At 60.9% G+C, this 57671-nt stretch carries 46 protein-coding genes and 1 pseudogene (2 of these 47 cut by a window edge); 23 read left to right on the top strand and 24 right to left on the bottom strand.

From position 1 onward, the window contains the following. The 10 genes from LMG28727_RS11720 to LMG28727_RS11680 form a co-directional block, all read right to left on the bottom strand. Positions 1–237, bottom strand: the start of a protein-coding gene (locus tag LMG28727_RS11720; RefSeq protein ID WP_201642492.1) for an MFS transporter. It extends 1050 nt beyond the left edge of the window; the window shows 237 of its 1287 coding nt (coding positions 1–237); its start codon is at positions 235–237; the stop codon falls past the left edge of the window. 394 nt (positions 238–631) lie between these two features. Continuing rightward, positions 632–1375, bottom strand: a complete 744-nt coding sequence (locus LMG28727_RS11715) for a FadR/GntR family transcriptional regulator (RefSeq protein ID WP_201642491.1) — start codon at positions 1373–1375, stop codon at positions 632–634. A 40-nt stretch (positions 1376–1415) separates the two neighbouring features. Further along, positions 1416–2936, bottom strand: a complete 1521-nt coding sequence (gene arfA / locus LMG28727_RS11710) for an arabinosylfuranosidase ArfA (RefSeq protein WP_201642490.1) — start codon at positions 2934–2936, stop codon at positions 1416–1418. Between the two features lie 102 nt (positions 2937–3038). Continuing rightward, entirely contained in the window at positions 3039–4373 is a 1335-nt protein-coding gene (locus LMG28727_RS11705) for an extracellular solute-binding protein (protein ID WP_201642489.1), read from the bottom strand. A gap of 184 nt (positions 4374–4557) precedes the next feature. After that, positions 4558–5490, bottom strand: coding sequence for a carbohydrate ABC transporter permease (locus LMG28727_RS11700; RefSeq protein ID WP_236591754.1), 933 nt, complete (start codon positions 5488–5490; stop codon positions 4558–4560). Beyond that, positions 5487–6413 carry a carbohydrate ABC transporter permease gene (locus tag LMG28727_RS11695; RefSeq protein ID WP_201642488.1) on the bottom strand — a complete coding sequence of 309 codons (927 nt, stop codon included), beginning with the start codon at positions 6411–6413 and terminating at the stop codon, positions 5487–5489. The genes LMG28727_RS11700 and LMG28727_RS11695 overlap by 4 nt, the downstream gene beginning before the upstream one ends. Beyond that, complete coding sequence (locus LMG28727_RS11690) at positions 6403–7485, bottom strand: ABC transporter ATP-binding protein (protein ID WP_201642487.1); 1083 nt, start codon at positions 7483–7485, stop codon at positions 6403–6405. Before LMG28727_RS11690 ends, LMG28727_RS11695 begins: the two co-directional genes overlap by 11 nt. A gap of 572 nt (positions 7486–8057) precedes the next feature. Continuing rightward, positions 8058–9791, bottom strand: a complete 1734-nt coding sequence (locus LMG28727_RS11685; protein WP_201642486.1) for an IlvD/Edd family dehydratase — start codon at positions 9789–9791, stop codon at positions 8058–8060. After that, positions 9682–9915 carry a ubiquinol-cytochrome C chaperone family protein gene (locus LMG28727_RS34765; RefSeq protein WP_407945842.1) on the bottom strand — a complete coding sequence of 78 codons (234 nt, stop codon included), beginning with the start codon at positions 9913–9915 and terminating at the stop codon, positions 9682–9684. Before LMG28727_RS34765 ends, LMG28727_RS11685 begins: the two co-directional genes overlap by 110 nt. 448 nt (positions 9916–10363) lie before the next feature. Further along, complete coding sequence (locus LMG28727_RS11680; RefSeq protein ID WP_201642485.1) at positions 10364–11164, bottom strand: AraC family transcriptional regulator; 801 nt, start codon at positions 11162–11164, stop codon at positions 10364–10366. Between the two features lie 260 nt (positions 11165–11424). Here LMG28727_RS11680 and LMG28727_RS11675 point away from each other — a divergent pair, with 260 nt between their 5' ends. The 7 genes from LMG28727_RS11675 (at position 11425) to LMG28727_RS11645 (ending at position 22693) form a co-directional block, all read left to right on the top strand. Beyond that, positions 11425–13623 carry a TonB-dependent siderophore receptor gene (locus LMG28727_RS11675; protein ID WP_201642484.1) on the top strand — a complete coding sequence of 733 codons (2199 nt, stop codon included), beginning with the start codon at positions 11425–11427 and terminating at the stop codon, positions 13621–13623. Positions 13624–13650: 27 nt separating this feature from the next. Then, on the top strand, positions 13651–14514 hold the full coding sequence (locus LMG28727_RS11670) for an ABC transporter ATP-binding protein (protein WP_407945841.1): 864 nt from the start codon (positions 13651–13653) through the stop codon (positions 14512–14514). Between the two features lie 86 nt (positions 14515–14600). Then, a complete protein-coding gene (locus LMG28727_RS11665) occupies positions 14601–15524 on the top strand; it encodes an ABC transporter substrate-binding protein (RefSeq protein WP_236591752.1) in 924 nt (307 codons plus the stop codon). Further along, on the top strand, positions 15524–17551 hold the full coding sequence (fhuB, locus tag LMG28727_RS11660; protein WP_201642482.1) for a Fe(3+)-hydroxamate ABC transporter permease FhuB: 2028 nt from the start codon (positions 15524–15526) through the stop codon (positions 17549–17551). Before LMG28727_RS11665 ends, fhuB (LMG28727_RS11660) begins: the two co-directional genes overlap by 1 nt. 55 nt (positions 17552–17606) lie before the next feature. After that, on the top strand, positions 17607–19310 hold the full coding sequence (locus tag LMG28727_RS11655) for a cyclic peptide export ABC transporter (protein WP_201642481.1): 1704 nt from the start codon (positions 17607–17609) through the stop codon (positions 19308–19310). A 68-nt stretch (positions 19311–19378) separates the two neighbouring features. Further along, the gene (locus tag LMG28727_RS11650; protein WP_456238547.1) at positions 19379–21838 is read left to right on the top strand and encodes a penicillin acylase family protein; all 2460 of its coding nucleotides are present in this window, start codon (positions 19379–19381) and stop codon (positions 21836–21838) included. Positions 21839–21868: 30 nt separating this feature from the next. Continuing rightward, entirely contained in the window at positions 21869–22693 is an 825-nt protein-coding gene (locus LMG28727_RS11645) for a 4'-phosphopantetheinyl transferase family protein (protein ID WP_201642479.1), read from the top strand. Between the two features lie 119 nt (positions 22694–22812). Here LMG28727_RS11645 and LMG28727_RS11640 read toward each other — a convergent pair whose 3' ends face one another. From LMG28727_RS11640 to LMG28727_RS11620, 6 genes are all read right to left on the bottom strand, one after another. After that, positions 22813–24132, bottom strand: a complete 1320-nt coding sequence (locus tag LMG28727_RS11640) for an ATP-binding protein (protein WP_201642478.1) — start codon at positions 24130–24132, stop codon at positions 22813–22815. After that, the gene (locus tag LMG28727_RS11635) at positions 24129–24878 is read right to left on the bottom strand and encodes a response regulator (protein WP_201642477.1); all 750 of its coding nucleotides are present in this window, start codon (positions 24876–24878) and stop codon (positions 24129–24131) included. Before LMG28727_RS11635 ends, LMG28727_RS11640 begins: the two co-directional genes overlap by 4 nt. Before the next feature lie 7 nt (positions 24879–24885). Next, on the bottom strand, positions 24886–25008 hold the full coding sequence (locus tag LMG28727_RS34525) for a hypothetical protein (RefSeq protein WP_268960472.1): 123 nt from the start codon (positions 25006–25008) through the stop codon (positions 24886–24888). Then, positions 25005–25376 carry a GFA family protein gene (locus LMG28727_RS11630; protein ID WP_201642476.1) on the bottom strand — a complete coding sequence of 124 codons (372 nt, stop codon included), beginning with the start codon at positions 25374–25376 and terminating at the stop codon, positions 25005–25007. The genes LMG28727_RS34525 and LMG28727_RS11630 overlap by 4 nt, the downstream gene beginning before the upstream one ends. A 288-nt stretch (positions 25377–25664) precedes the next feature. Beyond that, positions 25665–26183, bottom strand: a complete 519-nt coding sequence (locus LMG28727_RS11625) for a cytochrome P460 family protein (protein ID WP_201642475.1) — start codon at positions 26181–26183, stop codon at positions 25665–25667. 33 nt (positions 26184–26216) lie between these two features. Then, positions 26217–27260, bottom strand: coding sequence for an alpha/beta fold hydrolase (locus tag LMG28727_RS11620; RefSeq protein WP_201642474.1), 1044 nt, complete (start codon positions 27258–27260; stop codon positions 26217–26219). A gap of 662 nt (positions 27261–27922) precedes the next feature. On the opposite strand from LMG28727_RS11620, the gene LMG28727_RS11615 reads away from it, so the two are divergent. After that, positions 27923–28483: an inclusion body family protein gene (locus LMG28727_RS11615; protein ID WP_201642473.1), complete on the top strand. Its 561-nt coding sequence runs from the start codon at positions 27923–27925 to the stop codon at positions 28481–28483. A gap of 65 nt (positions 28484–28548) precedes the next feature. Here the strand turns inward: LMG28727_RS11615 and LMG28727_RS11610 are convergent, their stop codons facing one another. Then, positions 28549–29160, bottom strand: coding sequence for an acyl-homoserine-lactone synthase (locus LMG28727_RS11610; RefSeq protein WP_201642472.1), 612 nt, complete (start codon positions 29158–29160; stop codon positions 28549–28551). 513 nt (positions 29161–29673) lie between these two features. On the opposite strand from LMG28727_RS11610, the gene LMG28727_RS11605 reads away from it, so the two are divergent. From LMG28727_RS11605 to LMG28727_RS11595, 3 genes are all read left to right on the top strand, one after another. After that, positions 29674–30384, top strand: coding sequence for an autoinducer binding domain-containing protein (locus tag LMG28727_RS11605; RefSeq protein WP_201642471.1), 711 nt, complete (start codon positions 29674–29676; stop codon positions 30382–30384). Between the two features lie 381 nt (positions 30385–30765). Next, positions 30766–32088 (top strand): metal-dependent hydrolase family protein, encoded by a 1323-nt coding sequence (locus LMG28727_RS11600; RefSeq protein ID WP_201642470.1) that lies wholly within the window; start codon positions 30766–30768, stop codon positions 32086–32088. A gap of 432 nt (positions 32089–32520) precedes the next feature. After that, a complete protein-coding gene (locus tag LMG28727_RS11595) occupies positions 32521–33297 on the top strand; it encodes a hypothetical protein (protein ID WP_201642469.1) in 777 nt (258 codons plus the stop codon). 903 nt (positions 33298–34200) lie between these two features. On the opposite strand, the gene LMG28727_RS11590 is transcribed toward LMG28727_RS11595, so the two are convergent. Beyond that, positions 34201–34761: a flavin reductase family protein gene (locus LMG28727_RS11590; RefSeq protein WP_201642468.1), complete on the bottom strand. Its 561-nt coding sequence runs from the start codon at positions 34759–34761 to the stop codon at positions 34201–34203. A gap of 344 nt (positions 34762–35105) precedes the next feature. On the opposite strand from LMG28727_RS11590, the gene LMG28727_RS11585 reads away from it, so the two are divergent. Continuing rightward, entirely contained in the window at positions 35106–36326 is a 1221-nt protein-coding gene (locus LMG28727_RS11585) for an MFS transporter (RefSeq protein ID WP_201642467.1), read from the top strand. Positions 36327–36525: 199 nt separating this feature from the next. Here the strand turns inward: LMG28727_RS11585 and LMG28727_RS34630 are convergent. Continuing rightward, positions 36526–36687, bottom strand: a pseudogene (locus LMG28727_RS34630) (hypothetical protein); the annotation flags it as partial. Positions 36688–36835: 148 nt separating this feature from the next. After that, positions 36836–37252 (bottom strand): DUF6632 domain-containing protein, encoded by a 417-nt coding sequence (locus tag LMG28727_RS11575; RefSeq protein ID WP_201642466.1) that lies wholly within the window; start codon positions 37250–37252, stop codon positions 36836–36838. 284 nt (positions 37253–37536) lie between these two features. On the opposite strand from LMG28727_RS11575, the gene LMG28727_RS11570 reads away from it, so the two are divergent. From LMG28727_RS11570 to LMG28727_RS11555, 4 genes are all read left to right on the top strand, one after another. Then, complete coding sequence (locus LMG28727_RS11570; RefSeq protein ID WP_201642465.1) at positions 37537–38109, top strand: TetR/AcrR family transcriptional regulator; 573 nt, start codon at positions 37537–37539, stop codon at positions 38107–38109. 162 nt (positions 38110–38271) lie between these two features. Then, positions 38272–39153: an NAD(P)H-binding protein gene (locus LMG28727_RS11565; RefSeq protein ID WP_201642464.1), complete on the top strand. Its 882-nt coding sequence runs from the start codon at positions 38272–38274 to the stop codon at positions 39151–39153. A gap of 41 nt (positions 39154–39194) precedes the next feature. Further along, the gene (locus LMG28727_RS11560) at positions 39195–39911 is read left to right on the top strand and encodes an SDR family oxidoreductase (RefSeq protein WP_201642463.1); all 717 of its coding nucleotides are present in this window, start codon (positions 39195–39197) and stop codon (positions 39909–39911) included. A gap of 251 nt (positions 39912–40162) precedes the next feature. Beyond that, complete coding sequence (locus tag LMG28727_RS11555) at positions 40163–42034, top strand: DUF3857 domain-containing protein (RefSeq protein ID WP_201642462.1); 1872 nt, start codon at positions 40163–40165, stop codon at positions 42032–42034. Between the two features lie 176 nt (positions 42035–42210). Here the strand turns inward: LMG28727_RS11555 and LMG28727_RS11550 are convergent, their stop codons facing one another. From LMG28727_RS11550 to LMG28727_RS11540, 3 genes are all read right to left on the bottom strand, one after another. Beyond that, positions 42211–43893 (bottom strand): hypothetical protein, encoded by a 1683-nt coding sequence (locus LMG28727_RS11550; protein WP_201642461.1) that lies wholly within the window; start codon positions 43891–43893, stop codon positions 42211–42213. 553 nt (positions 43894–44446) lie between these two features. Next, on the bottom strand, positions 44447–45892 hold the full coding sequence (locus LMG28727_RS11545; RefSeq protein WP_201642460.1) for a DEAD/DEAH box helicase: 1446 nt from the start codon (positions 45890–45892) through the stop codon (positions 44447–44449). A gap of 355 nt (positions 45893–46247) precedes the next feature. Beyond that, complete coding sequence (locus LMG28727_RS11540; protein WP_201642459.1) at positions 46248–46490, bottom strand: hypothetical protein; 243 nt, start codon at positions 46488–46490, stop codon at positions 46248–46250. Between the two features lie 389 nt (positions 46491–46879). Here LMG28727_RS11540 and LMG28727_RS11535 point away from each other — a divergent pair, with 389 nt between their 5' ends. Then, the gene (locus LMG28727_RS11535) at positions 46880–47329 is read left to right on the top strand and encodes an ester cyclase (protein ID WP_201642458.1); all 450 of its coding nucleotides are present in this window, start codon (positions 46880–46882) and stop codon (positions 47327–47329) included. Between the two features lie 253 nt (positions 47330–47582). Here LMG28727_RS11535 and LMG28727_RS11530 read toward each other — a convergent pair whose 3' ends face one another. Then, positions 47583–48368: an AraC family transcriptional regulator gene (locus LMG28727_RS11530; protein WP_201642457.1), complete on the bottom strand. Its 786-nt coding sequence runs from the start codon at positions 48366–48368 to the stop codon at positions 47583–47585. A 274-nt stretch (positions 48369–48642) separates the two neighbouring features. Between LMG28727_RS11530 and LMG28727_RS11525 the strand changes: the two genes are divergently transcribed. The 6 genes from LMG28727_RS11525 to LMG28727_RS11500 form a co-directional block, all read left to right on the top strand. After that, positions 48643–50280, top strand: coding sequence for a cyclic peptide export ABC transporter (locus tag LMG28727_RS11525; protein ID WP_201642456.1), 1638 nt, complete (start codon positions 48643–48645; stop codon positions 50278–50280). Continuing rightward, positions 50277–51143 (top strand): ATP-binding cassette domain-containing protein, encoded by an 867-nt coding sequence (locus LMG28727_RS11520; protein WP_236591745.1) that lies wholly within the window; start codon positions 50277–50279, stop codon positions 51141–51143. The genes LMG28727_RS11525 and LMG28727_RS11520 overlap by 4 nt, the downstream gene beginning before the upstream one ends. Further along, the gene (locus LMG28727_RS11515; protein WP_201642455.1) at positions 51140–52132 is read left to right on the top strand and encodes an ABC transporter substrate-binding protein; all 993 of its coding nucleotides are present in this window, start codon (positions 51140–51142) and stop codon (positions 52130–52132) included. Before LMG28727_RS11520 ends, LMG28727_RS11515 begins: the two co-directional genes overlap by 4 nt. 7 nt (positions 52133–52139) lie before the next feature. Further along, positions 52140–54152, top strand: a complete 2013-nt coding sequence (gene fhuB, locus LMG28727_RS11510; protein WP_201642454.1) for a Fe(3+)-hydroxamate ABC transporter permease FhuB — start codon at positions 52140–52142, stop codon at positions 54150–54152. A 215-nt stretch (positions 54153–54367) separates the two neighbouring features. Next, a complete protein-coding gene (locus LMG28727_RS11505; protein ID WP_236591742.1) occupies positions 54368–56548 on the top strand; it encodes a TonB-dependent siderophore receptor in 2181 nt (726 codons plus the stop codon). A 498-nt stretch (positions 56549–57046) separates the two neighbouring features. Then, positions 57047–57671, top strand: partial view of a CheR family methyltransferase gene (locus LMG28727_RS11500; RefSeq protein WP_201642452.1) — the 5' portion only. 3539 nt of this gene lie beyond the right edge of the window; 625 of the gene's 4164 nt are visible here — the first part of the coding sequence; the start codon lies at positions 57047–57049; its stop codon lies off the right edge, out of view.

The following is a 57671-nucleotide window of genomic DNA, read 5'->3' as shown; positions in this document are numbered from 1 at the left end:
CGCCAGCATGAACACTTTGCGCGGACCGAATTTGTCCGCGGCCCAGCCGCCGACGAAACAGAACACGCAGTAGCCGATAAAGAAGCTGCTGAAGAGCAAACCCATTTGAGCGTCGTTGATATGCAGGTCGGCCTTGATGATCGGCGCAACCACCGACAACGCGGCGCGATCCAGGTAATTCAGCATGCCGGCGAAGAACAGCAGCGCGGCGATTACCCAGCGATATTTCGATTTCACTCTTCTCTCCTCACGTGCCCCGGACAGTGCGTTTCACTTGAGTGCGCGGCTCGATGCAGCGGCGCAACTGAAGAGCACGGCCCGGTTTCGATATTCCGGCGCCGACGGTGAGATTCAGGCTTTTCGCACCCAATCTCATACGTCGTCGTACTTCTATGCCGGAAGTATAAGGATCACCGATGCGATGCGAAAACTAGCATTTACCCGGGTCATCCCTAATATCAGAGGACTTAAAACGTAAGAAGGTCAATAAATAGACGATTATTGATGCATATATTGGGCTGTTAGACGGCTTTCCGACAGTTGCGAAGAACCGCTGGTTTTCATCAACATACGATGACGTACTACTATATTTTCGCTAAAGCCAGCGCATCCGCTCACCGCCGCCAAACCCTCAGCCGCTCCCCTTCGGCGTAATCGTGTACCGCAACATCCTTTCACGCGACGCCTCGAGCAAGCGCGTCATCGCGGCCGACGCCTCCTCCGGCTGTCGCGAAACGATCCGGCTACGCACGTCGTCGTGCAAGGCGATATCTTCGCTGGGCTTCGCCGCCTGCCGGTAAAGCATCTCCGACGACACCCGCAACGCCGCCTTGATCGCGCTGCCGATCGTAATGAACATGCCGTTCTGCGACATGGTGATGATCGCCATATGGAACTCCAGCACGGCCTCGACCGAAGCCCGCACATCCGATTGCGCAGCCGGAGACGCATACGCACTCGCCAGTTCGCGATAACGACGGTCGATCAACTGAAGATCCTCGTCATTGCCATGACGTGCCGCGAGAAAACTCGCGCGCGGCTCGAAACAGATGCGCATTTCAAAGATGTCTTCGACGATCTTCGAATCGAACTGCGCATTGAGCCGCCAAGCGAGCACATCGCGGTCGAGCAGGTTCCAGTCGGAGAACGGCAACACACGGGTGCCGATCTTGGGTGACACGTCAATCAGGCGCTTGCCGGTGAGCTGCTTGATCGCCTCACGAACCGTCGTGCGGCTCACCCGGTACTCGCTGCACAACTCGCTTTCCACCGGAAGCAGGTCGCCCGGGCCAAACTCGCCCGAGACGATCCTCATTCCGACAATCCGCGCAACCTGCGCAGTCATGGTGCCAACGACCGGCTCACGCTCAAACATCACCCCTCCTTCGTCGACATCCGTGCGACACGTCAAACGTCTAGCCGCGCTTGGCCGCCGTCGTGACGATCATGTTCCACGAACCCGGCTTGAGGCGCGCGGTGATCTTCTCGCCATCCACGATGACCTGCGAGTTAGTGGCGGGAGCAACTGTCATCGGCGCGTCGCTGGTGTTCACCGCCTTCAGATTCGCGTGATGCAGTTCGAGCGCGTGATCGAGCGTGCGATCCGTGCCAAGTCCGCGCAACTCGATGTTGAGTTCCATCTCGTCGGTCAGATGGCGGTTCAACGCGAAGATCGTGGTGGTGCCGGTTGCGCGATCGTCGACAACGGACGCGCACAGGTACGGAATTTCGGGGAAGGTCTCGGCTTCATAGGTCGGCGAGTCGATCACCGGCTTCAGCACCCGGCCATGACCAAACTTCGACGCCTGCGAGAACGGATAGAAAATCGTCTGCCGCCACGCGGCCCCGCCCGGCTCGGTCATGATCGGGCCGATCACGTTGACGAGTTGTGCGAGACACGCGGTTTTCACCCGGTCGGCGTTGTTCATCATCGTGATCAGCGCACCGCCTACCACCAGCGCATCTTCCGCGTTGTAGACCTCTTCGATCAGACGCGGTGCGCTCGGCCAACCCGGTTTGCGCAGATCGTTAATCGAGCGTGCCTTGTACCAGACGTTCCACTCGTCGAACGACAGCATGATGCGCTTGGTCGAATGCTTGCGCGCCGCGACGCTGTCCGCAACCGCGACAATCTCCTTGATGAACAGGTCCATCACGTCGATGTTGCCGAAGAATTCTGCCGTCGAATCGTGACGATTTTCGAAGTACGTATGCAGCGAAATGAAATCGACCTGATCGAAGCAGTGTTCGAGCACGCGGTCTTCCCACATGCCGTACGTTGCCATTTCATGCGTTGACGAACCACATGCCGCGAGTTGAATCGTGGGGTCGACCGCCCGCATCAGCTTGGCCGTTTCGAGTGCAGTGCGACCGTATTCGTCGGCGGTCTTGCGGCCGATTTGCCACGGACCGTCCATCTCATTGCCAAGACACCAGAACTTGATGTCATGCGGCTTTTCATAGCCATGCTCGTGACGCAAGTCCGATAACGCAGTGCCGCCCGGATGATTGCAGTACTCGACAAAATGGCGCGCTTCGTCCGGGCCGCGGGTGCCGAGATTGACACCGTACATCGGCTCGATATCGAGTTCACGGCACCAGTCGATGAATTCGTTGGTACCGAACTGATTGCTCTCCACGGAATACCACGCGAGGTCCAGACGCTTCGGCCGCTTTTCCTTCGGACCGACCCCGTCTTCCCAGTTGTACCCGGACAGAAAATTGCCGCCCGGATAGCGAACGATCGTCGGACCGAGTTCTTTGGTGAGTTCCATCACATCCTTGCGAAAGCCGCGTTCGTCGGCATTCGGATGATCCGGCTCGTAAATACCGGTATAAACGCAGCGGCCCATATGTTCGACAAAGGTACCGAAGACGCGCCGGTCAAGGTCCGCGACAACAAAATCCCGGTCGACGACAAGGCGTGAATTAATCATCGTGATATGTCCTGTTGTGAGATCCGCCCACGCGTGCTGCCCGTTGCGGCACGCGTGGAATATCGAGTTCGAGAAAGGGTCCTGGCTGAAGCGACTGCCTGATTACCTGGACAGCAATTTGTTCACGCGGTCTTCAGCCTGTTGCTGGACATCCGTAACCGATTTACCGGACGTGAGCATATTGCTGACCTCATCGCCGACGATTTCCTGAATCGCAAACTGACGCGGCACCGTGTTCGGCAATGCATAACCTGTCGATGAGATTTCCTTGATCGACGACCGATGCGGCAACGCGTTGAACGCCGGGCTATCGATCACCGACTGCCGCGCCGGCAAATGACCCGTGCGGGCCCAGTCAGCGTCGTGGTCATAAAGGAACTTGAGGAACACGAACGCGGCGTGACGGGTCTTATCGTCTTTCGCGCCGCCCTTGAGCATCACCCAGGAATGGCCGTCGGCCCACACTGCTTTCTTCTGGAACAGATTCGGGAACGGCACGACTTCGTAACCATTATTGGCAAGCGTCGAGCCGGGCTTGTTCGACAGATTGGTCAGATCCTCGATCATCCAGGTGCCGCAAATCAGCACACCGGCCTTGCCATTCATAAACGCCTGATTGGACGCGCCGTAGTCGAGATTGGGCGTAATGTCACCCGCCTTCATCAGGCTGTCCAGCAATTGCAGCGCGTTCGTCACCGGCTTGTTATGCAGGTCGATCTTCGTCGGACCAGTCGGGAACAGATTGCCGTTCTGCTGATACACCATCGTGTAAAGCGAACGCGTTTGCGCCGCGCTCTCGTTCGCGATCGGCATCGTGATATACGGCAGACCGGTCTTGTCCTTGAACTGCTTCGCCTGTTTCAGCAGTTCGTCCGGCGTGGTCGGCAGAATCGGCTTGCCGTTCGCGTCGACGAGGCCTGCCTTCTTGAACAGATTGATGTTGATGTGCCAGAGCCACGAATGCGTGTCGAACGGCAGCGCGTAGCTCTTGTCGCCGAACGTTACGCCCCGATGTGCATTACCGGTAAAGTCTTTCGTATCGACGCCGACCGATTTGAAGCCGTCGTCCAGTGGTTCGACAAGCTTGCGCTTCACGTAATCGCCCAGCACCGCCTCGTGCATCACCGAAACAGTCGGTACGTCATGGCTCAAAATGCGCGCGTCGATCTGCGTATAGTACGGGCTCCATTCGATGATCTGCGGTTTGACGACAATGTCTTCCTTGTTCGTCGCATTGAACTGGTTGACCAGCGTCGTGATGATCCCGCATTCGCCCGCCGCTTTGCTGACGTCGTTCACATTGCCGTATTCAGCGTCACAGGCGCCAAAAAAACGCGACAGCGTAATCTCGGTTTTGGCCTGGGCCGGAGCGGCAAGGCCGCCCGCCAGCCCCAGCAGGGCGAGCGAAAGCGCACCGCGCACGAGCGATTTCTTCATGGGTTGTCTCCTATGTCGATCGGAGTTCGCGTTTTAACCACGCCTGATCCGATCCCATTGATGATGGTTACCAGGTGAGCCGCGTGCTTTTCATGGGTATCGCGCGGCTACGGCTTGGTCAACGGCGTGACCAGTTCTTTTTATCGACGCTTAAAGCGAACGGGAACATCGGCAGAACGACAGCTCAGCGCACTGTAGTGCCAGCCACGGCGGCCACAATGTATTTCTGGAAAAACAGATACAGCACGAAAATCGGCAGCCCGGCGAACACGGCTTGTGCCATCAGATAACCAATGCCCTCTGACTGCGCGAAATTGCCCTGCGTAGAAGCGAGACCAATGGTCAACGTGTACATCTCCGGCTTCGACGCCGACACGAGCGGCCACAGATAATCGTTCCATGCACTGAGGAAAGTGAAGATCGCGAGCGTGGCTTGTGCGGGAATCGACAGCGGCAGCACGATGCGCCAGAACACCTTGAAACGCGACGCATTGTCGAGCAATGCGGCTTCTTCGATATCGACGGGTACGGCCTTGAAGTACTGCGTCATCAGATACACGCCGAACGGTGAGGCGAGACGCGGCATGATCAGCGCGCCATACGTGTTGTGCCAGTCGAGTGAAGCGAAGATGCTGTGCAGCGGAATCACGAGTGCCTGCTCGGGAACCGCGAGCCCGGCCAGACAGATCACATAGAGCACATTCTTGCCGGGAAACGACGTCCGCGCAAAACCATATCCCGCCAGCGACGCGATCACGAGTGTGAGGAACGTCTGCCCTAACGCGACGATCATGCTGTTGATCAACCAGCCGCCCACCGCCGAGGTCCCGATGATGCTGGTGTAATTCTGCAGCGTAAATGGCGGCGAAAACAGCACATCCGTATGTTGTTGCAGAAACGCATTCGGCTTGAACGACAGCGCGAACACCCACACGAGCGGCGCAATCCAGACCAGCGCAAGCAGCACGACGGCGCCCAGCATCAAGCGTTCGCCAAAGCGGCCTGCCAGCGAGCCACGCGTGCCTTCCTGGCGCGAAGGACCGGGTCGCGAACGACCGGGTCGCGGACGACCGGGTCGCGAACGACGCGGTGCGGATTTGAGAGCAGCAGTACTCATACGGAATCCTTCCTGCGTACGATCCAGGCCTGCACGGCAATGCCGATCAGCATCAGCAGAAACAGCACCTGAGCGGCGGCTGCCGAGTAGCCAAACAACCATTGGCGGAAGCCAGATTCATAGATGAACTGGACAAGCGGTCGTGATGCGTTGTTCGGTCCGCCATCGGTCAGCAACTGTGCCTGGCCAAACAACTGGAACTGGAACACCGCTTCGATCACCGCCACGAGCGCGAGCGTGCGGCGAATCGACGGCAACGTGATCGACGCGAAAGTGCGCCAGCGCGACGCGTTATCGAGCGCGGCGGCCTCGTAGAGTTCTTGCGGGATTTGCTGAAGTGCGGCGAGGAACAGCATCATCGGCAGACCGACGATCCACCAAACGGTGACGATGGCGATCATTGGCAATGCAGTAGCCTCGTGAACCAGCGGCACGTATTCGGGAATACGCAGCGCGTGACTGACGTCGGCCAGCAGACCGTGGCCCGGCATCAATACGAGTTTCCACACTAGCGTGACGATCGTCACCGACAACACCGACGAGCCGAAGAAAATCGCCCGTAGCGCGGCGCTAAAACGGCCCGGCCGATTCAGCACCAGTGCGAGTGCGAGCCCCAGCGCAACGAACATCGGCACGGTCATGAACACGAAGTAGAACGTGTTGCGTACGGCGCCGCGAAAGATCGGATCGAACGCGAGATCGACGTAGTTCTTGATGCCGATAAACTCGGTCGTGCCGCCGAGCAGATCGACGTTCTGCAAGCTCAGCCACCAGCCGTACACGAGCGGCACGACCAGCAGCAACACATAGACGATCACGAACGGCAGAACAAACAGCCCGTTCGACCACGACGCAAGGGGATAGTTGAAACGGCGTTGCCGCGCCTTCGGCAATCCGGCCGCCAACGAGCGGTCAGCCGCCATGATGCGCGATCCCGCTTGCGTCGAAGATGTGCAGATGCGCCGCGTCGATATTCAGGCGGATCGGGTCGCCCGCCTGTAATTCGTAATCGCGCGGAATCTCGACGACGATCAGCGGACAGCCGGGCACGCTCACATGGGCAAGCGAACGGTCGCCGAGACGCTCGACAAATTCAGCGCGGCCTGCGAGCGGACCCTGGTTGTCGATTACTACGTGTTCGGCCCGAACACCGAGTGTGAGTTGGCCGGACGGCAGGCTGCCTGTGGCGACGGTCGTGGGAATGACGATGTTCTCGACAGGCAGACGCACCAGCAGACGGCCACCGTTCTCACCAGCAGGTTCGACGTCGATAAAATTCATTGCCGGCGCACCGATAAAGCCCGCGACAAAGCGCGTGGCTGGGCGCCGGTAAATATCGAGCGGCGCACCAATCTGTTCGATGCGGCCACGATTCATCACGACGATTCGCGTGGCAAGCGTCATCGCTTCGATCTGGTCGTGCGTGACGAACACCATCGTCGAATTCAGGCGGCGGTGAATACGCGCAAGTTCGACCCGAGTGCGGGTTCGCAACGACGCGTCGAGATTCGAAAGAGGTTCGTCGAACAGGAATGCTTCGGGTTCCTTGACAACCGCGCGGCCGATCGCGACGCGCTGCCGCTGACCACCAGAGAGTTGCGCAGGTCGGCGCTTGAGTAACGCGTCGAGTTCGAGCATGCGCGCAGCTTCAGTAATGCGGCGTTCGATCTCGCTTGCGTCGACACCCGAATTGCGCAGGCCGAACGCCATGTTGTCGTACACCGTCATGTGCGGATAAAGCGCGTAGTGCTGGAACACCATCGCGACATCTCGGCCGCCTGGCGGCAGATGGGTGACCTCACGGCCACCGATGCTGATCTGGCCTTCGCTGACGCCCTCAAGGCCCGCGATCATCCGCAGCAACGTGGACTTGCCACAACCTGATGGGCCTAAAAAGACGAGGAATTCGCCTTCGTGGATATTCAGGTCGAGACCCGTAATGACTTCCGTCTCGCCATATCGCTTTGTCACGCCGTTGAGCTGAATGCCCGTCACCGTGCCTCCTGGAATTATGTCTCGGAACTACCGTTATTCGCTGCTTTGATATTATGAAAATATAATAATGTCGGTTAGCGGCCGCCGTCCAATCCCTGTTTCGGTATCGAGGTATTCGAATTTGGGTATGGTTAGGGTTAATACGATGAAACCTAATACGGCATTGAGTTAGGCGTGGCGCCAATAGACAGGGCAAACGGTTTTTATCACTATTCAATGCAAACGGCATCGCATTAGCGATGCCGTTTGTCGTTTAATCATTCAGGCAATTGGTAAAATCCATTAAGGATTTTCGATAAGCCGGTTTGATTTACTGATTCATAGAATGCGGATTTTTATTTGTCGGCGTCGAATCAGGCGCCATTGCGCGCTCACCGCAATTCCCCGGCGAAGTGGAGAATAAAGATGAGGTGCTGATGGGTAAGTGCGACGATCAGATCGTGTCGTGAGTTCGGCACACGCAGCGCCGAACCCACCACAGACGTGATCACAACCATGCAACCGCGCAACCGTGCATAACAACGTTGCGACGCGGAAATACAAACCAGCGAGACCGCCGGTCGCCTCCCTGATCAGTGCGAATGCCGCGGCACTGCTGCGCCACGACAACCTACAAGGAAGTCGAGGTCGCAGCCCTCATCCGCCTGCAGCACGTGATCGACGTATAGCCGCTGATAACCGCCGCCCTCAGGCGCTTGCGGCGGCACATGATTTGCCATCCGGCGTTCGAGCTCGGCATCGCTGATATCCAGATGCAGCGTGCCTGCGTCGCTATCGAGTTCGATCCAGTCGCCGTCCTGCACCGCTGCAAGCGGGCCGCCCGCGGCAGCTTCCGGCGTCACGTGAAGTACCACCGTGCCGTACGCGGTACCGCTCATACGTGCGTCGGAAATGCGCACCATGTCCTTCACGCCTTCACGCAGCAGCTTCGGCGGCAGGCCCATGTTGCCGACCTCTGCCATCCCCGGATAACCTTTCGGGCCGCAGTTCTTCATGACGAGGACAGAGTTTGCATCGACGTCGAGTTCTTCATCGACGATACGTGCCTTGTAGTGTTCGAGGTTCTCGAACACTACCGCGCGTCCGCGATGCTTCAGCAATTCAGGCGTGGCCGCCGACGGCTTGAGCACGGCCCCACGCGGCGCGAGATTGCCGCGCAGCACGCGGATGCCACCATCGGCGACGAGCGGATTGTCGAGTTGCCGGATCACTTCGTCATTCGTGTTCGGCGCTTCCCTGACGTTGTCCCACAGCGACTTGCCGTTGACGGTCAATGCGTCGGGGAACGGCAACAGGTCTGCTTCACCGAGACGGCGCAGCACCGCAGGCAAGCCGCCTGCGTAATAGAACTCTTCCATCAGGAAGCGGCCCGACGGCATCAGGTCGACGATGGTCGGCGTATCGCGCCCGATGCGTACCCAGTCTTCCAGTTCGAGATCGACGCCAATACGCCCGGCGATCGCCTTCAGATGGATCACCGCATTGGTCGAGCCGCCAATCGCGGCATTCGTGCGGATCGCGTTCATGAACGCTTCGCGCGTGAGGATCTTCGACAGCGTGAGCCCTTCGTGCGCCATCTCGACAATGCGGATGCCCGACATATGCGCGAGCACGTAACGGCGCGAATCGACGGCAGGAATCGCGGCGTTATGCGGCAGCGACGTGCCGAGTGCTTCGGCCATGCACGCCATCGTCGACGCCGTGCCCATCGTGTTGCAGGTGCCCGCCGAGCGCGACATGCCCGCTTCCGCCGACAGGAACTGATGCAGATTGATCTCGCCCGCCTTCAGCGACTCATGCAGTTGCCACACCGCTGTACCGGAGCCGATGTTCTTGCCATCGAGCTTGCCGTTCAGCATCGGGCCGCCGGTGACGACGATCGCGGGCACGTCGCAACTCGCCGCGCCCATCAGCAGCGCGGGGGTGGTCTTGTCGCAACCGGTCAGCAGCACGACCGCATCGATCGGGTTGCCGCGAATCGCTTCTTCTACGTCCATCGCCGCGAGATTGCGCGTGAGCATCGCCGTGGGACGCAGATTCGATTCGCCGTTGGAAAACACGGGAAACTCGACCGGGAATCCGCCCGCTTCATAAACGCCGCGTTTCACGTGCTCGGCGAGCTTGCGAAAGTGCGCATTACATGGCGTGAGTTCCGACCAGGTATTGCAGATCCCGATAACCGGGCGCCCGTCGAATTCATGATCGGGGATGCCCTGATTTTTCATCCAGCTTCGATACATGAAGCCGTTCTTGTCGGCGGTACCGAACCATTCCGTCGACCGCAATTTCCGCTTTTTTTCCGACATGCCTATTTCCTTGATACACGTGCCGGGTTAAAGCACCGGCCAGTTTGACCGAACCGGCGCGGCGCGACCGGCGGTACGACGAGTAAGCGGCGAGGGGCAGCGCGTTCCGTGCGGCGGCAGGCATCACAGGACTCTGAAACGCGGATCACGGGGCTGTCTCTCATTTTTCTGGGAATGCTGAAGTGTACGGAGCGGGTTGATATCTTTCCAATCAGATTTTTGGCGATATCGATACCAATTTTGGTATTTAGCTCCGCTTCAGGCTGGGCGGGGCTCGGACGGCGTCTGTCCCATGCTGGCGAGGTGGCAAGACTCATTCACGGCTCGCTGCGGGGCATACGAGCATCATGCATCAACCAGCGCTGCTCGACAGCATGCGCGGATTGTTTCAACGAAGGGGATTTCGCTGCGGGCTTACTGTATGTATGGCATGGCTTGCTTCGTAGACAGATGAACGCTGATGCCGCCACGACGGCGGCGAACGCTTCGACGCACCTATTGTTGAAGGGTCGAGTATTGAAGCGTGCTTGCAGCCATGCGCCCGCACACACTTCAAACCCGCATAAACCGCTTCAACCCGCAGCCGGCTCGCGAAACTGCTGCCGGAACTGCTGAGGCGTACTGCCGAACGCGCGCCGGAACATCACCGTGAAGGTGCGCACATCGGCATAACCCAGGTCTTGCGCGACGTCGCTCGCCGCATGCCCGGTCGACAGTTTGGACATCGCCTCCGCAAGCCGCAGTTGCTCACGCCACTGCCCGAAGCTCATGCCGGTCTCCTGGCGAAACAGCCGCGCAACCGTGCGCGAACTGGCGCCGACCCGCTCGGCCCACAACTCCAGTGTGTCGTTGCTGGCCGGCTGGGCGATCAGGCTTTCGCAGATATTGCGCAGCCGCGTGTTGGCAGGCAGCGGCAGCCGCGATACCAGAGCGCCGTCTTCGGCGTCCTGCAGCAGACGCAGCACCAGCGGGACGATCAGCGCGGTCCGGCTCTCGCCGGCTTCATCGGAACCCGCATCGAACAAGCCGAGGATGGTCGCGCGCAGCAAGTCGGCCACCGCGATCACCCGGCACTCGTGCTTCTGAGGGGCGAGCGAATCCGGCTCGATGTACAGCGTGCGCATCGAAACCTGGCCGATCATATGTAACTCATGCTCAATCTGCGATCCAATCAGCAACGCATTGCCGGGCGTGAGCATCCACAGCCCCAGCGGCGTGACCGCACGCACAATGCCGCTCGTTGCGTAGACCAACTGCGCACGATGATGAACGTGCGAGATCTCATGCGTTCCGTCCGCGTAATCGATAGCCTGCGCGATGATGGGCCGCGCGGCAAAACGGTCGCCGAAAGTTTGTAGTTTGGGTTGGGTCATGGCTGAATCAGATCCATTCAACCCATTTCGATACATTGAACCGGCCAATTTTGTCCATTTTCATCATAATCTTGTCCTGACTAACGACAGGCTATCAGATTATAGTGGCGCATGGCCGCACCTGCTGGTCATCTCATCTGGCGTACCCCACCCGGTTTTCCAAGTAGTCACATAGCCATCAAGAGCTAGCCAAAGCAGCAGTTTATAGTTTATTGCGAATCATTATCACTCTCATTAACAGTCTTTTTTGGGAAGTCAACATGAGTACCGGGGTGCGCGGATCGACCGCGCTTAGCTTGCTGTTCTGTCTGCTGAGCGGAAGCTCGGCGGTGTATGCACAAACATCGTCGGACGCACCGGCTAGCGGGACGAACGATTCGTCCAGCCTGCCGACCGTCAAGGTGACAGGTGCGCGCGACAATCCGCGGGTCGGTTCCGCCGACGGCATCGTGCCGGTCAGCGCCGCCACGGCGACCAAAACGGATACGCCGCTGATCGAAACGCCGCAGTCGGTTTCGGTGGTGACGCGCGACCAGATGACGATGCAAGGCGCGAACACCGTCGCCGAAGCGCTGCGCTACACCGCTGGCGTGGTCTCCGAACAGCTAGGCGGCTCGACGGCCGCCGCCCCCTATCTCTACAGCCGCGGCTTCATCCTCGAGCAGTATCTGGACGGCTCGCGCATGCCAAGCAGCGCGGCCTTCGGCTACGGCGTGCCCAACTTCGACACGTACGGGCTCGAACGCGTCGACGTGATGAAGGGACCGTCGTCGGTGTTGTATGGTCAGGCGAACCCCGGCGGTATCGCAAACCTGGTCAGCAAGCGTCCGACCGCCGATCCGCTTCATGAAATCTACGTGACGACCGGCAGCCATAACCATGCCGAATTCGGCTTCGATATGGGCGGTGCGCTGACCTCGGACGGCAAGCTGACGTACCGCCTGACCGGCCTCGCGTCCGACGCCAGAACCCAGGTGAACGGCGTCAAGGAGTCGAGCCTTTACATCGCGCCGGCCATCACGTGGAAACCGGACGAAAACACCACGCTGACCGTGCTGGCGAAATATCAGCGCGACCCGAACGTCGGCTACTTCAACTACGTGCCCGCGAGCGGCAGCGCGCTGTTCAATCCGAACGGGCAGATTTCGAGCCACACGAACGTCGGCGATCCGGATTTCGATCACCACTCGCGCACGCAATATTCGGTCGGCTACGAATTCGAGCATCACTTCGATCCGACCTGGACGGTCCGCCAGAACCTGCGTTATACGGTGGTCAGCGACGACCTCGCGAACGTGTTCCCGTACCCGAACGGCTTTATTGCAGGCTCGACGACCACGGTCAACCGTTACTCGTTCACGAACGAGGAAACCGCCAAGTTCTTCACCGTCGACAACCAGGCGCAAGCGAAATTCTCGACCGGTCCGCTGTCGCATACGGTGCTGTTCGGCTTCGACTTCCAGCGCGTGCTGTACAACGAAACGGTCGGTACGAATTTCGTCCAGCCGAGCCTGAATCTGTTTGCGCCGGTTTATCTGCCGATCTCCGGCACGACGGTCACATCGGACGATATGGACCGGATGTCGCAGTTCGGCGCTTACGCACAGGACCAGATCGCCTACGGCAAATGGCGCTTCCTGGTCGGTATGCGTGAGGACTGGGCGCGCTCCGAAGACAACAATCCGATCGGCGGTTACGACATCAACCAGTCGGATCGCGCGTTCACGTGGCGGGCAGGTCTTGTGTATCTGTTCGACAACGGCATCGCGCCCTATGCGAGCTACTCGAAGTCGTTCACGCCGCAGATCGGCGCAACTGTCAGCGGCTCGCCGCTGCGTCCGACCACCGCGGATCAATACGAAATCGGCGTGAAGTATCAGCCGCCGGGCTTCAATAGCTTTGTCACGGCAGCCTTGTTCGACCTGAGAGAACGCAACGTGTCCAGTTCGGACCCGAATAACTTCGGCTATTACGTGCAGATCGGCCAGGTGCGCGCACGCGGTGTCGAACTCGAAGGCCATGCGGAACTGACCGACAACCTCTCGCTGATCGCGTCGTACACGTATCTGAGCAGCGTCTCGACGGCAACTAACCTGACCGGCACCACCATCGACGGCTCGACGGTATCGCTGCAAGGCCTGCAAACGTGGGGGATTCCGCGCAACGTCGCGTCAGCGTGGCTCGACTACGCGCTGCATGCGGGCATCTTGCGCGGCCTGAGCTTCGGCGCCGGCGTGCGTTACGTTGGTGCGAGCTACGATCAGACGAACACGATCCACGTCGGCTCGCGCACGCTGCTCGATGCGGCCGTGCGCTACGACACCGGCAAGCACTGGCTGTTCTCGGTGAACGGTACGAACCTGTTCAATCGCACCTACACGGCGTCCTGTCAGACCTATGGCAACTGTCACTTTGGCGACGGTGTCGAGGTCCTGGCCACGGCCCGCTATCGCTGGTAAGACTGGCAGAGTGGTAAGCAAGAAAGGATGAGCGCGTTGATCGACATGACCCAGCAGCAAGTAGAGCAGGCATCGGTGAAGCGGGATTTTCACGACGAGTCCGGGCACAAGATGCCCGCCCCGTTGTACCAACTCGACGGTGCGTCGTTCGAGGCCAACGGCCGGGTTCTGTTGCAACCGCTCACCCTTACGTTGCACGCGAGCCGGATGATCGCGCTGATCGGCCACAACGGTTCGGGCAAGAGCACCTTGCTCAAGCTGATCGCGAATCAGCAGAAGCCATCGCACGGCACGATCCGCCTGAACGGCAACGATCTCGCCGACTGGCCGGCTCGCGACTTTGCACGGCAGGTGGCTTACCTGCCGCAGAATCCGCCGACCGGCACCGGTATGACCGTACGCGAACTGGTCGCGCTGGGCCGCTATCCGTGGCACGGCGCGCTCGGCCGTTTGCGCGCGGCGGATCACGCGAAAATCGACGCAGCGCTGCAACTCACCGACACCGCGCGCTTCGAAACGCAACTGGTCGATCATCTGTCGGGCGGCGAACGCCAACGGGTGTGGCTCGCAATGCTGGTCGCGCAAGGCGCGTCGTGCCTGCTGCTCGACGAGCCGACTTCCGCGCTCGATATCGCGCATCAGATCGACGTGCTGCGACTGCTGCGTCAACTCACCGACAGTCACGCGCTGACCGTCGTGATCGTGTTGCACGACATCAATCTCGCCACGCGTTTCTGCGACGAACTGATTGCATTACACACTGGCCGTCTGCTGACGCGCGGCACGCCCGCCGACGTCATGCAAAGCGACGTGCTCGAATCGATTTACGGCATTCCGATGGACATCGTCATGCATCCGCATAGCGGCAGCCGGCTCGGCGTGGCGCGTTGATCATGCGTCGCCGCGAATTTCTCCGTTCCGCTGCGTTGGCGCCGCTGGCTGCGCCATTACTTGGTGCGCCACTATTCGGCGCGCCCTTGATAAACGCACGCGCCGCCGTCGCCGTCGCAGCGAACCCGGCTGCGTCTTCCGCTAAGGCTTCGCCGGGTGCCGCGCCGCGTCTCGCCGTGCTCGACTGGGGCCTCGTCGAAACCCTGCTGGCGATCGGCGTCACGCCGGTCGGTGTCAGCGAGATCGACGCGTATAACGAAAGTGTGGTGAGCCCGCTGGTTCCCGCTCACGTTGCCGATGTCGGGCTGCGTCTCGCGCCCAGCCTCGAACTTTTGCAGCAACTCGCGCCCGATCTGATCCTGATCAATTCGAGCCAGGAATCGCAGCGCGACATGCTCGAACGCATCGCGCCAGTGCGCGCGTTCGCCGTGTATACCGATGCAGGCGCGCCGTTGCGTCACGCCCAGGAAGTCACGCTGCAACTGGCTGACCTGTGCGGCCGACCCGCGGCCGGTCACGCGCTGATCGACGCGACCGGCCGCGCGCTTGCGGCAAGCCGCGCACATATCGCCGCCCATCGTGCGCGCCGGCAACCGCCTGTTGTGGCGCGCCCGCTCTACCTGTTCCGCTTTTTCGATGGCCGCCATATCGGCGTGTACGGCGCGCGCAGTCTGTTCCAGGATGTGATGGATGCGCTCGACGTGACCAACGCGTGGCACGGTCCGACCGATTACTGGGGCATCGGTGTCGCCGGGCTCGAAAAGCTCGCCGCTTCACCCAATGCCGACCTGTTCTATTTTGACCCGTTGCCCACCGGCGTAGCGCGCACGCTGACCTCGAATCGCCTGTGGCATGCATTGCCCGCAGTTGCCGAAGGACGCGTCGCCACGCTGCCGCCATTCTGGGGTTTCGGCATGCTGCCCTCGGCCGTGCGCTTCGCCTATGCGCTGAGCGCCACGCTGACGCAGGACACCGGCTTGAACGCCCTGGCGCAAACGCAGAGCCGTTGATGAATCTCTCCCGCCCCATCCGTCCCGCTACCCAGCCCCTCACGATACGCGCGTGGCTGCCCGCAGCGATCACCCTGCTCGCGCTCGGCGCGGCGCTCGCGCTGAGCTTCGACAGTCTGTCGGCGATCCTGCCGCCGTCGCTATGGTGGCATGCGCTGTGGTCGCCGGATACGAACGACATCCAGCAGATCATCGCTCACGATAGCTGGTTGCCGCGCGTCGTCGTCAGCGGGTTGTGCGGTGCAATTCTCGGGCTCGCCGGCACGATCTTCCAGCAGGTGTTGCGCAATCCGCTCGCCGAACCGATGACGCTCGGTGTGTCGGCGGGAGCGCAACTCGCGTTGACCGTCGCGACATTGTGGGCGCCCGCGCTGCTCGGCGCCGGTCAATGGATCGCGCTTGGCGGTGCGCTGATCACGGCGGTCATCGTATTCGGCCTGTCGTGGCGCAGCGGACTCGCGCCAGTCACGGTCGCGGTCGCGGGACTGGTCGTCACGCTGTATTGCGGATCGATCGGCGTTGCGTTGCAACTGTTCTACGCGCCGTATTTGCGCGGCCTGTTCATCTGGGGCGGCGGCTCGCTGGTCCAGCAGGACTGGAGCAATGTGACGACGCTCGCGTCGCGCCTCGTGATCGGCGGCGTATTGACTTTCGTGCTGCTACGTCCGATGACGCTGTTCGGTCTCGACGACGTCAACGCGCGCAGCCTCGGCATGTCGCTGCGTCGCATGCGGCTGGCGGCGCTTGCGCTCGCGGTCGGGTTGAGCGCGGCGGTGGTCAGCGCGGTCGGCGTAATCGGCTTTGTCGGACTGGCAGCGCCCGCGCTCGCGCAGATGGCGGGCGCGCGCCGCCTGTCGCAGCGTCTGGTGATCGCACCGCTGTTCGGCGCGCTGATTCTGTGGCTTACCGACCAGACCGTGCAGCAGTTGTCCGGCGTGATGGGCGATCTGATTCCAACCGGCGCAGCGACCGCGCTGTTTGGTGCTCCGTTGATGCTGATGCTGCTGGCCCGCATGCATCGCGCCACGCGTTTGCCTGGCGGTAACGATAGCGTGGCGCGTCGACATCCGGTGACGGCGGCTTCGTTGCAACGGCGCCTGATCGGTATCGTGATCGTCACATTCGCCGCCATCGTGCTCGCATTGGACTTCGGTCACGGCCCGTATGGCTGGCATTTCAGCAGTCTCGACGAGTTCTCGCGCGTGGCGATCTGGCGAGCCCCGCGGACACTCGCCGCGCTCGCCGCAGGCGCGATGCTCGCGGTGGCCGGCACGCTGATGCAGCGTGTCACCGGCAATCCTCTCGCGAGTCCCGAGGTATTGGGCGTGAGTGCCGGCGCGGCGCTCGGTCTGATCGCCGTGGTCGTCGGTTTCGGCGATGCAGGACATACGGCGCGCATCGCGGCGAGCGCAGCGGGCGCGCTGGCTGCGTTGCTCGCGATCCTCTGGTTCTCGCAACGCTCGCGCTTCGCCCCTGATCGCGTGCTGCTCGCGGGTGTCGCAATTGGCGCGCTGTTTCAGGCGGTGGTCGCAGTCGCCATCGCGAGCGGTGGCGAACGCGCGACCACGCTGCTGCAATGGCTCGCCGGTTCGACTTACACGATTACGCCAACCGACGCCGCGTTCGCGCTCGTGCTGTGCGTCGTGTTGGGTGCATTGACGCCGCTATGCAATCGCTGGCTGCACATTCTGCCGCTCGGCGAAGCGTCGGCGCGCGCACTCGGTGTATCGACGCGTGGCGCGCGTTTCGTGCTGCTTCTGCTGATCGCGATGCTGACCGCTGCGGCCACGCTGGTCGTCGGTCCACTGTCTTTTGTCGGCCTGACCGCGCCGCATTTTGCGCGGCTTCTCGGCGCGCGCCGGCCGTTGCAACAAGTGCTGCTGGCCGCGCCGATCGGCGCGTTGACGATCGTCATCGCCGACTGGCTCGGCCGTGCTCTGCTGATGCCGCGCGAGTTGCCCGCCGGCCTCGTCGCGACGTTGATCGGCGCGCCTTATCTGATGTGGCTGCTCGGCCGACGACGCTAGGTCGCATTACTCATCTGATTAGCTTTTTAGAACTTTAAATCCCCAGGAGAACACGATGTTTGCGGAACTGCTCAGATTGCTCAAGCGACTCTGGCCGATTACCGTACTCGCCACCACGATGGGTGCCGCGAGCGGTATTGCCACCGCTGCGCTGCTGGCGGTCACGAATCGTGCTTTGCATGAGGGCGCCGCCGCGCTGCCGACGTTGCTATGGAGTTTCGCCGGCCTCTGCGTGCTGGCGCTCGCGGGCGAAGTCATCTCGGACATCGGCAACAACCTCGTCGGCCAGCGGGTGATCGCGATGCTGCGCAAGAGCCTCTGCGAGAAGATCATGACCGCGCCGATCGGCCAGATCGAAACGTTCCGCACGCACAAGCTGATTACCGCGCTGAATCAGGATATCGATACCATCAGCACGTTTTCTTTCATCTTCTCGAGTCTCGCGATTGCTACGGCGACGATCGTCGGCTGCCTCGGCTACCTGTTCTTTCTGTCGCCGCTGATGCTGGTCGCCGCGCTCGTCGCGATCGCGCTCGGTTCGTCGGTGCAGACACTCGCACGGCGGGTCGGGATTCGCCGCTTCGGCGCCGCGCGCGAAGCGGAAGACCGCCTGCAGAAGCACTATCGCTCGATTACCGACGGCGCGAAGGAATTGCGCCTGAACGGTCAACGCCGCCACTTTGTCTACGAGCATGAACTGTCGGGCACCATCGAAGCGATCTTCACGCTGCGCGTGCGCGCCGCGAATATTTTCGTCAGCGCGAATGCATTCGGCTCGCTGCTGTTCTTCGTGCTGGTCGGTTTGATGCTGACGTTTCAATCGTGGTCGCCGAATACGGACCGCACGGTGATTACGGGTTTTGTGCTGGTGCTGCTGTACATGAAGGGGCCGATTCAGGAGATCGTCGGTTCGCTGCCATCGATTGGCCGCGCCCAGGTCGCGTTTCAACGGATTGCTGAATTGTCCGCGCGATTTTCGACGCGCGAGCCGTCGCTGATCCATGCCGATGAACAACGCGCGTCGACGCCACTCGCCGACGCGTTCGACACGATCGCGCTGACCGATGCGCACTATCGTTTTGCCAGGCCGCAAGACGAACGCGATGCGCCGGCTCAACGCGTGGGTGGTTTCGAACTCGGCCCGCTGAGCCTCAAAATCGAGCGTGGCGAGACGCTGTTTATCGTCGGTGAAAACGGCTGCGGCAAAACCACGTTGATCAAACTGCTGCTCGGTCTTTATCAACCCGATGCCGGGCACTTGCTGCTGAACGGCGAGCCCGTGCGCGACGAACATCTCGACGATTATCGCCAGTTGTTCTCCGCGGTGTTCTCCGACTATTACCTGTTCGACACGCTGATTCCCGGCGAGGCCGAACTGACCGCCGAGGCGCAGAAGTACCTCGAACGTCTTGAGATCGCGCACAAGGTGTCGATCCGCGACGGCGCGTTCACGACCACCGATCTGTCAACCGGCCAACGCAAACGGCTCGCGCTCGTGCATGCCTATCTGGAACGCCGCCCGGTGATGGTGCTCGACGAATGGGCCGCCGATCAGGATCCGACTTTCCGGCGCATCTTCTATACGGAGATCCTTCCCGACCTGAAGCGCCAGGGCAAGACGCTGATCGTGATTTCGCACGACGACCGCTATTTCAGCGCTGCCGATCGTTACATCCGGCTCGAAGAGGGGCGTATCGTTGAAGAAGTTCGGCCGGTCAGTGTGCCGGTCGCCGCAGCTGTCGCAGCGGGCGCGTCGTGACGCACCGCCAGACCGGCTAACACTGCCCATCGTCAATCAGCGAAGACCTTATGCCCTTGACTCTTTCCCTGCGCCGTTGCGGCCGATTGGCGCGCTTGTTCGCCGCCCTGCCCGTTACCGTCGGGTTGCTGAGTTGCTCCACGCCGGGCACCGACGCCGCTGCGCTCGCGGGACCGTATCACGTCGAGATCCGCCGTACGTCGCTCGGCATTCCGCATGTGAAAGCGGACGACTGGGGCAGTCTCGGATACGGCTATGGTTACGTGCAGGCCCAGGACAATCTGTGCACGATGGCCGATGGCTTCGTCACCTATCGCGGCGAACGTTCACGTTATTTCGGCGCACAGGCGCACCCGACGTCTGAAGCGACTTTCGGACAGCCCGACAATCTCGACGCCGATTTCTTCTTCCGCTTCGTCAACGACGATGCCGCCGTCGCGCGTTATCGCGCGAGTCAGACCGCTGAGATGCGAACGTTGATCGACGGATTCGTGGCGGGCTACAACCGTTATATCGGCGATCTCGCGCACGGCGATTTTCTGGGCGCCCATGCGGAATGCCGTACTGCGCCGTGGGTTGGCAAGATCACCCGGGCCGATATTTACCGGCGGCTCTATGCGGTCAACCTGGCCGCCGGCGAAGCGCGCTTTGTCAGCGCAATCGCCAATGCGCAACCGCCGGGTGCTGCAGGTCAAATGCCGCCCATGCCCCCGGGACCGCACGCATCGCGCGACCGCATGACCGGCGACGCCCCGCTCGCATCGACCGCCCCGCTCTCACACATTGGCGGTCACTCTGGCATCGGCAGCAATGCACTCGCATTCGGCGCGGATGCGACTCACAACGGCAGCACGTTGCTGCTCGGCAATCCACATTGGTTCTGGAGCGGCCCGGACCGCTTCTACCAGGCGCAACTGACGATTCCCGGCAAGCTCAACGTGAGCGGCGTATCGCTCCTCGGCGTACCGTTGATCATGATTGGCTTCAACGACAACGTTGCGTGGACGCATACCGTCTCCACCGCGAAGCGCTTCGGCCTGTTCAAACTCACGCTCGTCCCCGGCTCGCCGACCCGCTACCAGGTCGACGGCAAAACCGAAGCAATGACGCCGACCCAGATCGACGTCGACGTACGCGCCGCCGACGGTTCGATCCATACCGTGTCGCGCACGTTGTATCGCTCGCGCTTCGGTCCGCTCGTCAATCTCGGCACGATGTCGCCAGCACTCGCATGGAATGCGCAGCAGGCTTTCGCGCTGCGCGATATCAACGCGGATAACTTCCGTGGATTCGAGAATTTCCTTGAATGGAACAAAGCGAGTTCGCTCGACGACTTTATCCGCATCCAGAAGCAGAATGCCGCCGTGCCTTGGGTGAACACGCTGGCGATCGGCCGTCACGATCCGCGCGTGTGGTACGCGGACATCGGCGCAATGCCGAACGTGCCCGACGATCTGGCACAGCGTTGCACGCCGCCGGCAGGCAAGGCGCTCGCTTCGTCGATGCCAGGTGTGCCGGTGCTCGATGGCTCGCTCAGTGAATGTGAGTGGCGCGATGCGCCCGGCTCGGTGCAACATCGTGCGTTGCCCGTCGCGCAGATGCCGAGCCTGTTGCGGCGCGATTACGTCGGCAATTTCAACGGCAGCTTCTGGCTCACCAATCCGGCCGCACCGTTGACGGGCTTCGCACGAGTGGTCGGCGCAACGGCTACGCCGCAATCGCTGCGCACCCGCCTGGGCCACAGCATCGCCGCGCAATTGCAAAGCGATCCGGCGGGTGTAACCGCTGACGCGCTGGCGCGCGCAACGCTCGACAGCCGCTCGATGTCGGCGCTTCTGTTCAAGCAGCCGGCACTCGAACGTGTCTGCGGGATCGGCGACAAGACCAGTGCCGATGCGGACGAACTGCGCCACGCCTGTATCGTGCTCTCGGCATGGGACAACACCGCCAACGCGACCGCCGTCGGCGCAACGCTGTGGAACGAATGGTGGCGCCGTCTGCAAACGATCCCGGCCGCGCAACTGTACGCGGTGCCGTTCGACCCCGCGAAGCCGTTGACCACACCCGCAGGCATCGCCGCCGATCCGGTCAAGCTCACCGCCGCCCTGCACGATGCAATCGGCGCGCTTCAGAAAGCCGGCATCGCTATCGATGCGCCCCGCAGCGCCGCGCTCTACGTACAGCGCAATGACGAGCGCATTCCGCTGTATGGCGGTTGCGACGCGGGCGGTTACTTCACCGCGGCATGTGCCGCGCATCCGTTCGATGCACGCGCCGACTCGATGAACGTGAACCCGGCTGGCGACAGCTACCTGCAGATCGTGTCTTTCGCGGGCGACGAGGTGATCGCGAAGACCTTGCTCGCGTCGTCTGAATCGGACGATCCTGCGTCGCCCCATTACGCCGACGCGACCCGCGACTACGCCATGAAGCGCTGGCTGCAGATTCCGTTTTCCGAAACGTCGATTGAACGCGATCCTGCGTTGAGTGTGCGCACATTAAGTTCGTCGGACGCGCAAGCGCGATAAACACCAACCTGGCATCGAGGACCTGATCGCATGTCCATTCAACTAGCCCAGCAGTTCGATGTTCCGGCGCGTAGCGCCTATTACGATCGTCCGCGCGAAGTCGGGTTCGATCCGTGCGAGATCCGCTTCTCTGCGCACCGGATGACACGTCAGTACCCGTCATGGGTCGACGTACCGTGCCCAGGCGAATTGCAATTGTGGCGCTTTCGAAGCGGATGGCTGCCGGTCTCGATTCAGGAAGGCGAACAGTGGTTATCAGACGCCGAGCGCGAACGCGCGCGGCTCAATCCGAATTCCGCGCTGCGCAAGCGCTTCGTCGGCGCACGAGTGGTGCTGCGGTGGATCGTCGCGAATCTGTTCAAGACGACGCCGCATGAGGTGCAATTGATCGACGGTCCCACCGATCAGTCGAGTGTGCAACTCACCGCAGATGGACACCCCGTCACTATCGATATCGCGTATGGGGGGATCTGGATCGTGATCGCCATCGCGTCGTCGGGACTCGGACTCGGCGTGACGATGCCCGCACCTGGCGGTGAAAACGCGATTCCGAAAGTAAAACCCACGAGCATCTGGCCGTCTGCCTCGCCCGATTGTCACGAAGACCGGTTCCGCTATGCCGAAGAAGCGGTGCAGACGGCGCGCTATATCAGTTTGTCGAACGCGTTGAAAAGGTCTTCAATCGAGGTCTCGCCACAAGCTTTGTGCAATAACGCGGTGGCGAGCTTCGTCGAACTGCCAGGCGCGGGGCGCTGGCATATCGTCGACGTGCCGATGCCGGGCAAGATTCGCGCCGCCGTGTCGGTTGCGCAACCGGTCACGCGGATTCAGGCGTTTGGGTGGCCGAAGAACTGACCGTTACGCGATAGGTGCGAGCGGGCCGGAAAGCAATCCAGATGTGAGCCGGCCTGCTTGTTCTTTTTCCAGATTCCGCTTCAGACCGTGGCGGACTGGGTGATGCCCCCGCACTGATCCTAGCCAAGATTCTTCAACGTCAACCTCGCCTCCAACCCGCCGCCTGTGCGATTGTGTAGCGAGAGCGTCGCGTCCATCGCCAGTGCAAGCTGCCGTGCAATGGCGAGGCCGAGGCCGGTTCCGCCGGTATTGCGATTACGCGACCCTTCGAGCCTGAAAAAGGGCTGAAACACCGTTTCCAACGATTCGGCCGGTATGCCAGGACCGCGGTCCAACACAGAGATTGTTGCCTGTCCGTCATGCACCGCCGCGACCTCGATCTGCGCCGCTCCGCCGAATTTCAGCGCGTTGTCCACCAGGTTGCCGACGATACGGCGCAACGCCTGCGGACGTGTCATGAGCGGCATACCAAAGCGGCCGTGCAACGACACTGTCTGATCGGCATCGACATAGTCGCAAACCAGGCTGTCGAACAGCGCGTCCGGATCGATGCGGCATGGCACCTCCGTCGTGCCGTGCAGCGTGCGCGCGTACGTCACGCCCTCCTTCACGAGTGCTTCCATTTCCTGCAAATCCTGCCGCAGTTTTGCACTCTCCGACTCGCTGTCCATCACATCGACTCGCAGGCGCATACGGGTGATCGGCGTTTGCAGATCGTGCGAGATCGCTGCCAGAATCTGCATGCGTTCGGTCATGTACGTTGCAATACGGTCCTGCATTGCGTTGAACGCGCGCGCCGCACGGGCGACTTCGGATGGCCCGTCTTCGCGTAATCGAACAGCTTTCAGATCGGGGCCCAACGCGTCGGCGGCCACCGCCAGTTCATTCAGCGGGCGCGTGGCAAGCAGCACCGCCAGCCAGCAACATGCAATCAGCAGCAGCAGTTGCGCAAACATCACCAGCAGCAACCAGCCCGACAGCGGAATGCTCGACATGGGCCGCAGATCGATTGTCAACGGCGTGCCGTCCGAGAGTTTCAGGTGCACCTGCAGGCGTTCGTTGTCGCCCGGCACCGCATTCACGGTGAGCGGATAGTGGGTGCCGATTCCTTCGGAAATGGACTGTGCGACCCGCTCGGACAGATGCGCGTCGACCGGCCCACCGGTGATGCCCGGCCCGAGAATGAATTCGTAGCTGCGCCGCGCGAGACGCGGCAGCCATTGCGCGCGCTGATCAGCCGGCAAATGGTCAAGCAACGCGACCGAGCTGGCGACTTCGCGTTCGATATAACCCATCATCACATTGGTCATTGACTGGTCGCGTTCGGTCATCGTGAGCCAGAACGACAATGCCTGCGCGGACGCAACGCCGATGAGAAGAATCACCGTCAATCTCGCGAACAGCGTGCGCGGCCAGTGCAACCATGCGCGCAAACTCATTGCGGATCCTCCCCGATCGCGTTCACGGCTGCGGAAAACACATAACCTTCGCTGCGCAGCGTCTTGATATAACGCGGCTCACGCGCGACGTCGCGCAGACGCTGACGCAACCGGCTTACCATCAGGTCGATTGAACGGTCGAACTGATCGGACTGACGGCCTTGCGTCAGATTGAGCAACTGGTCACGCGTCAGCACGCGTTGCGGATGATCGAGAAAGACACGCAGCAAGCGGTATTCGGCGCCACTCAGCGCGACCATGGTGCCTTCCGGATCCAGCAGATGACGCGCCGTGGTGTCGAGCCTCCAGTCGCCAAATTCCAGCATCTGCGTCTGCGCGGATTCCTGCACCTGCATGCCTGGCGGCAGCATGCGTGCGCGGCGCAGCACGGCGCGAATTCGCGCGAGCAACTCGCGTACGGCAAATGGCTTGGGCAGATAGTCGTCGGCGCCCATTTCCAGACCGAGAATGCGGTCGGCTTCCTCGTTGAGCGCAGTCAGCATCAGCACCGGTACTGTGCGGAACCTGCTCGCCCGCAGTTCGCGGCACAGCGCCAGACCGTCTTCACCCGGCATCATCAGATCGAGGACAATCAGGTCCGGCGCACCTGCTTCCAGAACAGTGCGCATCTGCCGCCCGTTCGCGGCGAGCGACACGCGCATGCCGTTTTTCTCGAGGTAGCCAGCGATCAATTCGCGAATGCCGCGATCGTCGTCGACGATCAGTACGTGGTCGGTCGTGTCCATCAATGCATCATCTCTTGTGACGTTTCACCTGCACCCGGCTCGCAGTGAGCAGCGAACAATTCACCGGATGCGCCATTTCCGCCGCGACCCCGCCCGCGATGAAAGCGATGATTGCCAGTAGACGCTTCATGCGTCCTCCACGATGGAGAGGCTGGCGCCATCGGCAACACCGGCTTCCAGCGTATACGGATCGATCCCTTCAAGGCAACCAATATTGACACGCCAGAGCAGCGGATCTTTGCGTGTCTGATGAAACGGGTAAATGCCGCAATGCTTGCAGAAATAGTGCTTTGCCACCTGCGTGTTGAACTGGTACAGCGTCAGGTCGTCTTCGCCCTGCAGAATCTTCAACTGACTTGCGGAGAACAGCGGCGTCATCAGCGCGCCTTTGCGCCGGCACAGGCTGCAATTGCAGCGGGATGCCGGAACGAGCGCGGTATCGACTTCAAATTTGACGGCGCCGCAATGGCAGGATCCTTTCAGCAGACTGGTGCTCATGACACTCCCTGTGATCGTAAAAACGATAGCGACGAATTAGTGACTGAGTTATAGCGCGGTCCGACCCGGTGTGTGTGTCCCAATGTATCTGGCTGCCTCTGGACACAAAACATTGCAGTGACACGACGCGACCGACCCGAGCCGACTACTTGCGAGCGCTTCAATGCAATCACGTCGACGAATCAGCGATCGCAAAGGGTGCATGCTGGAGAGTCGCGCCAAAGCTCAATCGGGCCGCAGCGATGTATCTGTCGCTGCGGCCCGTGCTATCCGCCTGCCGGGAAACGCTTAAGGCGCAAATCGGGTGAACACGTAGTCGCGATCTTTCACGTGGGCGGCATGACACGCAAAGCACGTTTGATGCTGCGCGAGATCAGCAGGCTGTCCATTGATGAAGCGGCCAAAACCCCATCCCCCTGTCGCTGCATAACGGCGCGAGTCTTTCACCATGATCTGCACGGTAGTGGGCTGCCCCGGCACGGTCGCCGTTTCGAATTCCGCCGACTGCTTCCGTTTGTATGCGAGCTTGACCAGAATGGTCCCGTCAGGATAGGGCAAGGTCGAATTCTGGATGGCCTTGATTGCAGCGGGGTTTCCCAGTACGACGCGCAGTTCGTCGAGCGGCGCCGCTTCTTCAGCCGGTGCGATCATTTGCCATTGCCGATAACCGTCTGGAATCGTCACGCCATAGATCGGCGATGGCGCAGACTTCACCGGTTCGGCGCACGCGTGATGCGCTCCAGCGCACAGCAATAGCGCAAGCACGCCCCCATTCAGCACGGCACGCGCAGTGCGGGTTATTTGCATTGGGTTGCTCTTCTCTCGGGCTCTGTTAGGGGGTTAAAAGCGGGCAACATCGATAATCGCGTCCGCAAAGGCTTTCGGTGCTTCTTGCGGAAGATTGTGTCCAATACCGCCGCTCAAATTCCGGTGCGCATAGGGACCGGTGAACTTCTTCGCATAGGCAGCGGGATCCGGATGCGCGGCGCCATTGGCGTCGCCTTCCATCGTGATGGTCGGCACGGCGATGGTCGGCCCTTTCGCCAGACGCGCTTCCAGTTCATCGTATTTCGACTCGCCCTGGACCAGCCCCAGACGCCAGCGGTAATTGTGAATCACCACCGCGACGTGATCCGGATTGTTGAACGCCGTGGCCGAACGCTCGTAGGTCGCATCGTCGAAATCCCATTTCGGCGATGCGGTATGCCAGATCAACTTGTTGAAGTCGTGCCGGTTCGCGTCGTAACCCGCATAGCCGCGCTCCGTGGCGAAATAGAACTGATACCACCAGGTCAGTTCCGCTTTCGGCGGCAACGGTGCTTTATTCGCTTCCTGGCTGCCGATCAGATACCCGCTCACCGACACCATCGCCTTGCACCGCTCCGGCCACAGCGCGGCAATGATGTTCACCGTCCGCGCGCCCCAGTCGAAGCCGCCGAGAATCGCCTTGTCGATCTTCAGCGTGTCCATCAACGCGATGATGTCGACCGCGACGACCGCCTGCTGACCGTTACGCGGCGTATCCGCCGACAGGAAGCGCGTCGTGCCGTACCCGCGCAGATACGGCACGATGACCCGATAACCGGCGGCGACCAGCATGGGCGTGACGTCGGCGTAGGCGTGAATGTCGTAGGGCCAGCCATGCAGCAGGATCACGACCGGCGCATTGTGCGGACCCGCTTCCGCATAGCCGATATTCAGTGTGCCCGCATTGACCTGCTTCAGGTTCGCAAACGCGGCCGCGGCCGCAGCGGAGCCCGCCGACGCACCGCCCGACTGCGCATGAGCGATTCCGCTCAACCCGAAGTCCATCAGGCTGAGACTCGCGACCGCCGTTCCCAACAGACGACGGCGCCGTGTATTGACTTGATCCTGATCCGACATAGCTCATTTCCTTTGTGTTCGAAACTGCCAGAGAAGCCGCGTGCACCCGATGAATCGACGCCGGCGAAGCAGTAAGAGCGGCCAACGTTCAGATCAAGTGCAGGCGGGTGGAATGACTCGAAGCTTCAAAACCGTCCCTGACGGAATTAGACGCGACTGACGTATCCGGCGTATGTCGGGAATGCGGGCCAACGCAACGTAATGTCACCATGTCCCGTCCAGATACATTGCGATACAAAGTGCGGGACCCGTAGGGGTGCCCCTGACGACTCTGACAGGTTCGCTAAAATCCATCGTACGCGCAAAATTGCGTTAGTCGTTTTGCATCCGTTGCCGCAGCCGGATCGATAGAAAACTCGCTACGCCGAGACGGCTTGCCACCGGTGCGGTGATTGACGAACTTCTCGAGATTTTCATCGACCGCCTAGGAACGCGGCGTGGAACCACTGGCGTTTTCTTTTGCGCTGTACAGGCTCGCAAACGACGGCGTGAACCCAATTTCGTTCGGCTATTACCGGTGCCATTTCATGATCACCGTTGTCCCAGCGGCCGCCCGTTTACTCTGCGAGGTGCGCAACGCAATAAATGGGAGGAGATTACCGGTGACACCGGGTCCGGGTGCCCGCGACTGCACATCGACGATAAAAAAAAGGAGATGCTTCATGGCCGAAACTGTTTTCCAGACAAGCGCGCGGGAGATCAATGTGCTTGTCGTCATTGACACCGAATATCTGAAAGACGCGTATCGCAACCCGAGCAAAGATCAAAACAATCCGACCGCCATCGACCACGGCCATCAATACATGCTGTGCACGGGTTCGCGCGGCGTCATGTCCGGCCAGGGTACCGGAGATCTGCAATTCAAGGCTGACGTTGGCGACGACGTCGCGTTCACCGGTGTCTCGATCTACAACAATTCGGACGACGCCGTGATTGTGTACGACGTGGAGCACTTTTCCGGCGATCACGTGTTCAACCCGTTCAACGCAGACATGATCGTGCGCACCGGCGCCGTTCAACCCAATGCCGATTCGCCGAATCGGAACGGCTTGCCGCCCGTCAGGAAGCAAACGAATTTCGCCGTCTTCGATTCGAAAGTCCGCTCGAGTGGCCGCGAAGGTTTTGGCCTCGCATTTGGACTTTACACATTGGCCGCCAATGGACAGGACCAGGAACTGTATGGCTATTTCCGGTGGGATCCGTACGTCACCGTCGCGGCTTGACCGGACCACGCACATCGCTACCGACCTGCTGGACCAGGTGAATGCAATCCAGCAGCTTCGGCATTTCAACTGCTCAGTGCAGGCGTGACGGGTAGATCAATACCGAGCGCCGAAAGCGTTTGACTGTCGATATCGATCCAGCACGCAACGACCATTTTCCCGTCAATGGACTGTACCGGACCGGCACGATGCGCATGCACGCCGATCCGCCGGAACAGCCGTTCCATACTGAGGTAGGTCACGCCGATCAATTGGCGCGCGCCCAACTGGGCAGCACATCGCACCACGGAAGCCAGCATTGGCCGAAAGTCCCACGAATGGCTGCTTTGGGCGGGACCGCCTGTCGCGCGCTGACTGACTGCGAATCGCGAAAGCTCCCAGATATCGGCCGACTGCGGAGCCGAAGCACGTTCGGCTATCAGGAATGGGAAGATGTCTTTCAGCAGATAAGGCAAGGTGGTCGGCAATAGCCTTGCACAGCCACAAATCGAGTCGCTCTCGTCATGCGCGACAACGTACACGGTATCGTCGCGATCGTATTGATCGCGCTCGAAACCATCAATTGCCAGAGGCAGGCGCCAACCCAACTGCTCGACGAATATCTGATGCCGATACTGTGCCAACGCGTTACCGACACTCTCCGGTAGACGTCCCTCGCCGTGAACGAAAGTCTGCATGCCGCGCCCCCGTCAATTTTTATCGAGCGCATTAGAGCGCGGAGATGGCGATCCAGTAACTGACAGAGTTGACAGGTTACCCAATGGAAATCCCACTCTCCGAGATGCGAGGTCAGCGCGTTCATTGCGTTTGCAAAGCGACGCACATTTGCATATAAATAGACGAGGCTTTTGGAATTCGTGCGTTCTTATCGCGGCGACTCGCGACGATCAGTGTCGTACCCACCCATCATGGATCGACACCCGGCAGTCCACACCCATGAGATTGCTTCTGACGTCACCCTGGGGATCCTGAATGCACCGACTTTTCACCGATATATCCGTGTTGGCTCAACGTTATCATTGCGGCTGGCGTAGTGACTGCGCACGGCCGTTCCGCATAGCCTGCGCTTAGTGCGTCAATCCGCCGTGGGGACAACAGCGTAGGTATCATCCGGTATGGGTCTTTTATCGGATGTGGACAGTCTGCTTGACTAAATAACTTTCATAAAAAAAGTCAGTTCGGGGGAAGTGATGGAGTTACGATTTCAGGACGCTTACCAGGCGTGTGCCAGTGCGAGCGACGAACATCATCTGTTCGCGAAGATTGCATCCTTCGCGCAGGATCTCGGCTTCGAATACTGTTGTTATGGAATTCGCATGCCTTTACCTGTGTCCAATCCCCCTGTCAGGATCTTCGATACTTACCCGGCTGGCTGGATGGCACATTACCGCGCGAACGATTTTCTCGACATCGACCCAGTCGTGCGCGCCGGCGAGCACAGCGCCGATTTGATCGTCTGGCCCGCCACCGCATACGACGACGCGACGCGACTCTGGTCCGACGCTCATGATTACGGCATCAAGTTCGGCGTTGCACAGTCGAGCTGGACCGTACGCGGGGCGTTCGGACTTCTGACGCTGTCCCGCCACGCAGACCCACTGACGCAAACCGAAGTCGAGCATCTGCAGTTTTCGACGAACTGGCTGTCGAATCTTTGTCACATGCGAATGGGCCAGTTCCTGCAGAACAAGCTCGCGCCTGAGGCGAGCGCCCGGCTGACGTGCCGGGAACGCGAGGTGTTACGCTGGACTGGCGAAGGCAAAACGTCGTACGAGATTGGCAAGATCCTCAACATTTCCGAGCGCACCGTCAATTTTCACGTGAACAACGTGTTGTCGAAACTGGCTGCCACCAACAAGGTCCAGGCAGTCGTCAAGGCCATCGCAACCGGCTTGATCTGATCGTCTTGCGGCAACAACCTGTGCGGGCAATCGCCGCTTCTGTATTGAAGCGCCGAGTGCTGCGTGCTTTCAATCTTCTTCCGGCCAATCGCCACTGAATCAAGGTAGTGGATCAATCCCCGAATTGCCATCCCGATTCATAGAAGATAATCTGCAAGCGCTTCGCTTTTCTTCGCCGCCAGTCGCCTTTGCGTCCGGCGGTTCCGGCACACGGTGATCTAAGCTCGCGGGTGATCTATGCCTTCAAGAAAGTCCAGTGGAAACAGAACTATCGGTCCGTCGTATTCATGCTTTTGTGATAAATCGCAAGCGCAGTATGCAAACCGGCGGATCAGCGCCGACCTGTCGCGCCGGGGCTTCGTTGCCGGTATAGCCGCATCCATGCTGAGTCTCGTGCTGCCGGGAATCAGTCAGGCGCAAAACGCAACGCCGCCGGCCGCGCCCGCGAAGCCGATAGTCTTCACCAACTTCCGGCTGTTCGACGGCAAATCCGCCGCGTTGCGCGACGGGCTGACCATGGTTGTCGACGGCAGTAGCATTGGTCAATTGCGGCAAGGGCAACCCGCATCGACGGATGGCAGCACGGTAATCGACTGCCACGGCATGGTGATGATGCCAGGCCTGATCGACATGCACTGGCACTCGCTGCTCGCCGCGCTGCCCATTTCAACGATTCTGCAGGCCGATATGGCCTTTGTTCATCTGGCCGCGAGCGCTGAAGCCGAGCGCACCCTGATGCGCGGCTTCACCACCGTGCGTGACGCCGGCGGACCTGCTTTCGCGCTGCAACAGGCCATCGACGCCGGGCTGATCTCGGGGCCGCGCATCTATCCGTCGGGTGCGATGATCACCACGACCGGCGGCCACGGCGACTTTCGCGCGCTGTCGGATTTCCCGCGCTCGGGCGGTCAGATCAGCGTCACGGAAAAAGAAGGCGGCAGCGCCATCGCCGATTCGGAAGACGAGGTGCGACTGCGCGTGCGCGAGCAGTTCGTGCAGCGCGCGTCGCAGATCAAGATGGTGGGATGCGGCGGCGTCTCTACGCCGCGCAGTCCGCTGGACATGCTGACCTTCACCGAAAAACAGTTGCGCGCCGGCGTCGAAACCGCTGCCGACTGGGGCACCTATGTGCTCGTGCACGCGTACACGCCCGAGGCGATTCAGCGCTCGCTGGCAGCCGGCGTGCAGTGCATCGAGCACGGTCACCTGATGGACGATAAAACCGCCGAGATGATGGCGAAAAACGGCACATGGCTAAGCATCCAGCCGTTTGTCGGCGAGGACGACGTTGCACCGGTCAGCGGACCGAGCCTGGCAAGAATGCAGGAAGTGCTGGCCGGCACCAACAACGCGTACACGCTCGCTCGCAAACACGGGATCAAGACCGCGTTCGGCACGGACCTGATTTTCTCGGCGGCGCTGGCTACTCGCCAAGGCACGATGCTCGCGCATCTGACACGCTGGTACAGCGCGGCCGAAGCGCTGCGAATGGCAACGGGCGCCAATGGGCAATTGCTCGCGCTCTCTGGTTTGCGCAATCCCTATCCGCGAAAACTGGGTGTGCTCGAAGAAGGCGCTTATGCGGATCTGTTGCTGGTCGACGGCAATCCGCTCGACAACCTCAATCTGATTGCCAACCCGGATCAGAACCTGCGCGTCATCATGAAAGACGGCAAGATTTATAAAAACGCGCTACCGGTGTAGCGCCCGCAGACCTGGCTTCGGACATTGTCATGCCGGAAGCCGGGTCTGGAAACCTGCTTCCCGTTTTCATTGCCACTACCGTTAGAAATCACGCCAATAGCCCTGTGGTTTGAATGAGCAAGTCACTCTTATTCTTATGCGCGGCATCCAGGTGCAATTCAATGCGACCGAGCGGCTTACTATGCCGATTGACTAATCCAGATTCCGATAGCATCAATCGAAGCGAGTAGGGATTCGTCGCGGAGAAATGCTTCGCTACCGCCGTTTATATCCGGAAGACTGCGCCAGATGCGCGTGGGCGGTTCGTCTGCGAAACCGTTTGGACCGCCGGGACCGCCGTTTGCATACGCAATGGCTCGATACGCGCTACTCGCGCCCACCGGGGCCGCCTCAATGGCTGGCGCACACCACCCTCACCTCAAAAGCTCGTCCATGCGCAACCTCGACTTCAGTTCCTGGCAAGCCCTGCTCTCCACGCTCCTCGGGCTGGCCGTCATCACGTTGATCGGCGTCGGCATCCGCCTGCTGCTGATGCAAACCGTGCAGCAACGGCGCGAGCGGGAGAACCGGCAGATCAACGAACGTCTGCGCACGCTGATCGCCGCGTATAAAACGCTCGGTGGTTCATTCACGGGCAACCTTGCCGTCGATCCCACCCATCTGCGCGACCTGAAGCGGGCCTCGATGGCGGTGCCTGCACCGGCACAAGCCGCCCTCGATGCTGCCGCCGACGTCGCCGCGCTGCATGGCGAATCGAAGGAAGCGAGCGATGACCCCGCGGCCTCGGACCGCTCGCGGCGCATCCGGGACGCCGTGGAGGCGGCGCTTGCGGATGTCATTCTGCTGGGCACGGAAGAACAGGTTCGGCTCGCCACGCAAGCCGCGATGGAAATGACGCAGGGGCGCACCATTCATACGGCGGAGCTGGTCGTGTCGCTGCGCAATTTCATCCGCGAAGTGCTCGATCTCGATCCGATGCCGCGTGGACTGCCGATTCCCGCCCAAGGTCCCGCGCGGCCTTCTGGCGCAAAGGGTAAGGACGGTGGGCGTGAAGGCGGCGGGACTGGAGGTGGAAAGGCTGGCGGTGCTGGTGGTGGTGCTGGTGCTGGCATGGGCGGCGGTGGTGGAGGCGGCGGAATGGGCAGCGCCGGCTCTGTCGAGCACGGCTCCGCACATCACCCTGACGACAGCGATTTGTCCCAGGTCTGACATGAGCCTGGAACCAACGAACGTCGATCGTCTGTGCGCCCGTTTGCCGGAAAGCCGCAGCATGCGGCTGCTTCAGATTCGCGCCACGCCCACGGCATAGCAACCTGTCAGCAAGCCGCGCCCGCAACGGTGGATGAGTGGTCTACAACGCTCGACCACCTGACTCATCGACACATTAAGTCCGTTGTATTTTCGTCGCCAGGCATCCCTTTCGCATGGCCGGGAATTTTGTTTCGTTGCGTCGCAGCATGGCAAATGTATAATAAGGGTTAATACCTACGCAATTACCCGAGAGATACGCCCATGAACAGCGCCGTCGCCGCCCGTCCCACCCAATCTACCTGGTTTGCACGTTTCCGCGCTCAGTGCGCACACGCATGGCAACTGCACCTGCGTACTTGCGAAATGGTCGCTGAATCGCGCCGCGATCTGTTCTGAATTTCGCTGGTCTGTTAGTCGGTTGATCGGCGGTTGCGCAATGCATCCGCCGTATTTGCTTTGCAGTAGGGCGTGATTCACCGGGAGGCTTGGTCCTCGACGGTTCTGGATCGCGCTGAAAATCCCCCTCTCTTTTTTCGTCACTGCAAACGTCGAATTGCGCGCTGTTTATCAACTTCCAGAACGGCGTGAATGCAATAGCGACGCGGTCACGCAGACCAGCGTCGGCGTGTGATTGGCGGAGCCGACAACCAACCGCGGCTTCTTCGCTACGCGTTATAACGGCGTCCGCCTGCCGTCGGCGACCACCAGTTCCTGCGTCAACTCCATCGAGCCACAGCCTTTCACCACCCGCGCCAACATCGGCAATGCGCGCTGCACTACCGCATCGCGCGGCGCTTCGTCATCGCCGGCGAAGAAGAACGCGTCGAAATGATATGACGGGTTAGATGACGCGGCGTGTGGTCATAGCATGCCAGGGCGGAACAGATGTCGGCGGCTGATCGTTTTACCCGACACCGTGAAGACGCCGTCGCCGGTGTAATGGATCGTTTCCGGAAGGTCCGGCCGCGTTGCAACCTGCGCGCTGACCACTTCGAAAATGAAGAAATTGTATTTGTCGATCAATGCGTCGTCGTAAAGACGGCACGCGAAATTCCCATAGCACTCGGCAATCAGTGGCGCATTCACGCCTTCCGCGTCGAGCGGCGTGAGACCGAACTCGGCGAATTTGTCGATGCCGGCGCCTGATGTATTGCCGATCTTCACTACGGTGTCGGTCAGCTGCGTAGTCGGCAGATTGACGACGCATTCGCGGCTTTCACGGATCATCTCGAAGCTGTGATTGCCGGCCGCGATCACGCAACCGAATAGCGATGGCGAGAACTCCATGATCAGATGCCAGCCCATCGTCATGATGTTGGTTTTCTCACGCCAGCGGGACGACACGAGCAGGATGGGACCCGGTTCGAGATAACGGCGGACCCGTTCGACGGGAATACTTTGCTTGGTGGCGGTGTGGGGCATGGTCGGGGTATCGGTAGCTGAAAAAGATGATGCGCGCGGTTTGATCCGCCCGCAACTCGCGGACCTGAGGGCCAATGATCATCGATGCGCGTCGCCGGTACGAGGCACGCGGATTGCTCGCCCTCGCTGCTGCGGCAGGCATACCAATGCGGCCGTGATGTCGCTTCTATCCCGCTGGGTACCCGGCATTGACGGCAGGAGTTAAACCGTGCGCGCACAGTCGATCCAGGATCTTCTTCAGCAGCAAAGCCCGCGATTTACGCGGCCGCCCAACGCGCGCTCCACGTGATGAGTTCGCTCAAGCCGCCGGCATCCGCGGTCGATATCGACTAGCCTGACTTGCCGTGAAATCCACTCGCGCGCTCGAAGCACTCAACTTCTTCATGGCCGACGTTCAGGCCGGCCTCGGTCCATTCATCGGTGTATTCCTTCTGTCACGCGGATGGACTGCCGACTCGATCGGCAGCGTCATGATGCTCGGTGGCATCGCCGGCATGATCGCCACCGCTCCCGCGGGCGCCCTTGTCGATTCCACCCGGCATAAGCGGGCTATCGTCGTCGCGGCCGGCTTGATGACCACCTTTGCCTCTCTCACGCTATGGGTCTCCCACGGCTACGGGATGGTTGCCGCGTCACAAGTGGCAGGCGCGATCACCGGCGCGGCACTCGGCCCCGCCGTGGCCGGGATGACGCTCGGCATCGTCCGCCAACGCGGTTTCGACCGGCAGTTCGGCCGCAACCAGATGGCCAATCACGCGGGCAATGTCGCGGGCGCGGCCCTTTCCGGCTGGCTGGGCTGGCGCTTCGGCTTCGGCGCGGTGTTCGCACTCGCCGCGATGTTCGGTGCACTGACCGTGCTCACGGTCCTGATGATCCCACCCCGCGCGATCGATCACGATAGTGCCCGGGGACTCGCAACGCCATCCGCGAAAGACCAACAGGACAAGCATCCCGCCAGTGGCCTACGCATCCTGCTTGAAAACAGGCCGCTGTTGCTGCTCGCCGCGTCGCTGGCGCTATTTCACCTTGGCAATGCGGCGATGCTGCCGCTTTACGGGATGGCTATCGTCACGACTCACCAGGGCGATCCGAGCGCGTTTACAGCCGAAACAATAGTGATTGCTCAACTCGTGATGATCGGCGCCGCGTGGCTGGCACCACGGTTGATTCAATGGCGCGGTTACTGGGCAACCATCCTCATCACCTATCTCGCGATGCCGATACGCGGCATGGTGGCCGCAGCGCTGATGAGCGCATGGGGCGTCTGGCCGGTACAGGTGCTCGACGGCGTCGCGGCGGGACTGCAAAGCGTCGCTGTGCCTGCGTTGGTCGTGCACCTGCTGCAAGGCACGGGCCGCGTGAATGTGGGCTTGGGCGTCGTGATGACGGTGACAGGCATCGGTGCGGCGCTCAGTCCCGCGTTGGGCGGCGTGCTTGCGCAGCGATTCGGTTACGCGACCGCCTTCGTCGCACTCGGGGCGGTTTCGCTGAGCTCGCTCGCACTATGGATGATTTTCGGCGGACCCGTGAGGCACGCCTGCCGCGCCCAATCTGGAGATGCGTGACGGGAGATATCACAAGTCGCGCCCCGCGCGCTGACATTACCCGTCCACCATTTGCCGAACTCTTGCCGCAAATGTTTCCAGAGCGAACGGTTTGGTCATCACCTGCATGGCGGGCTCGAGAGGGCCGTTGCTGATCACGGAAATTCTCCGCATAGCCGGTAATGAAAAGCACCCTCAGATCGGGCCGCGACTCGCGCGCCGCATCCGCCATCTGACGTCCGTTCATTCCGCCGGGAAGACCGACGTCGCTAACCAGAAGATCGATCCTGATATTCGACTGCAACAGCTTGAGTCCGGTCACACTATCCGCCGCGTCGATCACCGTGTAGCCGAGTTCTTCCAGCACATCGGTGATCAGCATGCGCACGCTCGGTTCATCGTCGACGACCAGAACCGTTTCGCCCGCTTCCGTACCCGAGACAGGCGACGCGGAGTGATCGAGGCCCTCGCCATCGACACCACCGTAAAAGCGCGGCAGGTAGATGCCCCGCAGCGCTATTCGCTTCGGGCTAAGGCGTCACGCGTGCGAGGTCGCGCACCTTGTCGCCGCGCGGCGTAAGAAACGCCAGCACCGCCGCGATGATGAACAGCGCGGGCACATCGCCAGCCAGGTGACCGACATGACGCGTCCCGTCCATCTCGACGCCGAACGACTGCACGGCCATGATCACGCCGTGCACGATGCTCGACCACACCGTGAACCAGATCAGGCTCAGATGTTTCAACGGATCGCGCGACGCCATCAGCAGAAACACGCCGAGCGTCGCGTAGATGCCGACAATCATCAGCGGATAGTCGGAATGGCCGCTGTGCCACGTCCAACCGGAGGGCCACAGCATCATCAGCGGCCAGATCGCGAATAGGGTGATCAGACCCACAGCAATCAAAACGATGCGCAAAGCGGCGAGTCGTTGGATATCGTTCATGGCGGCCTCCTTAAACCAGCTTGCCTGTTGAACAGAATACTCCTGCGCGAACGTGCTCCCCGTCGACAGTAATAGCGAGGAAAAAAGATCGCTCCATTCGTTCGTGCCAGTCACTTTGCTAGGGAGCTCAGACCCAACATCATCATTGAGACACCCGTGTCGGTAGCCACGTGTCGACGTGATCGAGTGCCGAGGCCCACGAAAAAACCCGCTCACCGTGCTTGCTTTCCATTTAGATGATGACTATCATCCAATTCACCGAATCACGGAGCAGCATCTAAATCATGCGTAAATCAAGGGCCGAGGCAAGCGACACACGTCGGCGCATAGTGGAAGTTGCGGCCGAGAGATTCGGGGCCAAAGGCATCCAGGCAATGGGACTCGCCGAGGTGACGGCTTCCGCCGGACTTTCGCATGGTGGTTTCTATCGTCATTTCGATTCGAAAGACCAGTTGGTCGCCGAAGCGTGTGAGGCAGGCTTGGCCGGCATTGTCGGCTCGCTGGAAGCCAAGGTTGAGGGATGCAGCAAAGCAGACGAATTCAGAGCCGTGGTCGGCGCCTACCTGTCGACGGTTCACCGCGACATGCCCGGGCGCGGTTGTCCGCTGGCCAGCATGGGTAGTGAATTGGCGCGCGCGGATCACACTACGCGTGCGGTAGCGGCTCGCGGATTCGACGAGTTGGTCGATATGCTCGCCAAACGCCTTGACGATCCGGACCGGACAATGGGCCGCTCACGGGCTACTTTCGCGCTCGTAGCCATGATCGGCGCCGTCACCATGTCGCGGGTCATTGCGGATCCTGTCGCGTCCGCGTCGTTGCTGGAAGACGTCAGGCAACACCTCGAAACAATTTAAGCGTACGAATGACTAGATAGCGTCCACCCGTTTCAATCGAAAATGTGTATATGCACATTTTCGATTGAAACGGCTTTTCTCACAGTAAACGACATCGGACACACGCTGCATCTGTCCGGCACTCGCTACGAGTGCGCATATTCGCGAATTGGAGGGTTCATCATGCAACCGCGCAAATTTCTGATCACCGGTGCGACGGGCAAAACCGGTGTCTATACAGTCAACTATCTTCTCGAAGCCGGACACAGTGTGCGTGCCATGGCCCATAGCGAAGATGAACGAAGCGCCGCGCTTCGTGCGGCGGGAGCGGAAGTTGTTGTCGGCGATCTTCTCAATCACGACGACCTGATACAAGCCGCCTCCGGTATGTCAGGTGCGTACCTGTGCTATCCCGTGCGGCCGGGGTTCATCCAGGGCACCGCGTATTTCGCGGATGCCGCGCGCCGCGCCGGCCTCGACGTGGTCGTGGAGATGTCGCAGATTTCAGCGCGCGAAGATTCGAAGAGCCACGCGGCACGCGATCATTGGATCGCCGAGCGGGTTCTCGACTGGTCGGGGGTGCCGACTGTTCATATCCGCCCTACGTTCTTCTCCGAGTGGATGGTTTTCCCATGGGTACGCGACACCATCGTCAAAGAAAGCAAGATCACGCTGCCCTATGGCACGGGACGCCATGCGCCGATTGCCGCGATTGATCAGGCGCGCTTCATTGCCAACGTTCTCATGCAACCGTCCAGCCACATTGGCAAGACCTACGAGTTGTGCGGTCCGCTTGAACTCGATTACCACGGCATCGCGAACGAAATCAGCAAGGTCATTGACCGGAAGATCGTCTATAGCCCGGCGACGCTCGATGAATATCGCGAGCATCTGAAAAAGTACGGTCTCCCGGAATTTACGATTCAGCATTTCATCGAGGTCGCCATCGACTACCAGAACGGTGTTTTCGCCGGCACCGACAACATCATCGAGAAGGTCACAGGCGAAGCACCACAAACCGTCGCCGAATTTGTCCGCGCCAATCGCCAGCTTTTCCCGGCCTGATGTCATTGGTCACCGTGTCGTATTAATCAAGGAGCGTCAAAATGAAGATCAAAGATTCCATCGTGTTCGTGACAGGAGCAAACCGCGGCCTCGGACTGGCTTTCGCGCGTGAGGCGATTCTGCGCGGAGCCGCAAAAGTTTACGCCGGCGTTCGCCGTCCGGAAGATTTTAGCGAACCGGGCATCATCCCAGTTAAGCTTGATGTTACGGATTCCGAATCTGTAATCTCAGCCGCGAAAATTGCTTCTGATGTGACATTGCTCGTCAACAACGCAGGGATTGCGGAAGTCAGCGAGTCACCATTTGCAGAAAATGTCGAAGAACAGGCACGACGTATTTTCGAAACCAACTACTACGGCGTGATACGGACAACGAGTGCTTTTCAGGCTTCGCTTCCTGATGAAGGTAACGGTGCCGTGATCAACGTCCTCTCCGCGGTCACCTGGAAACCCGTTCCGATATTGACGCCCTATTCGGCTTCCAAGGCAGCAGCCTGGAGTTATACCAACAATATTCGCGTTCATCTCAAGACCCGGAATATCCAGGTTGTCGGCGTGCATGTTGGCTTCGTCGACACCGATCTGACGAAAGGCTTCGATGTTCCGAAAGCCGATCCGACCGACGTCGTTCGTCAAACTTACGACGCGCTTGAGGCCGGCGAAAGTGAAGTCCTTGCAGACGAGGGAAGTCGCGAATTGAAACAGACGCTCTCGTCCGTTACACCAGGCTACATCGTGCCTGAGGTACTCCAGGCGTAGACCTATTCCGCGCGTGGTCTCCGGGTTGGCAACCGCAATAGGGGGAGCGGACCGAGCCCACGCGCCTTTCAGTGTGAACGACGCTTACTTGAGAGCTTGCAGAAGCATTGAAGAATTGCGCATTGGCTATTCGCTTTACAGGACGTCACCGGTACTGCAATATCGCAAACAGAATCACGGGGACAGTTAATACGATCGGCGCTATTGCCGGCTGAATTTCCTGGAAGACTAACGAAAGTCAATTCGAAACCATGCGCAATCTCACCATGGCCGCGCTTGCCGGCCTCGTGTCAATCAGTTCCGCTGCCCACGCACAAACCACCGCGTTTCAGCCAATGCTGACCGAGCTTTCGAACGATATTGTGTACGACGTCAAGGCTGACGGCACTTATACAAAAGAAGAGACGGAAAACATTCGCCTCAATACCGATCAGGCGGTCAAGCTATTGAGCCAGGTGCCCGTGCGCTATAGCAAATCGCTTCAGGATGCCGAAGTCCTCGAAGCCTACACGATTACCAAAGATGGCAAGCGTATCGACGTCACGCCCGACAAGATTCTGGAGCAGCAAAGTAAGGAAAGCGCGGGCGCGCCCATGTTCGATGACGGCCGCGTCAAAACCGTCGTATTTCCTGGTACGGAAGTCGGCGCCACGATCAACTTGCGCGAACGCAAAACGCAGCGCAAGGCGATTTTCCCCAGGCAGTTCTCGTTCGTTGAAGCGTTCAACGACCTGATCGAGATGAAGTCCGTGACTGTCACGATACGCGCACCTGCTTCGCTAAAGTTGTATGTGGATGCAACCGGCATCGAGGGCGGGCAGGTGGCGTCGGATAAGCCCGACGTGCAGGTGTGGCGCTGGTCTCTGAAAGATGCGCCTGCGCACGCGCCAGAACTCCAGTCCGTCAGCATGAAAGATCACAGTCCACGGATTGCTGTGACCACGTTCCCCGATTTCGCTGCTGTCGGCGCCGCGTATCAGCAACGGGCACAGCCGAAATCCGCGGTTACGCCGGCTGTGCAAACACTGGCCGATCAATTGACGAAGGGCATCAGCGACCCCAGGCGTCAGGCCGAAGCATTGTATGACTGGGTCAGTACGCATATTCGCTACGTGGCGATCTATCTCGACTTCGGTGGTGTCGTGCCGCACGATGCCGACACTATCCTCAACGCAGCGTATGGCGACTGCAAGGATCACGTGACGGTGCTGCAAGCATTGCTAGCTGCCAAGGGCATCAAGAGCAGTGCTGTGCTGGTGAACGCAGGCAACGAGTATTGGCTGCCGAATGTGGCCGCGCCGCTCGGTGTATTCGATCACGCCATCACGTACCTGCCGGATTTCAATCTGTTCGTTGATTCGACAGCCGGCGTGGCACGCTTCGGCACGCTGCCCGCATCCGAAATGGGCAAATCGGCGCTCGTGACCGACGACGGTACAGGCACCGGGAAAATTGTCACATTGCCGGTCGACAGTGCGGATAACACGCGTGTACAAACTACGATCCGGGTCACACTGGACAGCGACGGCAACGCAAACGGCACAGGCGAGATTAGCAGCACGGGCACGCTGGACTGGATTTCGCGCGAGGTCTTCGCGTCGATCCAGCCCGGCGTCGAGCCGCAGGTGGCAAGCCGCGTGCTGACCGCGACCGGGCAGAACGGCACCGGCAATTTCCATCACAGCAACTTGCGTGATTTGACGACGCCGTTCGTGTACAAAACGGAATTCCAGTTGCCGGGTTATGCGCAGTTTCCAGGGCCGGGCGCCATTCAGGTTCCGGTCGGTCTGAATGGCTTTAGCGGAATCTCGTCCGTCTTCGAATCGTTCGGACCGAAAACCCGCGCGTTCGCCATGCCGTTTTTGAACCGTCATGTGACGGAGACCACCATCATCACGCTGCCGGATGACGTGAAGGTCGCCAGGCTTCCGCAACCCGCGAAGATCGTGTCGCCGTTCGGCACGTACACGTCGACTTATGTGGCGGACGGTCGTCAGATTACGGTCACGCGCGATCTCAATCTCTCGATGCCGGGCGTTCTGCTTCAGCCCGAACAGTATCCGGAGTTGAGAAAGATGGCGCTGGCAGTGTCCCGCGATATGCGATCACAACTGGTTTATTGAGCGGCAATAGTTCAATGAGTGAGGGGCCGCGATGAGTCTGTCAGTTGTCGCGGCTCTTGCCATCTGCAGGACGTTCAGGAACTGACCGCTTCAGATCCGACTTGAAATAGGCTCCCATCGAGCTATTCGCCGTTGGACGCTCGGAATGCACGTTGACTTGATTGCGCATTCCGGATCTAGCGCGGCCTACTCAGCACCGTCACGGCGGGAAATCGCATCAAATACCAAAGGTCTCGCCTGTCACCCATATAACGGATATCGACCAGCGTCTCCGGGCGGACAGTCTCGGCCGCCGCCAGGCCGCGAGCCGCCAAACGCTGCAGGACATCGTGACGCAGCCAGAAGAGCGTCCCGTTATAAACCACCGGCAGATAGTCCGTCTGGAACTCGGCGACAGAGTAGATGCCGCTATCACTACTCCAGAAGCCATGCGTTTCGATGACTTCTGGACGCTCGTTGGTCAGATAGTCCGCGAAGCCCGCATACCCGTGGCGCGACAGCGAGGGATTGGTCAACAGTCCCAAATCCAGAATGTCCAGATGTTCGCAGCACAACGCAGCACCGCCGACGTCCGGCGTCATGAACTTGATCGTCGGCTCCCCCAGGTATTCGCGCAGGTCATCCACCGACGTACCGGTCTTCGCATAGTTTGCTGGCGTTACTCCCCGCCAGTCACCGGGGAAATCGCTCCACATTTTTTTCCGCGCTGCGCTCTCTGCCTCAGTCAGTGCAGTGGGCAATGCCCCACGCATTGCCGCACCGAGGATGACCGTATCGACGGTGTCGCGCAGTACCGTCGTGTTGAACAGGAATGTCCCGGCAACGCACAGCAGCAACCCGCGAAATACATAAGGCTGACGCATATGGGCAAAACGTTCCCCGAGAGAAAGGACAAAGAGCGGCAACACTGCAATGAACATCCGGCCGATATACCCCCAATTTCTTCCCGATATGAGCGCGAATACGCCAAAAGAAACGATTAGAAGTACTGGCATCGGATCCGGCCGAAGCTTTTGTCCACCCTTCCGGCTCAGGTACATGCCAACCAGCAGCGCAGCGTTCACGTAGAGGAAATCCTTGAGTCCGCGCAGCTTTTCCACGAGGCCGTCCCAACCTTTGATGCTGTAGGGCACTTGAAGCTTGGCCAGGATGGTATTCGGCAACACGACCCCGAAGGCCCAATACCTCCAGAGTGTCAGCAGCAGAAAGCAAAGCACAAGCCAGACGCACATTGGAATCGCATGGGGCCGATCCCGCCGATAAAACACGACTATCCACCCAAGTGCGAAACCCAGATAGAACACCGCCTCGAAGCGAGTCAGCATCAGAAGCGGCACCAGTGCGTACGCGAACTTCGAGCGCACGCGCCACGCGAGCACGAACGCAAATAGCAGCAGTGCAAAGACCGTCATCTCCATGCCGTTGACGATTTCGGCCTGGAAGGTTGGCAGCAGCCCCAGCAGGCACACCACAATGAGGCGTTGTGTTGGACTGGGCAGGCTCGGTTGAAGTGCGCGCCACACCAGCACCAGGGTAGCGCTAAGTGCAATGAAGGAGAGTAACTGCGCTGTCCAGATCGCCTCCAGAAAGCCTGGACGTATCATCCACTGACCCACCGCCAACATCGCCGTCATCAGCAGACTCGACGTACCTTCGGCCGACACCGACACGGGTGTCAATGCAAATACCCCGTGCTGCCCCAATGTCCGCGCGTAGGCAATAGTGATCGCGCTATCGTCCCAGCCGTAGGGCCCGGCCAGCGCAATCGCGGTCAACGAAAGCGCCACATATGCGGCAACGAAGAGGAATCCGGTCGCGCCAACCGTCCCCTCGATTCTCTGTGTAAGGCGCTCAGACATAGGCAGTCAACCTAAGTAACGTGACGGAAATACAACGAGGAAACCGCGAGCGGAGGTGGCTCCGCAAATTTGGACGGCAGGATAAAACATGAAACTGCTGTGAAATTCCACAGTGAGATCGCTTCCTTCATGACGATCTCATGCGGCTTGCTACGATATCGGCCAATATCACTGTGTTTTGGGCCGCTATCGTTCAGAATCTGATCGCTTCCTACTATCTTCATTACAACGTTGGGCTGATAAACGGCCCGAAAGACGTTATAAACGTGAAAGCGTTGTATTGGATTGGCCCGGTGTCGAGGCGAACCGGCGCGGGGCATTCTGAAGAATGCGCGTGATGACGACCTGGACTAAGCAGCAGCACCACTGCAGCTATTGCGTCGTTTCTGGCGTTTTAAAAATTCGCCCTATCTGTTCCGGCGTATTAGCTATGCTTCTGCGCCGATAGGGATATCTGGATGCGCAGAATGCGCCGCAAGTATGGCTATCGATGTAGATCTGATTCCGCCAGCCGCCAGCCCGTTCCAAGGCTGGCATGACTCATCCCCACGGCTCAGGGTTGGCGTTTGCCGCGGCCACCAGCGGGTTTGCCAGCCGGCTTGCGTGAAGCCGCTGCTGGCTTGCTGGCGGGTTTGCTGCGCGGCTTTGGCGTGCTGAATGGACTCCCGCTGGACAAGCTTGCACCCTTACCCGCGGCCACCGCGCGCGGCGCCGCAGGCTTGCGCTTGTTTTCACCACCTTGCGGGCGCGGCTTTTTGCTGAGTACCTGTGTGTTGCCCGGCGCAGCTTGCGGCACTTTGGGCTTCTTGGGCTTTTTGGGTTTCTTGATGATCTCGCCCGTCGCGCTGGTTTGCGGCACGCGATGTTCGGCTTCGAAACCCGGCTCTTCTTCACGGCGCAGCGTTTGCCGGATCAGCGCTTCAATCGCGGCCAGTTGCGGCGCTTCATCGGCGCACACAAGGGACACCGCCACGCCGCTCGCGCCCGCGCGACCGGTGCGGCCAATACGGTGCACATAGTCTTGCGCCACGATCGGCAGATCAACGTTGATCACCAGCGGCAGGTCGTCGATATCTAACCCGCGCGCAGCCACGTCGGTGGCTACCAGCATGCTGACTTCGCCCGTCTTGAAGCGCTCCAGTGCACGCAGGCGCGCGGGTTGCGGTTTGTCGCCGTGGATCGTGTCGACCGCGTAGCCTGCGTCATCCAGCATGGCCGCCAGGTAATCCACGCCATTGCGGGTTTTGACGAACACCAGCGCGTGCTCCCAGTGGTTCTCGGCCACAAGGTGCATGAAGAGGTCAGGTTTGTTCTTTTTATCCACCGGCACCACCCACTGCCTGATCTTGCTGGCTGTGGCATTAGGCGGGCTGACGCTGATATTGACCGGGTCGCGCAGAATACCGGCCGCCATGGTGCGGATATCATCGGAAAATGTGGCAGAGAACAGCAGGGTCTGGCGCTGGGTAGGCAACGCTTCAAAGACCGCGTTGAGTTCGCGCGCAAAGCCCAGATCGAGCATGCGGTCGGCTTCATCCAGCACCAGCGTTTGCACCTGATCAAACTGCACGGCGTTCTGGCGATGGAGATCGAGCAAACGGCCCGGCGTGGCAACGAGCACATCCACGCCCTTGCGCAACTTCATCATCTGCGGGTTGATACTCACACCGCCGTAGGCGGCCAGAAATCGTAAGTCGAGCCCTTTGCCGTATTCGATAAAGCTTTGCAGCAGTTGTTCAGCCAGCTCACGCGTGGGCACCAGCACCAGAACACGCGCGCGGTTGCTGGACACCGCCGGGCCGTGTTGCACCAGCCGTTGCAACAGCGGCAGCGCAAAACCCGCCGTTTTGCCAGTGCCGGTCTGTGCCGCAGCCATGACGTCCTTGCCACTGAGCACAGCAGGAATCGCCTTGACCTGCACCGGCGTAGGTGTCTGGTAATTGAGGTCCTGCACATTACGCAGCAAGTGATCGATCAGGCCGAGCGAGGCAAAAGACATGGACGTGTTCCGGGCTAAAACCGCAATTCTAGCGGTTACCGCCTAAGTGCATCGCGCAGATCACTGGTCAGAAGATCGACGTTGATCGCCACTGAAAAGCGTTACGGTGCCGGGCGCCGCACCGCCAGGCTCGTTCTACGAGACACCGAGGAGGAGCACTGCCGCCCGTGCCTGCCCCAATTGCATCGACAGAAGACGCGCCGTTCGCCGCGTCACTAGCCACTCGCTCGGCTGCATCGTCGCCCCCCTGCATGACGGGCAAAGGGCAGATACAGGACGACCGCCGTATAAGAACCGCAGCGGATAGTTTCTATTCAGAGGCAATACAAGCATTCCTACTGATTCAAGAATTCCGTTACTTCATTTTGTGCATCTCGGCACTACCACCAGCCGTCTGCCCGTCGGCCTCCGGCTCCGTGACGGGAACATCGGCGACGGCATTTGCTTCGTGAAACTTCGATTCATGTTCGACCGGTTCGATGGTAGCGGCGAGTCCGCTCGACAGCCTGGCATGTCGTTCGAATAAGGCTTTAAGCTCAGGGCGCAGTCCGTCGCCACGTTGGGCTGCGAGCGCGTGAAGCGGCAATAACGGCAACATGATCGGACTCCAGTCAATGAAGGACAGGCGAGCCGTACATTAATGACCTGATTGAGGACCGGTCCCGTCAATACCGTTGATTCGAACGCACCGTTCCTCATCCAACGACCTGGCTTATTGCGCGCCTGCCTGGAGACAATACGGCAGCCGCTCAAGTGCAAACACTCCGATTCTTGCTGTCTCATTGCTGTAAAACTGGGTAATGCCTGGCGCAAACGCACCCTATCGTGTTGCCCCGGCACGATACGCGTGGGACCACCGCCCCATGTTGGTTTATCGAGTATTGCAGCAAGAAACGGGGGGCACCTGACTGCCAATGTCAATATTGTTCAGGCTGAGGGAAGCGATTCCGTCTCCCTCTCCCAACTTCAGTCAATGAGGAATTCACCATGTCCAAAGAAGATGACAACAAATCCGTCGTGGGGCGTTGGTTCAACGATTTCTGGGGCAAGACATGCGATCTCGGCATCGTCGACGAACTTGCTGCGCCCGACATGCTTCTTCAATACTCACTGCACGAACCGCGGCGCGGCCGCGAGGACATCAAGGCATTCATGACCAATTTCCGGGAGGCGTTCCCGGACCTCAACTTCTGGGGCGCCGCTGATCTCATCGCGGAGGGAGACTACGTCGTGGGTCGCTGGGAAGGCGGCGGCACGCATACAGGCCCGGCATTTAGCGATTTCCTCATCGGATCGTTACCCGCTGCGACCGGTCGGAAAATGCGCTTCACGGGCACGACCGTGCTTCGGCTCAAAGACGGCAAGATCGTCGAAGAAATCGGACTGGACGACGGCGTGACTGCGCTGCAACAGCTTGGACTTGTCAAAGTAGCGTGATCAAGGCGCCGCGTTTTCGCAGCCCTTCCCCTCGCAACGCTGTGCAAATCTAACGTCACAACGACAACGAGCCGGGGAGCCGGCCCGTTTCATGAGTATGGCGCTGACCGTGAAGCTCTGGTTCGAAGCGACACTGTTGACCGTCGCCTTTTATCCGGCAACGCAACGAGACCGGAACAACCTGACCGGACGCCGCGATGTCATTTGCGTTGGCGTCCGCGTTGGCGTCCGCGAACGAAAGTTACTTCCCTTCCTATTTCGACGCCAGATAGCGTTGCGGCGACTCGCCGGTGACCTGCCGGAACATTGCAATAAACGCGCTCGCACTGTTGTAGCCCAGTTCGAGCGATACCCGCGCCACAGGCTGACCCAGCGCCAGACGCGTCATCGCCTCGGCCACCCGCATCTGCTGACGCCATGCGCCAAACGTCAAGCCGGTTTCCACCTTGAAGCAGCGCGCGAGTGTCCGGCCGCTTGCGCCGAACTGCTCGCCCCAGAAGTCGAGCGAATGTTCGCTCGCCGGGTCGTTCATCATGTGCTCGCAGATTTTTAGCAGACGCGCATCGCGCGGTAATGGCACGCCGGGTTCGGGCACCGCTTTCGTCTCCGCGAGCACTTTCAGGAGCAACGGTGCGGACATGGCGGCGAGGCTGCCCGGCGTGTATTCATCGCCGTCCGCACTCAGCGCCACGGCGAGTTCGCGCAATAGCGACGAAGCGGCGATCACCGCCGGTTCGCTCCACGACCACGGAAACGCTTCAGGTTCGATGTAGACGCTGCACAGATCGGTTTCGCCAACGGCATGCAATTCGTGGTCGACATCCGATGGCAACCACACCGCGCGCGACTGCGGCAGTGTCCACGTGCGCGTGGGCGTGAGAACCCGCAGTACCCCGCGGATTGCGAAGACAAGCTGGCCATGCCGATGCTGATGCCACGTCACGCGCTCCCCGTGCCGATAACGAACCACCGACGCCAGCACCTGACGCGGCAATGGTCGCGGCGTAATCGGGTAACGCTTGAGCAGAAACTCTTTCATGGCAGACCTCAGAGTGAGAGTCATTCTCAATACCGAACTCCGGACTATATCGTGAAATTGCATGATTTTGTCCAAATCCCGATATCGATTGTCAGCCTTTCTCCGTTCTGAAACGTTATTCTCCTTGCCTGTCATAGAGTTACGCCAACAGGCCGATTCATTTAATAATGCTTCTCATTCGCTCAACCACTCCGCGAAGCCTCTGCGCACGCGAGACCGCAAGGTCATTCAACACGCATGTCAGCACGCCGCCGACAAACCATCGCAGCGTCTTATGGCACTGATCGTCTCGCTGGTTCGCAGTTCGCGCTGGCTGCTGCCCATTGCTCTGCTGACGAGCCTGATCAGCGGCTTTGGCAATGCGGCGCTGGTCGCGCTGATCAACCAGGCGCTGGGGGCCTCCACTGCGAAGCTCGCCGAACTCGGCGTGCGTTTCGTTGCGCTCGGCTTGCTGGTGCTCGCCACGCGCGTGCTGTCGCAAACGCTTTTCATGTATCTCGGCCAGCGCACCAAGGCCACGCTGCGTATGCGCACGATCCGGCGGATTGCCGCCGCGTCGTACGCGCATCTCGAACAGTGCGGCGCCGCGCGTCCTCTCGGCATCCTGACGCAGGACCTCGACACGGTCGTCGTGTTCTTTATCAGCCTGCCGTCGATCGCGATGCAAGGCGCGGTGATCGCCGGTTGCCTCATCTATCTCGGCATGCTGTCGTGGCCCATTCTGTTGTTTGCCGTCGTGACCATCGGCATCGGCGCGCTCGGCTTTCATCTGGTCAACGCACGCGCGCTGGTGCATCTGCGCGGCTCGCGTCATCGCGAGGACGATCTGGTCCGGCAATTCCGCGCGCTGTTCGACGGCGCGAAGGAACTGAAGCTGCATCGCGCACGCCGTGAAGCCTTCGTCGATGTCGAACTCGCCCCGCACGTCGAAGCGGTCCGCGTGCAACGCACTCGCGGTTACGTGCTGTACGCGGCGGCGGCGAGTTGGGGCAGCCTCGTGCTGTTCGCGTTCGTCGGCTTGACGATCTTCGTGCTGGCCCGCTTCTTCGATGCCAGCGCGCACGTCATGTCCGGCTATGCGCTGGTGTTCCTCTATCTGATCATGCCGGTGGAAGGCCTGCTTTCGGCGCTGCCGACGCTCAGCTCCGCCCGCGTCGCTTTCGAGCGCATCGAGCAACTGGACGACGTTCTGCCGCCCGACGACGAGGCACGCGCCGACACTCGCTCCTCGTTCACGAGCGTCGTGCTCGACGGCGTCACGCATCGCTATTTTCGCGAAAAAGAGAATGGCTTCTTCAGAGTCGGGCCAGTGAATTACACGTTCCGTCCGGGCGAGATCGTCTATCTGACCGGCGGCAACGGTAGCGGCAAGACTACGCTGGCGAAGCTTCTCGTTGGTCTGTACGCGCCCGAAGAGGGTCGCATATTGCTCGACGGCAAACCGGTCGACGCGAGTTCGCTCGAGACATACCGGCAATTGTTCTCCGTCGTATTCAGCGATTTCCATCTGTTCGATTCGCTGCTCGGCTTACCCGCGGGCAGTGAGCACGCCGCACAGGCGCTGCTCGTCGAGCTGCAACTGGATCACAAGGTCAGTATCGTGGACGGCGCTTTCTCGACTCTCGATCTCTCGCAGGGACAGAGGAAGCGCCTCGCGCTGCTGGTCGCCTGCCTGGAGGACCGGCCGTTCTACGTATTCGACGAATGGGCCGCCGATCAGGATCCCGTGTTCAAAGACGTGTTCTACCGTCGTCTGCTGCCAGGCCTGAAGGCGAACGGCAAGACCGTACTCGTCATCACACACGACGATCGTTATTTCGATCTCGCCGACCGCTCGATCAAACTCGACAGCGGACAGACGGTCGGCGACAACTCACCGGCAACTTCGGTCAGTACGGTGAGTGCATCATGAATCAGACACCGTACACGATCATGCCGCCAGGCGAACTCTCACACGCGGCGTCCGGTGAATCCGCGCGAGCCTCGCGCGATGACACGCTCAGCGCTGCATGGAAGCTCGAACAGGTCGGCTTCGTCGCGGGCGAGCGCACGCTGTTGCATCCCCTCGATCTGACGCTCGACGCCTGCTCGGTCACTGGCCTCATCGGTCACAACGGTTCGGGCAAGTCGACGCTGATCAAGCTGCTCGCGAGACAGCAGCAGCCTGCATCGGGGACCCTCAGCTTCGCGGGCAAGCCGCTGCATGCGTGGGACAACCGCGCGTTCGCGCGCGAGGTCGCCTATCTGCCGCAACAGTTGCCCAACGCGGACGGTATGACCGTGCGCGAACTCGTTGCACTCGGCCGCTACCCGTGGCATGGCGCGCTCGGGCGTTTCACGGCACAGGACCGCGAGCGCGTCGATGAAGCGATGTCAGTCACCGATGTGGCCCATTACGCCGATCGCGCGGTCGACAGCCTCTCGGGCGGCGAACGTCAGCGCGCGTGGCTCGCCATGCTGGTGGCGCAGGACTGTCGTTGCATGCTGCTCGACGAGCCGACCTCGGCACTCGATGTCGGCCATCAGCTCGCGGTGCTCGATCTCGTCCGCACACTGTGCGTGACCCGTGGGATGAGCGCCGTCGTCGTGCTGCACGACGTGAACATGGCCGCGCGTTTCTGCGATCACATCGTGGCGTTGCGCGCGGGGCGTCTGCTGATGCGCGTGCCCGCTGCCCAGGTGATGGACGCCAAACAACTGGAAACGATCTATGGCGTGCCAATGGGCGTCATCACCGATCCTCGCAGTGGCCACACGATGAGTTTCCCGCTATGACAACGGCTCTGTTTCGACCGGCAAACGTCATACGTCACGCACACAGCGCGCGCCGCCGCGCGCTCCTGGGCCGCGCGACCGCGTGGGCGATTACTTGCGCCGTGCCGCTGCGAGCGCGCGCGCAAGCGCGCGTGCCGCGCCGCGTGGTCGTGATGAACTGGGAGCTGACCGAAACTCTACTCGCGCTCGGCCACGCGCCGATCGGCATCCCGTTGCCTTCCTGGTACAGCAGCACCATCGTCGCGCCGCCGCTGCCACGCGGTGTCGCCGATACCGGCTTGCTGTACCAGCCAAACTTCGAGATGCTGGTTGCGCTCGCGCCCGATCTCATGATCGTCACACCGGGCCATGCGTCGATTTTGCCCGCGCTCCAGCGCATCGCGCCGACGCTCACGCTCGGCGCGTATATGAGCGATGCCCATCCGTATGCGCGGCTGTGCGAAGAAACTCGCGCAATGGCGAGCGCATTCGACACCGACAGCCGCGCGAGTGCGTTGATCGACGCGACGACTCAGAACACGCAAGCCGTGGAACAACGGCTGGGCTTGCAGCCCGACCGGACCCGCGCACCGGTCATCGTTGCGGAAGCGATCGACGACCGGCATCTACGCGTGTACGGATCAGGCAGCCTGTTCGACGACATGCTACGAGGCATCGGCGTCTCCAACGCCGTCAACCCACCCGCATCGGCCAATCACGCAACAGCAAGCTGGACGACCAACGCAGCAGGCTCGGCACTGGTCCCGCTACAACGTCTGACTGAGGTTTCCCACGCGGGTGTTCTGCTGATCAGCCCATTGCAGCCCGACGTCCTCACGACGCTAAAAAAGAACCCGCTGTGGCGCGCGCTGCCCGCCGTCCGCGAACGGCGCGTTGCACAGTTACCCGTGATCGCCCCCTATGGCGGACTGGTGTCGATGCAGCGTTTCGTGACCGCGGTCGAAGCCGCGCTCGACACCATCTCGACCGGCAGAGGCGGCCTTGCGTAACGCTGCGATGCTCGACCGATCCGCCGCGCCGCGCGACCGGCGATTCGCTCTCGTCGCGACGCTGCTCGCCTTGGCTGCCGTGCTCGCGGCGGTCAATCTGCGTGCCGTGCTCGACGGTGCGTCGTTCTGGTCGGCGCTGTTCGCACCGGACATGACCGACATGCGCGACGTGCTGGTCCACGACAGTCTGGTGCCGCGCGTTCTGGTAACGCTGCTATGCGGCGCCGCGCTCGGACTGGCCGGCGCGCTGATGCAACAGGTGCTGCGCAATCCTCTCGCGGAACCGATGACGCTCGGCGTTTTCCCCGGCGCCTATCTGGCGTTGATGATTGCGGGACTATGGATGCCTGGCTGGCTCGCGGCCGGAAGAGAAACGGTGGCGTTTGCCGGCGGCGCGCTAGCGATGCTTGCCGTGTTCGCTCTCGCGTGGTCGCAGCGCATGTCGTCGCTCGGCGTGATTCTGTCCGGCATGGTCGTGAATCTGTACTGCGGCGCGATCAGCCTCGCGATTGCCGTCGTGCATTTCGATCTGCTGACCGGCCTGATGATCTGGGGCGGCGGCGCGCTCGAACAGACCGGCTGGCAGCCCACCGTGCATCTGTTCGCGAGCTTCGTCGTCTGCGCGCTCGGCGCGGCGTTGCTGTACCGCCCGCTCAGCCTATTCGATGCCGGCGATTCGACCGTGCGCAACCTGGGCGCGTCGGTGGGCTGGATGCGCTTCGGCGCGCTGCTGATCGCCGTGATGCTGACCACGGTTGTCGTGTCGGAAGTGGGTGTGATCGGCTTTGTCGGCCTGGCCGCGCCGCTCGTCGCGAAGCTCGCAGGCGCGCGGCGGCTGCGCGAGCGGCTGTTATGGGCGCCGCTGACCGGCGCGGCGATGTTGTGGTTCACCGACGAAATCGTCCGCGTGGCGGCGTCCGCCGAGCCATTCTCGGCGCACCTGATCCCCACCGGAACCGTGACGTCGATCGTCGGTGTGCCGCTGCTCGTCGCGTTGCTGCCGCGACTGCGTTCGCGGCCCGATCTCAGCGCGCCGCTCGCGTCGCCGCTCGTCCATCGGTCCGTGCGCACATCACTGTTTCTGTGTATCGCTCTGCTCGCGCTCGTCTGCGCGCTGTCGCTCACGGTCGCGCGTGGCCCGCATGGATGGTACGTCGCCAGCTTTTCGCAGGTCGATACGTTGCTGTTCTGGCGCGTGCCGCGTCTGCTGTGCGCACTCGCCGCGGGCGTGTTGCTCGCGCTCGCCGGCACGCTGCTGCAGCGGGTCACGGCCAATCCGATGGCGAGTCCCGACCTGCTCGGCGTTAGCTCGGGTGGCATGCTCGGCATCGTGGCCGTGCTGTTCGCGACGGGCAGCCTGTCGCCGGCGCTGCTGTTCGCGGGCTGCGTCGCGGGTGCGTTGGTGACGCTCGGCACGCTGTTCTGGTTTGGCCGACGCGCCGCCTTTGCGCCCGAACGTCTTCTGTTGACCGGCATCGCGATCAGCGCGCTGTTCCAGGCCGTGGTGGGTGCACTGATGTCGAGTGGCGATCCGCGTGCCGGCGTGCTGATCGATCTGCTGGTCGGCTCGACCTACTACGTCGCGCCAGCAATCGCGTGGAGCATCGCCGCGCTCGCCGCGATGGCGCTCGTCATCGCACCACTCACCGCACGCTGGATGACCGCGCTCAGTCTCGGTGCGCCGAGTGCGGCGAGCGTCGGCGTGCCGGTCGCGCGCGCACGTTTTGCGCTCCTGCTGTTCGCCGCGCTGTCGAGCGCGGCGGCGACGGTGATCGTCGGACCGCTGTCGTTCATCGGACTGATCGCGCCGCATATCGCGCGCCTGTCGGGTGGCCGGCGGCCGCTTTCGCAGATGTATCTGGCGGCGGCGCTCGGCGCATTGCTGATGGTCTGCGCGGATTGGCTCGGACGTCAGCTCGTGTTCCCCGAGGAAATCGCAGCCGGACTCGTGGCGACACTGCTCGGCGGTCCGTACATGGTGATCCTCGCACTGCGCCGCCGTGCGATGGGCGTGGCATGAGCGAGGTCGGGCAATCCACCGGTTCGTGGACCGCAAGGAACCGCAGTCCCTGACCGCGCAAGCGCCGACGCGCTATCGCAGCAATCTGCGAGCGGGACAACCCGCCGCGGCATAACAACATCGTTCCCCACAGGATTTTTTTACCGTCCGCTCCCTAGCGGAAGGACGTCGCTCGACTTTTTTCAACAGTGGGTTGAACAGCAATGAAAACAACGATGGAAAGACCAGTCGCGCGCCGCACGCGCTTCACGGGATGGCGCATGCTGACGCCGCACATGACGCCGCTCGCGCTGGCGCTGCTCAGTGCGTGGTCGCTCAATGCGCGCGCGCAAACCACGCCGACGCCGGCCGGCGACACGCTGCCGCCCGTGACGGTCACCGCGACCGTCACGCCCGACGCCACCACGGAAGACAGCGGCTCATACACGTCGAAGGATGCGACGGTCGCAAGCAAGACTCCGCAGTCGCTCAAGGAGACGCCGAATTCGGTTTCCGTGCTGACGCGTCAACGGATGAACGATCAGAACATCACGACGATCCAGGAGGCGCTGCGCTACGTGACGGGCGTGACCTCCGTCGACTATGGCGACGGCACGGCTTACTTTCGCGCGCGCGGCTCGCAATTGGGCATCCAGTTCGACGGCGTATCGATCGTCAGCGGCCTGCAATATCTGCTGCAATTCGATCTCGCGATGTACGACCGCGTCGAAGTGCTGCGCGGCGCAGCGGGCGCGCTGGACGGCATCGGCGAGCCAGGCGGCGTCGTCAATCTAGTGCGCAAGCGGCCGCAGGACCAGTTTCACATCTCGACGGAAACCCAGGTCGGCACATTCGGCAGCGTGCGGCAGATGGTCGACGTCACCGGTCCGCTGAACCAGGACGGCACCGTCCGCGGACGCGCCGTGCTGGTCGGCAGCGACGGCCTGCAATCGGTCGACAAGACCCGCGACAAGGAAGTGATGGCGTACGGCGCGATCGACTGGGACATCACGCCGCGCACCACGCTGTCGCTGTCCGGCGGCTACCAGGTCTCGCCGATCTCCGGGCTCGACTACGGCGTGGGCGGCGTGCTGAACAGCGATCAGACCGCGCTCGTCGGCCGTCTGCCCACGTCGTATTCGCAGAACTTCAGCCCGAGCTGGAATTATTCGTACACGTCGATCCAGGAAGTCAACGGCAACCTCGTGCACCGTTTCGAAGACGGCTGGAAATCGTCGACCACGCTGTTTTACCGGCACATGCTGTCGAAGGCCGACTACGCGTATTCCGGTCCCGGCGTGACCGCCGACGGCCTCGCGTACTACGGCGATCAGAGCCAGCGCAACACCTACAACTGGTTCGGCGCGGACACCAACGTGTCGGGTCCGATTCAACTGTTCGGGCAAACGCATACGCTCACGTTCGGCGCGAATTACTCGGTGATGTCGTCGACGGCCGAATCGGGTTTTATGTCGCTCAATGGTCCCTACGACGGCGGCGCGTACAGTGTCTTCGATCCGAACGCGGTGCCGAGTGTCAACGTGCCGTTCACGTTCGGCACGAACGAGCGCACGGTGCAGTACGGCATCTACGGCCAGGCGCGTATCCACCTGGCGAAGCCGCTGACCCTCGTGCTGGGCGGGCGCGTTGCATTCCTGCAGGACCGCACGCAATCGACGCTGCCGAGCGTGTCCGACTGGACGACCAACGCGCAGATCAACCACCGTTTCCTGCCTTCGGCGGCGCTGCTGTGGGATATCGTGCCCTCGCTGACGGCCTACGCGAACTACTCGCGCTTTCTGGATGCGCAGACCGATACCACCTACTCCGGTGTCGGGTTGCCGCCGCGCACCGGCGAGCAGTACGAGGTGGGCTTGAAGGGCAGCTTCCTCGGCGGGCGCCTGAACACCACGACGGCGCTTTTCCGCATCAACGACGACAACCGTGCCGTCGACGACCCGGACCATCAGTACTATTACATCGCCGCAGGCAAGGCACGTGACCAGGGCGTCGAACTGGAGGTCACGGGCCAGCCCATGCCGGACTGGAATGTCTACGCGGGCTATACGTACCTGAACGAAACATTCGAGAACGACACGCCGAATCTGACCGACGGAACCGATCCGAGGCACCTGTTCAAGCTGTGGACGAACTACCGCTTCTCGCAAGGGCCATTGCGCGGTGTGAGTATTGGCGGCGGAATGTTGGCGCAGACGCGGGTTTCGCGCGGCGTCGAACAGGGTGCGTATGCGATTTTTAATGCGCAGGTGGGATATCGCTTCAACAAACATGTCGAAGCATCGCTTCAGTTGAACAACATCTTTAATCGCGGTTACTACATTCGGCCGCCTGGCTCGTTCTATAGCGTATTCGGGGATCGCCGTAATGCGATGCTGACAGTGCGATCGGACTTCTAGACGCGGAGGTAGTGAAGTCAGCGCGGCGGCAGGCATGTTCGGTTGGTACGAAGATTCAGCCTGCCAGCGACCGCCGGTTTCCCGCTTCTGACGCAGATCGCAACAACGGCGTCGCCACGACGAATGAGGTCGTGGCGACGTCAGAATTTCCCGCTGGCGCCCGGCCCCGATCTCGCTGCCACGAAAGTTGCTGACGGGATTGCCCCGCCGTCCACGTCTCACCGGCAGCCTGCATGCCGCATCGTTTCGCCCCTTCCCAAGCTTCGATGACCTGATCGGGCCCAGACCCGCGAGCGCGCGTCCGCCCGTCAATGACACCTATTTCCGATTCCCCTCCACGCGCCGTAAAATTCGGCAATTCTTGCTCACCCAGCCTAGTTCGCCAGATCGGGCGTGACTTCCGCTTTGCCGTTGATGCGCTGCGGTGTACGCTGAACGATCAATGCCGCCGCCCCGCAGCCAACCGGGGGCCGCCCCCCGAGGCCTCATCCCCTGCTCATGACCACAACGACATCTTCAGACCCGGGCGCCGAACGCTCTGGCGCTACCGCTCCGCCGGCCGCATCACCGGCATTTCCCGTGATCGGCATCGGCGCATCCGCAGGCGGCATCCAGGCGCTTCTTCGTCTTTTCGAGCAAATGCCCGCTGACAGCGGAATGGCCTTCGTGATTGTGTTGCACCTTTCCCCGAAGTACGAAAGTCGGGTTGACCAGGTGTTGCAGCGCGCGACCTCGATGCCCGTCCTGCAGGTTCGCGAGCCGACGCATATCGAGAAAAACACCATCTACCTCATTTCCCCATCCAATGACTTGTCCATGTTCGATGGCTATCTGAAGGTGACGCCGGCTGAGCGCGCGACGGGCCGACCAATCGCCATCGACAAGTTCTTCCGCAGTCTTGCCGATGCGCACGGCGCGCGCGCGATCAGCGTCATTCTTTCGGGGACGGGGAGCGACGGTACGGCCGGGATCGGCCGGGTCAAGGAATGCGGCGGCATCGCACTCGCCCAGAGCCCGGACGACGCCGAATACGGCGAGATGCCGCAAAACGCGATTGCGACCGGACTGATCGACATGTCGCTGCCGGTCGTCGATCTGCCGCAAAAGCTGATCGAGTTGTGGA

This window comes from Paraburkholderia metrosideri (assembly GCF_904848625.1).
GTDB classification, from domain to species: Bacteria; Pseudomonadota; Gammaproteobacteria; order Burkholderiales; family Burkholderiaceae; genus Paraburkholderia; species Paraburkholderia metrosideri.
The sequence above is the reverse complement of the archived record's forward strand: the minus strand, read 5'-3'. Positions and strand labels throughout refer to the sequence as shown.

What these genes read in the sequence shown, in the direction of transcription:
- LMG28727_RS11715 (WP_201642491.1), bottom strand. Translation starts at nt 1,375, where the DNA reads ATGTTTGAGCGTGAGCCGGTCGTTGGCACCATGACTGCGCAGGTTGCG.
- arfA (WP_201642490.1), bottom strand. Translation starts at nt 2,936, where the DNA reads ATGATTAATTCACGCCTTGTCGTCGACCGGGATTTTGTTGTCGCGGAC.
- LMG28727_RS11705 (WP_201642489.1), bottom strand. Translation starts at nt 4,373, where the DNA reads ATGAAGAAATCGCTCGTGCGCGGTGCGCTTTCGCTCGCCCTGCTGGGG.
- LMG28727_RS11700 (WP_236591754.1), bottom strand. Translation starts at nt 5,490, where the DNA reads ATGAGTACTGCTGCTCTCAAATCCGCACCGCGTCGTTCGCGACCCGGT.
- LMG28727_RS11695 (WP_201642488.1), bottom strand. Translation starts at nt 6,413, where the DNA reads ATGGCGGCTGACCGCTCGTTGGCGGCCGGATTGCCGAAGGCGCGGCAA.
- LMG28727_RS11685 (WP_201642486.1), bottom strand. Translation starts at nt 9,791, where the DNA reads ATGTCGGAAAAAAAGCGGAAATTGCGGTCGACGGAATGGTTCGGTACC.
- LMG28727_RS34765 (WP_407945842.1), bottom strand. Translation starts at nt 9,915, where the DNA reads ATGCCTGCCGCCGCACGGAACGCGCTGCCCCTCGCCGCTTACTCGTCG.
- LMG28727_RS11680 (WP_201642485.1), bottom strand. Translation starts at nt 11,164, where the DNA reads ATGACCCAACCCAAACTACAAACTTTCGGCGACCGTTTTGCCGCGCGG.
- LMG28727_RS11675 (WP_201642484.1), top strand. Translation starts at nt 11,425, where the DNA reads ATGAGTACCGGGGTGCGCGGATCGACCGCGCTTAGCTTGCTGTTCTGT.
- LMG28727_RS11670 (WP_407945841.1), top strand. Translation starts at nt 13,651, where the DNA reads ATGAGCGCGTTGATCGACATGACCCAGCAGCAAGTAGAGCAGGCATCG.
- fhuB (WP_201642482.1), top strand. Translation starts at nt 15,524, where the DNA reads ATGAATCTCTCCCGCCCCATCCGTCCCGCTACCCAGCCCCTCACGATA.
- LMG28727_RS11655 (WP_201642481.1), top strand. Translation starts at nt 17,607, where the DNA reads ATGTTTGCGGAACTGCTCAGATTGCTCAAGCGACTCTGGCCGATTACC.
- LMG28727_RS11645 (WP_201642479.1), top strand. Translation starts at nt 21,869, where the DNA reads ATGTCCATTCAACTAGCCCAGCAGTTCGATGTTCCGGCGCGTAGCGCC.
- LMG28727_RS11640 (WP_201642478.1), bottom strand. Translation starts at nt 24,132, where the DNA reads ATGAGTTTGCGCGCATGGTTGCACTGGCCGCGCACGCTGTTCGCGAGA.
- LMG28727_RS11635 (WP_201642477.1), bottom strand. Translation starts at nt 24,878, where the DNA reads ATGGACACGACCGACCACGTACTGATCGTCGACGACGATCGCGGCATT.
- LMG28727_RS34525 (WP_268960472.1), bottom strand. Translation starts at nt 25,008, where the DNA reads ATGAAGCGTCTACTGGCAATCATCGCTTTCATCGCGGGCGGGGTCGCG.
- LMG28727_RS11630 (WP_201642476.1), bottom strand. Translation starts at nt 25,376, where the DNA reads ATGAGCACCAGTCTGCTGAAAGGATCCTGCCATTGCGGCGCCGTCAAA.
- LMG28727_RS11625 (WP_201642475.1), bottom strand. Translation starts at nt 26,183, where the DNA reads ATGCAAATAACCCGCACTGCGCGTGCCGTGCTGAATGGGGGCGTGCTT.
- LMG28727_RS11620 (WP_201642474.1), bottom strand. Translation starts at nt 27,260, where the DNA reads ATGTCGGATCAGGATCAAGTCAATACACGGCGCCGTCGTCTGTTGGGA.
- LMG28727_RS11615 (WP_201642473.1), top strand. Translation starts at nt 27,923, where the DNA reads ATGGCCGAAACTGTTTTCCAGACAAGCGCGCGGGAGATCAATGTGCTT.
- LMG28727_RS11610 (WP_201642472.1), bottom strand. Translation starts at nt 29,160, where the DNA reads ATGCAGACTTTCGTTCACGGCGAGGGACGTCTACCGGAGAGTGTCGGT.
- LMG28727_RS11605 (WP_201642471.1), top strand. Translation starts at nt 29,674, where the DNA reads ATGGAGTTACGATTTCAGGACGCTTACCAGGCGTGTGCCAGTGCGAGC.
- LMG28727_RS11600 (WP_201642470.1), top strand. Translation starts at nt 30,766, where the DNA reads ATGCTGAGTCTCGTGCTGCCGGGAATCAGTCAGGCGCAAAACGCAACG.
- LMG28727_RS11595 (WP_201642469.1), top strand. Translation starts at nt 32,521, where the DNA reads ATGCGCAACCTCGACTTCAGTTCCTGGCAAGCCCTGCTCTCCACGCTC.
- LMG28727_RS11590 (WP_201642468.1), bottom strand. Translation starts at nt 34,761, where the DNA reads ATGCCCCACACCGCCACCAAGCAAAGTATTCCCGTCGAACGGGTCCGC.
- LMG28727_RS11575 (WP_201642466.1), bottom strand. Translation starts at nt 37,252, where the DNA reads ATGAACGATATCCAACGACTCGCCGCTTTGCGCATCGTTTTGATTGCT.
- LMG28727_RS11570 (WP_201642465.1), top strand. Translation starts at nt 37,537, where the DNA reads ATGCGTAAATCAAGGGCCGAGGCAAGCGACACACGTCGGCGCATAGTG.
- LMG28727_RS11565 (WP_201642464.1), top strand. Translation starts at nt 38,272, where the DNA reads ATGCAACCGCGCAAATTTCTGATCACCGGTGCGACGGGCAAAACCGGT.
- LMG28727_RS11560 (WP_201642463.1), top strand. Translation starts at nt 39,195, where the DNA reads ATGAAGATCAAAGATTCCATCGTGTTCGTGACAGGAGCAAACCGCGGC.
- LMG28727_RS11555 (WP_201642462.1), top strand. Translation starts at nt 40,163, where the DNA reads ATGCGCAATCTCACCATGGCCGCGCTTGCCGGCCTCGTGTCAATCAGT.
- LMG28727_RS11550 (WP_201642461.1), bottom strand. Translation starts at nt 43,893, where the DNA reads ATGTCTGAGCGCCTTACACAGAGAATCGAGGGGACGGTTGGCGCGACC.
- LMG28727_RS11545 (WP_201642460.1), bottom strand. Translation starts at nt 45,892, where the DNA reads ATGTCTTTTGCCTCGCTCGGCCTGATCGATCACTTGCTGCGTAATGTG.
- LMG28727_RS11540 (WP_201642459.1), bottom strand. Translation starts at nt 46,490, where the DNA reads ATGTTGCCGTTATTGCCGCTTCACGCGCTCGCAGCCCAACGTGGCGAC.
- LMG28727_RS11535 (WP_201642458.1), top strand. Translation starts at nt 46,880, where the DNA reads ATGTCCAAAGAAGATGACAACAAATCCGTCGTGGGGCGTTGGTTCAAC.
- LMG28727_RS11530 (WP_201642457.1), bottom strand. Translation starts at nt 48,368, where the DNA reads ATGAAAGAGTTTCTGCTCAAGCGTTACCCGATTACGCCGCGACCATTG.
- LMG28727_RS11525 (WP_201642456.1), top strand. Translation starts at nt 48,643, where the DNA reads ATGGCACTGATCGTCTCGCTGGTTCGCAGTTCGCGCTGGCTGCTGCCC.
- LMG28727_RS11520 (WP_236591745.1), top strand. Translation starts at nt 50,277, where the DNA reads ATGAATCAGACACCGTACACGATCATGCCGCCAGGCGAACTCTCACAC.
- LMG28727_RS11515 (WP_201642455.1), top strand. Translation starts at nt 51,140, where the DNA reads ATGACAACGGCTCTGTTTCGACCGGCAAACGTCATACGTCACGCACAC.
- fhuB (WP_201642454.1), top strand. Translation starts at nt 52,140, where the DNA reads ATGCTCGACCGATCCGCCGCGCCGCGCGACCGGCGATTCGCTCTCGTC.
- LMG28727_RS11505 (WP_236591742.1), top strand. Translation starts at nt 54,368, where the DNA reads ATGGAAAGACCAGTCGCGCGCCGCACGCGCTTCACGGGATGGCGCATG.